Source organism: Nocardioides thalensis (assembly GCF_013410655.1).
In the GTDB taxonomy this organism is placed as follows: Bacteria; Actinomycetota; Actinomycetes; order Propionibacteriales; family Nocardioidaceae; genus Nocardioides; species Nocardioides thalensis.
This window is the reverse complement of sequence record NZ_JACCFP010000001.1, coordinates 3,331,508-3,388,108: the sequence shown is the minus strand read 5'-3', so window position 1 is coordinate 3,388,108 and position 56,601 is coordinate 3,331,508. Positions and strand designations below refer to the sequence as shown.

Here is a 56,601-nt window from a genome sequence, read left to right as displayed (position 1 = left end):
CATCTTCTTGATGTCGGTGACCTTGGCGCCGGTCTTGGCGGCGAGCTGCGAGATCGCGCGGTTGTGGTCGAGGCGGGTGAGCGCCGAGAACCGCTCCTTGGGGATGTCGGGCGCGTTGCTGGCCGCGATCAGCGCGTTGGTGTTGGCCGGGTTGCCGGTCACGCCCACCCGGACGTCGTCGGCGGCGACGGCGTTGAGCGCCTTGCCCTGCGCGGTGAAGATCGCGCCGTTGGCGGACAGCAGGTCGCCGCGCTCCATGCCCGGGCCGCGGGGGCGGGCGCCGACGAGCAGCGCGAGGTTGACGCCGTCGAAGATCTTCTCCGGGTCGGCGCCGATCTCGATGCCGGCGAGGTTCGGGAAGGCGCAGTCGTCGAGCTCCATGACGACACCCTCGAGGGCCTTGAGGGCCGGCTCGATCTCGAGCAGGCGCAGCTCGACGGGGCGGTCGCCGGCGATCGCTCCGCTGGCGATGCGGAACAGCAGGCTGTAGCCGATCTGACCGGCGGCGCCGGTCACGGCCACCTTCAGGGGCGTGTCGCTCACGAGAACTCCTTCATTGGATCAGACGAGGCGGGGAGTGCTCTGGACGCTAGCAGCGGGACGACCCGTGGTCGCACGCGGGCACCGCTGCTGGAACGATGCCTCCGTGCGCCGCTCGACGATCGCTGTCCTCTGCCTGGCCGTCAGCACGCTGGCCGCCTGCGGCTCGGCCTCGGCGCCGTACGACCCCACCGGCGTGGACGAGCTCACGATCCCGACCCCGTCGCCCGACCCGGACGACTTCGCCGCGGAGGTCACCAACCGGTGGCTGCCGCTTGCGCGGGTCGAGGCCTGGGAGTACGACGACCGCGCGCGGATGTCCGTGCTCGGCACGGCGACGCAGGACGGGTTCGCGCTCGTCGAGCTCGCGACCACCGAGCCCGGCGAGCCGGCAGACGGGGCCGTCGACCTCTACGCCCAGGACGACGACGGCAACGTGTGGTGGATGGGGCGCGACGACGCGCTGTTCGCCGAGCCCGGCCTGGCGATGCCCGCCGAACCGCGCCTCGGCGACGGCTTCGTGATGGCCGACGCCCCCGGCCTCGAGGTCCGCGCGGAGGTCGTCGGCGTCGACGAGACGGTGTCCGTCCCGGCGGGGGAGTACGACGAGGTGGTCGTGCTGGAGGTGCACGACGACGAGGGGGAGCGTCGCGAGTACTTCGCCGCGGGCGTGGGCTTGGTGGCGGTCGAGACCGGAAATGACACGAGGGGGCTCCTCCGCGTGGAGGAACCCCCTTCGTGAGGGAGGAGGCCGCTGCTACTGCGGCGGCCGGACCTGCGTCTGGTCACCGCCGGCCGGCGGCGCCCAGCCGCCCTGCTGGCCGGGCTGCTGCGGAGCGGGCTGCTGCTGCTGCGCCGGGATCCACTGCTGGGCGGCGGGGTCCCACTGCCAGCCGTCCTGGATGATCGGCTGCTCCTGCTGCGCGGGCTGCTGGCCGGCCTGCTGCGGGTAGTCCTGCTGGTTCCACTGCTGCTCGAACGCGTTGGGCGCGCCGAGGCCCGGCACACCCGCGGCGACGCGGGCGCCGCCACCGAGGCCCGAGCCCGGCACCGGGTCGGCCCCGCGGCCGAACAGCAGCGGGTAGGCGAAGCCCATCACCGCAGCGCCGACCAGCGGCGCGACGATGAAGACCCACTGCTGCAGGATCTGGTCGCCGTCGAACGTGAAGATGCCGGGGCCGATCGAGCGCGCCGGGTTGACCGACGTGCCGGTGGCGGGGATGCCGACGAAGTGGATCGCGGCCAGCGCGAGGCCGATCGCCAGCGGCGCGAACGCCACCGTGTCGTTGCGCTCGTCGGTGACCGCGAGGATCACGAGCACGAAGATCGCGGTGAGCACGATCTCGAGCAGCAGGGCGGCCCACCACTCGTAGCCGCTGCCCTGGTCGCCGAACAGGTTCGCGCCGATGCCGTCGCGGGAGGAGTCGTAGCCGTCGAAGCCGTGGAGCAGCACCCACAGCACCAGCGCGCCGACGAGGCCGCCCACGACCTGCGCGGCGGCGTACAGGGCCGCGTTGGTCCACGAGATGCGTCCGGCGAGCGCGGCGCCCACGGAGACGGCCGGGTTGAAGTGACCGCCCGAGATGCGGCCGAAGGCGTAGGCCATCATCACGATCGCGATGCCGAACGCGAGTCCGGTCGCGGCGATGTCGACGCCGGTCATCACGGCGGCGCCGCAGCCGATGACCACGAGCACCATGGTGCCGATCGCCTCGGCGGCGAGCTTCTGGACGAGGGTGGGTGGGGTCACTGCCGGTGTGACGGCAGCTGTCGCGTCAGTCATGACTAGCTCTCTTCCTCGGAACGGGCTCCCGAAAACCAGCCGGGTTCAACCGAACTGTAGCGATCCGGAGGCGTTTGCCGCGTCTCCCTCGCGGTGCGAGGCTGGGCCGGTCGGGACCCCGTGAGATATCTTGACGTCAAGCAACTTCGTCCAACCTCAGGAGCGACGCCGCACCATGGCCAACGAACTGACCGCCGGGTCGATCATCTACACCCACACCGACGAGGCGCCGCTGCTGGCGACGTTCTCGTTCCTCCCGATCATCGAGGCGTACGCCGCGAAGGCCGGCGTCTCGGTCGAGACCCGCGACATCTCGGTGGCCGCGCGCATCCTCGCGCAGTTCGGCCTGGCCGACGACGCGCTCGCCGAGCTGGGCGAGCTCGCGACGAAGCCCGAGGCCAACATCATCAAGCTGCCCAACATCTCCGCCTCGATCCCGCAGCTGAAGGCGGCGATCAAGGAGCTGCAGGCCAAGGGCTTCGACATCCCCGACTACCCGGAGAGCCCCGACAACGACGCCGAGCGCGAGGCCCGCGCGAAGTACGACAAGGTCAAGGGATCCGCGGTCAACCCGGTCCTGCGCGAGGGCAACTCCGACCGCCGCGCTCCCGCCGCGGTGAAGAACTACGCGAAGTCGCACCCCCACCGCATGGGCGAGTGGACCTCCGACTCCAAGACCAACGTGGCGACCATGGGCCAGCGCGACTTCCGCTCCAACGAGAAGTCCGTCGTGATCCCCGCCGACGACACCCTCCGCATCGAGCACGTCGCCGCCGACGGCACGGTGACCGTCCTCAAGGAGTCGGTCCCGGTGCTCGCCGGCGAGGTCGTCGACGGCACGTTCATGGACGTCGAGGCGCTCGAGGAGTTCCTCGCCGGCGCCATCCAGCGCGCCAAGGACGAGGACGTGCTGTTCTCGCTCCACCTGAAGGCCACGATGATGAAGGTCTCCGACCCGATCATCTTCGGCCACGTCGTGAAGACGTTCTTCCGGCCCGTCTTCGAGCAGTACGGCGCCAACCTCGCCAAGGCCGAGCTGTCGCCCAACGACGGCCTCGGCGGCATCCTCTCCGGCCTCGACAAGCTCGACAACGGCGCCGAGATCAAGGCGGCGATCGAGAAGGCGCTCGCCGACGGCCCGCGGATGGCGATGGTCGACTCCGACAAGGGCATCACCAACCTGCACGTGCCCTCCGACGTCATCGTCGACGCGTCGATGCCGGCGATGATCCGCATCGGCGGCCACATGTGGGGCCCCGACGGCCAGGAGGACGACACGCTCGCCGTGATCCCCGACTCGTCGTACGCCGGCGTCTACCAGACCGTGATCGACGACTGCCGCGCCAACGGCGCGTTCGACCCGGCCACCATGGGCTCGGTGCCCAACGTCGGCCTGATGGCGAAGGCGGCCGAGGAGTACGGCTCGCACGACAAGACCTTCGAGGCCCCCGCCGACGGCACCATCCGCGTCGTCAACGGCGCGGGCGAGGCGCTGATCGAGCACCAGGTCGGGGCCGGCGACATCTGGCGCGCCTGCCAGACCAAGGACGCCTCCATCCAGGACTGGGTGAAGCTCGCGGTCACCCGCGCCCGTGCCACCGGCGTGCCGGCCGTGTTCTGGCTCGACGAGACCCGCGCCCACGACGCCAACCTGATCGCCAAGGTCAACGAGTACCTCGCCGACCACGACACCGAGGGCCTCACCATCGAGATCCTCGCGCCGGCCGACGCGTGCGCCTACTCGCTCGAGCGGATCCGCAAGGGCGAGGACACCATCTCGGTGACCGGCAACGTCCTGCGCGACTACAACACCGACCTGTTCCCGATCCTCGAGCTCGGTACGTCGGCGAAGATGCTCTCGATCGTCCCGCTCATGAACGGCGGCGGCCTGTTCGAGACCGGCGCGGGCGGCTCGGCCCCGAAGCACGTGCAGCAGCTCGTGCAGGAGAACTACCTGCGCTGGGACAGCCTCGGCGAGTTCTTCGCCCTGGCGGCCTCGTTCGACCACCTCGCCGACCGGTTCGACAACCCCGGCGCCCGGGTGCTCGGCGCGACGCTCGACAAGGCCACCGAGACGTTCCTCAACGAGGACCGGTCCCCGGGCCGCAAGCTCGGCACCACCGACAACCGCGGCTCGCACTTCTACCTCGCCCTCTACTGGGCCGAGGAGCTCGCGGCGCAGACCGACAACGCCGAGCTCGCGGCCGTGTTCGCGCCGCTCGCGAAGACGCTGCGCGAGAACGAGGCGAAGATCGCCGAGGAGCTGATCGCGGTCCAGGGCAGCCCGGCCGACATCGGCGGCTACTTCGCGCCGGACAAGGAGAAGACCGCCGCGGTGATGCGCCCGAGCGCGACGTTCAACGAGGCGCTCGCCGCCCTCTGACGGGCGCGGGGGAGACCAGAAAATCGGAGGTGGCGGGTCGGTGCTTCGACGTACTGTCGAGCAGCCATGACCGGAGCACTGACCGCCACCACCGAACCCGCCCCGAACCCGCCCCGGGGCGGTGACGGCGGCCCCCACGGCGGCGGTGACCACGCGCCGGTCGACCCCTCCCGGCGCATCGACTGGCGGCGGCTGCGCTCGCCCCTGGTAGCGGTCGCGCTCGCCTGCTCGGCGATCGCCGCGCTCGGCACCACCGCCGGCACCGTCATCGCCGGCCGGCTCGCGCAGGACCCCGGCACGTCGCTGGTGTGGCTGCTGGCCCTCTGCGTCGTCGGCGCCTCGATCATCGACACCACCGGCAAGGTCATCTGGGTCGGCGCGTCCGACCGGGCCGAGGGCAGGCTCCGCGACGACCTGCTCGACGCCGCGATGCGGCAGCCGCTGCCGGCGCTGACCGAGCAGGCCGTCGGCGAGATCCTCGACCGCGTCGACGACGACACCCACGAGGTGGGCAACCTGCTGCGCTGGCAGCTCTGGATGCTCTTCCGCACCGTGTTCAGCACGGTGCCGATGTGGATCGTCGCGGGCGCCACCTGGTGGCCCGCCTGGCTGCTCTTCCCGCTGCTCGCCGGCGTCACCTGGGTGGTCGTGCGGCCGCTGCTCGGCCGGATCGCGCAGCTGAAGGTCGTCGAGGAGATGGCCTGGACCGACCACGCGGCCGCCCTCGAGGAGGGGATCGCCGGACGCGACGACCTGCGCACGAGCCTGGGCCAGGCCCACGTCGTGCAGCGGATCGCCCTGCTGTCGGCGGCCGTGCACGAGCGGTTCCTGGCCGTCGTCACGGTCGAGGCGCGACTCGGCCGCCGGGCCGGCGTGCTCCTGCACGCCCTGCTCGCCGGCATCGGGGTCGCCGGCGTCGCGCTCGCCCTCGACGGCGACCTGACCGTTGCCGGCCTGGTGACGCTGTTCCTGGTCACCTCCACGTTCGTCGGCCAGATCGCGATGCTCGCCAACCACTTGCCCGACCTGCAGGCGGGCTTCGGTGCCGTGATCCGGCTGCGCCAGATGCTCGCGGTCGAGCCCGAGCCGGTCGGCGGGCTCGCCGTGCCGGACACCGCCGACGTCGAGGTCCGCGACCTCCACTTCGCCTACCCGGAGGGCGGATTCGCCCTTCAGGGGATCAACCTGCGCGTGCCCGCCGGCCAGACCCTCGCGCTCGTCGGTCGCTCCGGCTCGGGCAAGTCGACGCTCGCGTCGCTGCTCTCGCGTGCGGTCGAGCCGCCGCGCGGGTCGGTCTTCATCGGCGGCACCGACGTGGTCGACCTCGACCTTCAGCGCCTGCGCGCGGGCGTCGGCGTCGTCACGCAGCGCACCGAGATCCTCGCCGGCACCCTGGCCGACAACATCACGCTCTTCGGCTCCCACCCGCGCGCTGAGATCGAGGCGGCCGTGCAGGAGCTCGGACTGGGGGAGTGGGTCGCCGGCCTCCCCGAGGGACTCGACACCCTCCTCGGACCCGGCGGTACGACGCTGTCGGCCGGCGAGGAGCAGCTCGTCGCGTTCGCGCGGCTGCTCGTCCGCCACGTCAAGGTGGTCGTCCTCGACGAGGCGACGGCGCGGATGGACCCGCTGACCGAGCGGCGCGTGGTCGCCGCCGCCGACCGGCTGCTCACCGGCCGCACCGGCATCCTGGTGGCGCACCGCCTGTCGACCATCGAGCGCGCCCCGCTGGTCGCCGTGCTCGACCACGGACGGGTCGCCCAGGTCGGCCCGCGCGCAGAGCTGGCGGTCGTCGCCGGCCCCTACGCCGACCTGCTCCGCGCGAGCCGCGAGGAGTCCGCGTCGCACGCCGGACCCGCCGACGAGCCGGTCGCGGGCGCCGTGGGTGGGCAGCGCCGCTCGGGTCCCGCGCCCGACCTGCCGGAGGTCGGCACCGGGCCGTCGCTCGCCCGCGGCATCGCCCACGTGCTCTCGGTGCGCCCCGCCTGGGGCGCGCTCGGCGCGCTGTGGTTCCTGCTGGCGTCGCTGGCCGGCGCCCAGGGCGCGATCACCGGACTCCTGTGGGGGCACGTGGTCGAGGACCTCCAGCGCGGCGACGCCCCCGGGCCGCTCGTGGTCGCGCTCGTCGTGTCGCTGCTGGCCGCGCCGCTGCTGCTCGCCGACGCGTTCTTCCGCTACCCGCGGTGGTGGATCGAGGTCATGCTGCGCACCCGGATGTCGGTGCTGCACGGCCAGACCGGCCAGCGCCGGCTGCCCCGCACGCCGCCGGGCGAGGTGGTCGCCAGGTCGATGGACGCCGACCGCTACGCGCGCTACGCCGACCGCTGGGTCGACTTCGTCAACGGCATGATCATCGCGGCGGTGACGGCGATCGTCGCCGGCACCTGGGTGGCGGGAGCGGTGCTGCTCGCGGTGCTCGTCACCTCGGCGGTCGCCTCCGCCGTGGGCCGGCCCATCGCGGGCCGGTCGGCCGCCGCGGCCTCGGCCGCGCGCGCCCGGTTCGGCCGCGCGCTCGTCTCGGCCTTGGAGGCGGCCCGCACGATCAAGCTCGCGGCCGCGACGCCCGACGTGCACGCCCACCTGCGCTCCGTCGACTCGGGTCGCGTCGCCGCCGCGGTGCGCGAGCACCGGGTGCAGTCCGTGCTCGACGGCGTCCCGATGGTGATGGTGCAGTGCGGCGTGGTCACCGCGTGGGCGATCCACGTGTGGGGCGGCTGGGGCCTCGCCACGACGCTGCTCGTCGCCAACGCGGTCGCCGGGTTCGACTGGTTCGGGCGCGTCGCCGGCATGGTCGTGACCGAGGCCCCGGGCACGCGCGCCTGGCAGCAGGAGACCAGCCGGTTCGCCGGGGGCGCCGACCTCATGGACCTGCCTCCCGGCGTCGACCTGGTGACGGGCCGGGCCCCCGAGCCCGCGCCTGTCGAGCGACTGCCGCTGGAGCGCCTCGACCTGGTCGGCCTCGAGGCCGTCCACGACGACGGCACGATCGGGGTGAGCGGCGTCGATCTCGCCGTCGAGGCCGGCGAGCTGGTGCTGCTGGTCGGGCAGGTCGGGTCCGGGAAGTCGAGCCTGCTCGCGGCCCTGGCCGGGCTGATCGAGCACCGCGGCGAGATCCGGTGGAACGGCGCCCCGGTCACCGACCCGCAGACCTTCCTCCGGCCCGGGCAGGTGGCCCACGTCGCCCAGGTGCCGCGGGTCCTCTCCGGCACCTTCGCCGACAACGTGCGCCTCGGTCACCACCGGGCGTTCGAGGGCCCCGTGACCGACGCGATGCTCGCTCCCGACGTCGACGAGGCGGGTGGCAAGGAGGCGCTCGTCGGTCACCGCGGCGTGCGGCTCTCCGGCGGCCAGGTGCAGCGGCTCGCGCTCGCCCGCGCGCTCGCGACCGACGCCGAGCTGCTGCTCGCCGACGACGTGTCCAGCGCCCTCGACGCCACCACCGAGATCGAGCTCTGGACGGCGCTCCGCGCCCGCGGCCAGACGGTCATCGGCGCCACGTCCAAGCGGGCCGCGCTCGCCCGCGCAGACCGCGTCGTCGTGCTCGTCGACGGGGCCGTCGCCGCGGTGGGCCGGTGGACCGAGCTGGCGCCCGACTGGGGACACCTCGCGGGGTGAGCGGTCACACACCGCCGACGGGCGGTTCCGGGCCGCCGGCGGAATGCCCCGACCTTCCGGCGGTGTTGCAGCCACACGTGACCTCTCCCGCCGCGACCACCGAGACCGCCGACCCGACCCCCGACGTACGCACGTCGCGGCCGGCTCTCGCGATCCTCGCCCTGGCGTTCGGCGGGTTCACGATCGGCACGACCGAGTTCGTCACCATGGGCGTGCTCCCCGAGGTCGCGCGCGGCGTCGACGTCTCGGTGCCGACGGCGGGCCACGTGATCTCGGCCTACGCGCTCGGCGTCGTGGTCGGCGTGCCGTTCCTCGCGTTCTTCGGGGCCGCGCTCCCGCGCCGCGCGATGCTGGTCGGCCTGATGACGGCGTACGCCGCCGGCAACCTCGTGAGCGCCGCCGCGCCGAGCTTCGAGGTGCTGACGGCCGCGCGCTTCCTCGACGGCCTGCCGCACGGCGCCTACTTCGGTGTCGCGAGCCTGGTCGCGGCCAGCCTCGTCGTGCCCGCACGCCGTGGCCGCGCGGTGGCGAGCGTGATGCTGGGCCTGTCGGTCGCCAACGTGCTCGGCGTGCCGACCGCGACCTGGCTCGGCCAGCAGGTGGGCTGGCGGGCGACGTACCTCGTCTGCGCGGTGCTCGCCGCGCTGACGGTCGCGCTGATCCTCGCCGTGGTGCCGTCGGTGCCCGGCGACAGCGAGGCGAGCGGCCGCCGCGAGGCCGGCTCGTTCTTCACCAACGGCCAGGTCTGGCTGACGATGGCCGCCGGTGCGATCGGCTTCGGCGGGATGTTCGCGATCTACTCGTACGTCGCGAAGACCGTCACCGACGTGGGCGGGCTGGAGCGCGGGGCCGTGCCGCTCTTCGTGCTCGCGCTGGGTCTCGGCATGGTCGTCGGCACCTGGCTCGCGGGCGAGCTCGCAGCCTGGTCGGTGTTCCGCAGCCTGCTGCTGTCGTCGGTCGGCGGGGTCGTGATCATGCTCGTCTACTTCGCCGCCGCGCCCGGCGGCTGGGTGCTGCTCCCTGTCGCGTTCCTGACCACGGCGATCGCCTCGGTCCTGGTCATCAACCTGCAGTTGCGGCTGATGGACGTCGCGGGCGACGCGGTCACGCTGGGGGCGGCCATGAACCACGCCGCCCTCAACATCGCCAACGCGCTCGGCGCCTGGCTCGGCGGCCTGGTGATCGCCGCCGGCCACGGATACCGGGCACCCGCGCTCGTCGGCGCCGGGCTGTCGGTGCTCGGCCTGGGCCTGCTGCTGTGGTCCGCCGCCGTGCACCGTCGAGACGGGGCTGCGGCCGCGCGCTGAGCGCGCGGTTCAGACGGCGGCGGCGATCCGCGCCTCTTGTGCCGCGGTGATCGAGCGGACCAGCCGGCACCACTGAACACAGGCGACCGCGACCGCCACGCCGCCGATGCTCTCGAACACGGGCAGGGCAGCGACGATGTCGGCGTCGGTGGACGACATCAGCCGCGCGGTCACCCGACTGTCGATGATGTACACCAGCCACGCCGTCCACCAGAGCCCGAGGCCGACCGTTGGCACGGCGGAGGTGGAGCTGTTGTCCCGGACGTCCCGGACGACCTGGTAGGGGAACCAGAACGAGACGATCGGCACCCACCAGCCGAGCCACACCCACACCGGGCGGCGGGTGTGCGAGAACCGGGGCGAGATGATCTGGGCCGTCTTCCGCGCCGACTGGAGCCACACGCAGGCGACGATGTAGGTGGCGATCATCACCGGGAACAGCAGCAGCTCGAACGCGTCGTAAGCGGTGAAGACGTCGTACGACGAACCGCCGCGCTCGACGACGGCCGCGAACTCGTCAGCGGCCGGGAACGAGGTGAGGACCGTCACCAGCTCGGCCGCAGTCCACGCGATCGCGAGCACCGTCGTGGCGACGGCTAGGCCGAACGGCGCTCGCGGACGTGTCGCCATCGGGCCATACGGCCAGGCGCCTTGGGTAGTGCCGGCCGGCTCTGGTGCATTGGGGTTGGTCACCGGCGAAGTGTAAAGACACACACGGCAACCCGTTTCCCGGCGACGGCCGGCGCCTGAGAGAATCACCCGCATGTCCGCCACGACCGAGCAGCCGCTGCCCGAGACGGCGCCGCCGGCCACGTCCGGGGGAGGCGCCCGCCCGCGGGTGCTCTCCGGGATCCAGCCGACCGCCGACTCGTTCCACTTCGGGAACTACCTCGGTGCGCTCCGGCAGTGGGTGGACCTCCAGCGCGACCACCAGCCGTTCTTCTTCATCGCCGACCTGCACGCGATCACGGTCGAGCAGGACCCCAAGGTGCTCCGCCAGCGCACCCTCGTCGCCGCCGCGCAGCTGCTCGCCGCCGGCATCGATCCAGCGCGGTCGGCCGTCTTCGTGCAGAGCCAGCTGCCCGAGCACGCGCAGCTCGGCTGGGTGCTCAACTGCCTGACCGGCTTCGGCGAGGCCCGGCGGATGACCCAGTTCAAGGACAAGTCCGCCAAGCAGGGGGAGGGCGCGGCCTCGGTGGGCCTGTTCACCTACCCGATCCTGCAGGCGGCCGACATCCTGCTCTACCGGCCGCACTACGTGCCCGTCGGCGAGGACCAGCGCCAGCACCTCGAGCTCACCCGCGACCTCGCGCAGCGCTTCAACAGCCGCTACAAGAAGACGTTCCGGGTGCCCGAGCCCTACATCCTCAAGTCCACCGCGAAGATCTACGACCTCCAGAACCCCGAGAAACAGATGTCGAAGAGCATCGGCGGCAGCGGGTGCATCTGGCTGCTCGACGAGCCGAAGGTCACCGCGAAGCGGATCCGCTCCGCCGTCACCGACTCCGGCTCCGAGATCCGCTTCGACGCCCAGGCCAAGCCCGGCATCAGCAACCTGCTCACGATCCACTCGGCGCTGAGCGGCGAGCCGATCAGCGCGCTCGAGGAGCAGTACGCCGGCAGGGGCTACGGCGACCTCAAGGGCGAGGTGGCCGAGCTCGTCGTAGGGTTCGTGACCCCGTTCCGGGAGCGCACCCTGGAGCTGCTCGACGACCAGGACCACCTGATGAAGGTGCTCGCCCAGGGGGCCGAGACGGCCGGCAGCGTCGCCCGCGCGACGCTGCGCGACGTCTACCAGCGCGTGGGCTTCGTCGCTCCGACGGGGGCGGTACCGAGCTGATGTCGACGTTCCGCACCGAGCCGCCCGGGGGCTCCGACGGGATGACGACCATCGGCGTCGCGATCGAGGTGCCCGAGCCGTGGGCCACCGAGCTCCACGAGTTCCGCCTGTCGGTCGGCGACCCCACCGCCGCCGGCGTGCCCACGCACATCACGCTCATCCCGCCGATGGCGATCGACGGCGACCTCGCCGGCATCGAGCAGCACCTCGCCGAGGCGGCCGCCGGCCGGGCACCGTTCCGCGTCCACCTGCGCGGAACGGGCACGTTCCGGCCCGTCTCCCCGGTCGTCTTCGTCGGCCTGGTCGAAGGGATCTCCGAGTGCGAGCTGCTCGCGGACGCCGTACGGCGTGGACCGCTGGCCGTCGACCTCGACTTCCCCTACCACCCGCACGTGACCGTCGCCCATCACGTCGGCGACGCCGCGCTGGACCGGGCGTTCGAGGAGCTCGCCGGCTTCGAGTGCGTCTTCGACGTGACCGAGTTCCAGCTCTACGTGCACCACGGCCCGGCCGGCTGGAAGGCGACCCGCAGCTTCCCGCTCTGACCCAACGCCTGTCGCTCATGGAACGGGGGAACCGATGGTCTTCGACGGGGTGAAGCGACGGCTCGAGGCCGCGCGCGAGCGCTGGCCGGTGCTCGACCACGCCCTCCGCACGGTGGGCCACTACAGCGGCGTGAACGGCAGCCAGCATGCCGGGGGGGTCACCTACTTCGCGTTCCTGTCGGTGTTCCCGGTCCTGGCGTTGGCGTTCTTCGCGGTCGGTTGGATCGCCCGGGTCTACCCCGACGCCAACGACGCCCTGGTCAAGGCCATCGAGGACGTGCTGCCGGGCATCATCGGCAGCCGGGACAACGAGATCTCCCTGACGGAGATCGAGGAGGCCGGGCGCATCGTCGGCCCGATCGGTCTCGTCGGCGTGCTGTACGCCGGGCTGGGCTGGCTGTCCGCGCTCCGCAGCGCGCTGGTGGCGGTGTTCGAGGAGCCCGCCCGGATGCTGCCGGGCTTCGTGTCCGGGAAGGTGCGCGACCTGGTGTCGCTCGTCCTCCTCGGGGTGGTGCTCCTGACCAGCGTCGGCGTCTCGGGGGTGGCGACGCGGATCTCCGGCTGGATCCTCGAGGAGCTCGGGCTCGGCTCCGAGCTCGGCTGGCTGCTCTGGGTGCTCGGCATCCTGCTGGGCGTCGCGGCCAGCACGCTGCTGTTCTTCCTGATGTTCCGGCTGCTCGCCCAGCCGCCGACCCCACGGCGCTCGCTGTGGGCGGGCGCGCTGCTGGGCGGCATCGGGTTCGAGCTGCTCAAGCAGCTCTCCGGCGTGCTGCTCTCGACCACCAGGGGGCAGCCGGCGTTCCAGGCGTTCGGGATCGCGCTGATCCTCCTGGTCTGGATCAACTACTTCTCGCAGGTCGTGCTGTACGCCGCCGCGTGGGCGCACACCAGCCCCGCCGCGCGCGCCCAGCGCGACACCGGCCCGGCGAGCGTGCAGGGGCCGCAGTCCCCGCCGCTGGCGTGGCGCGAGAGGATCGAGGCCGAGCACGGGCCCCCGCGAGGGCTCGTCGCGCGGTCGGCCGCCCCATTCGCCGCCGGGGTCGCCACGGTGGTCGCCGCGGCCGCCGTACTGAGGAAGAGACGAGGAGCTGGATGAGCACCGAGATGTCGTTCGAGCGCAAGCACGCGATCCTGCTGTTGGCCGTGGCCGAGTGGAACGTCCTGACGTTCGGCAACTTCGCGAAGAACCTCTACTCGGCCTACGAGTCCGGCGAGGACCGCGCGGCCGGCTACTGGATCGCCCACACCGTGCTGATCGTCGTGAACTTCGCGATCGCCGCCGCCCTCGGCTCGCTCGGGCTCAAGGCGCTGCGCGCAAGCAAGCGACCGTAACGGAACCAAACCGGCCCCGTCCCGCGTCGTCTGGATGCATACTCAGCGCGCGAGGCTTTCTCGCGAGGACGAACGGGGAGGCCGATGAGCCGACGACAGCGCACCGCACGGGATCGGGCACACCGGGCGCAGGTCGCCCGGGCCAAGGAGCTGCGGCGCCGCGCCCGCGCTCGTCGGGCCGCGACGGCCGCCACGGCCGCGGTGACGCTGGCCGGCACCGGTGCCGCCGCCCTGACCGCCCCGTCCGCAGCGGCGGCCGGCGCGGACCAGCGGGCGACCGCCCTGCTGTCGTGCGAAGGCGCCACCACGCCCGGCAGCTCGCCCGACAACCTGACCGACGTCGACGGCACGATGTTCTTCACCGCCTCCGACGGGGCCGGCAGTGCCCTGTGGCGCACCGACGGCACCGCGAACGGAACGGTCCGGCTCAAGAGGCTCGGCTCCGACGGTGAGGGCGACTACGACCACGACTACGGCCGCAGCAGCCTGGTCGCGGCCGGCGGCGCGCTCTTCTTCACCGCCGACGGCGAGGACGGCGACGAGCTCTGGCGCTCCGACGGCACCCGCTCCGGCACCGTCCTGGTCAAGCACTTCAGCACGGACGAGGAGAGCTACTACAACGGCATCTCCAACCTGACGGCCGCCGGCGACACGCTGTTCTTCACCGCCGACGACGGCACCCACGGCGAGGAGCTGTGGAAGTCCGACGGCACCAAGGCCGGCACCGTCCTGGTCAAGGACATCCTTCCCGCCGACAACGAGGACGAGTACAGCGAGTACTACGGCGGACCGTCGGACCTGGCCGCCGTCGGCGACTCGCTGTTCTTCAGCGCCGACAACGGCGAGGACGGCAAGGAGCTGTGGACGTCGGACGGCACCCGCGTCGGCACGGTGATGGTCAAGGACGTCCACCCCGGCGCCTACGACAGCGAGCCGACCGAGCTGACCGCCGCGGGCGATCACCTCTTCTTCCGGGCCAGGGACGGGCAGCACGGCCAGGAGCTGTGGCGGTCGGACGGCACGCCCGGCGGCACCGCCATGGTGAAGAACATCCTTCCCGGCACCAAGTCGGGGCGGCCGACCGGGTTCGCCGCCATGGGCGACTCGGTCTTCTTCACCGCCAACGACGACGACGGCAGCGAGGGTCGCGACCTGTGGACCTCCGACGGCACCGACGCGGGCACCGTCCTGGTCGAGGACTTCAACGGCGGGGACGACGAGTACTACGGGGTGGACGGCCTCGAGGTCGTCGGCGACCGGCTGTTCTTCGCGGCCCCGGACGAGAGCCACGGGCTCGAGCTGTGGTCCTCCGACGGCTCCGAGGCGGGGACGGTGCTGGTCAAGGACATCCGCCCGGGTGAGTACGCCGGCTACCCGAGCGGGCTGACCGAGGTCGCCGGCACGCTGTTCTTCACCGCGAGGGACGGCGCCCACGGGCGCGAGCTCTGGCGCTCCGACGGCACCGACGCGGGGACCACCATGGTCGAGGACATCGGGCCCGGCACCAAGGAGCGGAGCCCCAACGAGCTGACCGAGTCCGGTGACGTGCTCTACTTCGCCGCCGACGACCGCGCCCACGGCGAGGAGCTGTGGCGCTCCGACGGCACGGCCGACGGCACCGAGATGGTGGCGGACATCAACCGCGGCGGCGAGCTCTACGTCTCCTCGCGGGCGCGGGCCGACCGGGAGACGGGCGCGGTGCGGGTCCGGGTGTACGTCGACAGCGCCGGGCTGGTCACCGCCGACCCGGTCGACTCGACCCTCTTCAAGCACGTGGAGCGGGAGGTCACCGGTCCGGGTGGCGACGAGCTCTACCTGACGCTCGAGCCGACCCGGAAGGCCAAGCGGCAGCTGCGCCGTACCGGCGAGGTCGAGGTGCGCGCCAAGTTCACCTTCACCTCGTGCGGCGGGGGCAAGAGCAGCGTGACCAAGCGGTACACCCTGAGCATGCGGTGACGGCGCCGGACGCCGCGCCCCTTCCTCCCACGGGAACCCGCGGGCCGACCGAGGTCCGGTTCCACCACAGCACCGGGCTCCCGGCGCTCCTGTCGGAAGCGGGCTGCTCGCTCCTCGTCTCCACCTACCAGGCGGGCCAGGTCGTCGCCGTCGGCGTCGCGGAGGAGCAGCTCACCTTCTCGTTCCGGCGCTTCGACAAGGCGATGGGCCTGGCCCTCGGTGCCGACGTCCTCGCCGTCGCCGGCAAGGGACAGGTCTGGATGCTGCGCGACCACTCCGACCTCGCACCGCGGATGGCGCCGCCCGGCCGCCACGACCGGTGCTGGCTGCCGCGCTCCTCGACGGTCACCGGCGAGATCGCGTGCCACGAGATCGCGTGGGGGACCGCCCCGGACGGCAGTCCTGACCTCTGGATCGTCAACACCCGCTTCTCCTGCCTGGCCGGCCTCGACCACCGCTACAGCTTCGTGCCCCGCTGGCGACCGCCGTTCATCTCGAGCCTGGCGCCGCAGGACCGGTGCCACCTCAACGGCCTCGCGATGCGTGACGGCGCGCCGGCGTACGTGACCGTCATGGCCCGCACCGACGAGCCGGGCGGGTGGCGCGCGTCGCGCAACGACACCGGCGCCGTGCTCGACGTGGCGTCGGGCGCGCCGGTCACCACCGGTCTCGCCATGCCGCACTCTCCGCGGTGGCACGACGGGCGGCTCTACGTGCTCAACTCCGGCCTGGGCCGGCTCGAGACGGTCGACCCCGCGACCGGGCAGCGCGACGTCGTCGCGGCCGTCCCCGGCTACGCGCGCGGACTCGCCCTCCACGGAGACCTCGCGTTCGTCGGCCTCTCCCGGATCCGGGAGACGTCGACGTTCGGTGGCGTGCCGATCGCGGCCTACCACGACCAGCTCAAGTGCGGGGTCGGCGTGATCCAGCTCAGCACCGGCACCACGGTCGGCACGCTCGAGTTCGCCTCCGGGGTGGAGGAGATCTTCGACGTCCAGGTGGCTCCCGGCGCCCGCTGCCCGACCTTCGGCGAGTCCGCCGGGGAGGGCGACGACGTCTGGGTCGTGCCGCAGCAGGCCTGAGCCGCCGCCGCTACTGGCGGTCGATCTCGAACGCCCCGCAGCCCACGTTGCTCACGGTGCCGGCGATCGTCTGCGGCTGGCGCTCGGTGATCAGGGCGTTGAGGCCGACCATCACGAAGCCCTCGGGCCGGTCGATCCACTCCAGGCGGCGCAGCCGCAGCTTGCCGTCCTCGAGGAAGCCCTTCATCCGGTAGCTGCCCTCGGGGACGTCGGGGTTCGACGGGATCTTGCGGAAGTGGAAGACCGCGGTGAGCTCTCCCGCGGCCGCGCCCTCGCTGATCTCCAGCGACAGGCCGGTGTCGCCCTGGCCGCACTCGTAGGCGCCCTCCCAGCTGCCGACCACGTCGGAGGTGTCGACCCGCACGGTCGGTGACGGCGTCTCGGTCTCCGGAGTGGGCTCGGGGGCGGCCTCCGTCGACTCCGCGGCCGACGGCTCGGGTGTGGCGATGGTCGCCTCGTCGTCGGGGGGTCCCGGATCGTCGGGCTCGGAGGTCGTGGTGTCGTCGTCGGCGTCGTCGTCACCCAGCACGGCGAACCCGGCGGCGACGCCGACCCCCAGCAGCACCAGGACGGCGACGATGATCCCGATGATCAGGCCCCACCGCGTACGCCGCGCGGGCGGCGGGGGCGGCATCGGCGCTCCCGGCGGCGGTCCTGGCTGCCAGCCGGACGGCGGCGGTGGCGGCGGTGGAGTGCTCCCCATGTTTCCTCCCGAGATCGTGGACGAGTGAATTTATACGCGAAGCGGGCCGCGGCATGTCGCCGCGGCCCGCCTCGTGGATGGGTCCTGCCTCAGTGGCCGTGCTTCATCGCCGTCCGGAGGTCCTTGTTGAGCTGGCTGATGACGTCCAGCGGGATCTCCTTCGGGCACGCAGCGGCGCACTCGCCGATGTTGGTGCAGCCGCCGAAGCCCTCGTAGTCGTGCTGGCCGACCATGTCGACGACCCGGTCCCAGCGCTCGGGCTGGCCCTGCGGCAGCTCGCCGAGGTGGGTGATCTTGGCGCCGAGGAACAGCGAGGCCGAGCCGTTGGGGCAGGCCGCCACGCACGCGCCGCAGCCGATGCACGTCGCGACGTTGAACGCGCGCATCGCCTTGTCGCGGGGGACCGGCACCGAGTTGGCCTCGGGCGCCGAGCCGGTGTTGGCGGAGATGAACCCGCCGGACTGGATGATCCGGTCGAACGCGCCACGGTCGACCACCAGGTCCTTGATGACCGGGAAGGCGCTGGCCCGCCACGGCTCGATGGTGATCGTCTCGCCGTCCTTGAACGAGCGCATGTGCAGCTGGCAGGTCGTGGTGACCTCGGGGCCGTGCGGCTCGCCGTTGATCATCAGCGAGCAGGTGCCGCAGATGCCCTCGCGACAGTCGGAGTCGAACGCGATCGGCTCCTCGCCGTTGGCGTTGAGCTGCTCGTTGAGGACGTCGAGCATCTCCAGGAAGCTCATGTCCTGCGAGATCCCCGAGACCTCGTAGGTGTGCAGCGAGCCGCGGTCGGCGGCGTCGGCCTGGCGCCAGATGCGCAGGGTCAGGTTCATCCCGGACTGCTCGGCCGCGGTGTCGGTCGGGTTCACTTCGGTCGCGCTCACTTGTAGCTCCGCTGCTTCATCTCGATGGCGGTGTAGACGAGGTCCTCCTTGTGGAGGATGGGCGGCTCGTCGCCTTCCGTGAACTCCCAGGCGGCGACGTAGGCGAACTCGTCGTCGTGACGCAGCGCCTCACCGTCCTCGGTCTGGGACTCCGCGCGAAAGTGGCCGCCGCAGGACTCGCGCCGGTTGAGGGCGTCGATGCACATCAGCTCACCGAGCTCGATGAAGTCCGCGACGCGGCCGGCCTTCTCGAGGCTCTGGTTGAGGGTGTCGGCCGAGCCGAGCACCTTGAGGTTGCTCCAGAAGTCGGCCTTGAGCTCGCGGATCATGTCGATCGCCTTGCGCAGCCCCTCGGCCGTGCGCTCCATGCCGCAGTACTCCCACATGATGTGGCCGAGCTCCTTGTGGTAGCTGTCGACCGAGCGGGTGCCGTTGATGGAGAGGAACTTCTGGATGCGGTCCTCGACCGACTTCCGCGCCTCGACGACGGCCTCGTGGGACTCGTCGATCTTGTCGAACGGGCCGTCGGCCAGGTAGTCGCGGATGGTGTGCGGCAGCACGAAGTAGCCGTCGGCCAGGCCCTGCATCAGCGCGGAGGCGCCGAGCCGGTTGGCTCCGTGGTCGGAGAAGTTGGCCTCGCCGGTGACGAACAGGCCGGGGATCGTCGACTGCAGGTCGTAGTCGACCCACAGGCCGCCCATGACGTAGTGCACGGCGGGGTAGATCCGCATCGGGACCTCGTAGGGGTTCTCACCCGTGATCCGCTCGTACATGTCGAAGAGGTTGTCGTACTTCTCGCGGACGGCGTCCTCGCCGAGGCGCTCGATGGCGTCCTTGAAGTCGAGGTAGACGCCGCGCCGGAAGTCGCCGACCATCGGGCCCACGCCGCGACCCTCGTCGCACATGTTCTTGGCCTGGCGGGAGGCGATGTCGCGGGGGACCAGGTTGCCGAAGGACGGGTAGATCCGCTCCAGGTAGTAGTCGCGGTCCTCCTCGGGGATGTCCCGCGGGTCCTTGGTGCAGTCCTCCTTCTTCTTCGGCACCCAGATCCGGCCGTCGTTGCGGAGCGACTCGCTCATCAGCGTCAGCTTGGACTGGTGGTCGCCGGAGACCGGGATGCAGGTCGGGTGGATCTGCGTGTAGCAGGGGTTCGCCATGTAGGCGCCCTTGCGGTGCGCGCGCCACGCGGCGGTGACGTTGGACCCCATCGCGTTGGTCGAGAGGAAGAAGACGTTGCCGTAGCCGCCCGAGGCGAGCACGACCACGTCGGCGAGGTGGGTCTCGATCTCGCCGGTGACCATGTTGCGCGCGATGATGCCGCGCGCGCGGCCGTCGGCGACGATGACCTCGAGCATCTCGTGGCGGGTGAACTCCTCCACGGTGCCGGCCGCGACCTGGCGCTGCATCGCCTGGTAGGCGCCGATCAGCAGCTGCTGGCCGGTCTGGCCGCGGGCGTAGAACGTGCGGGACACCTGCACGCCGCCGAACGAGCGGTTGTCGAGCAGGCCGCCGTACTCGCGGGCGAAGGGGACGCCCTGCGCGACGCACTGGTCGATGATGTTGACGCTGACCTCGGCCAGTCGGTAGACGTTCGACTCCCGCGAGCGGTAGTCGCCGCCCTTGACCGTGTCGTAGAAGAGCCGGTGGACGGAGTCGCCGTCCTCCTTGTAGTTCTTCGCCGCGTTGATGCCGCCCTGGGCGGCGATCGAGTGCGCCCGGCGCGCGGAGTCCTGGTAGCAGAAGGACTTCACGTTGTAGCCGGCCTCGCCGAGCGTGGCGGCCGCGGCGCCACCGGCGAGGCCGGTGCCGACGATGATGATCGAGAGCTTGCGGCGGTTCGCCGGGTTGACGAGGCGGGCCTCGAACTTCCGGGTCTGCCAGCGGTCGGCGATGGGGCCCTGGGGCGCCTTGGTGTCGACGATCGGGTCGCCGAGCGTGTAGTAGCCGGCGGCGTCGTCGTACTGGCCCGGCGACGGCTCGTCGTGGGAGCGGTCGGACGTGAGGGTGGTGTCCGGCATGTCGGTCATGAAGGGATCCCGTTCCTGTCAGTCGATGATGCCGGCGAGGACGGCGAGCGGCACGAGCGAGAAGCCGCCCGCGATCACGATCGCCAGCGCGAGCGAGAACGTCTTGGCGGTCGCGCGGGCCTGCTGCGTGCTCGTCCAGCCGAGGGTCTGCAGCGAGCTCCAGACGCCGTGGTGCAGGTGGGCGCCGAGCATCGCCATCGCGGCCAGGTAGATGAGCGTCATCCACCACACGTCGAACGTGTCGACCAGCAGGTTGTAGGGGTCGTCGGTCTCCCCGCCCTGCACGTTGACCTTGCCGATCGTGAAGTTGACCAGGTGCCAGACCAGGAAGAGGAAGATCGTCAGGCCGCCGAAGCGCATCAGCCGGCTCGCCGGGATGGCGCCGGTGTGCTTCTTCACGGCGTACCTCACCGGGCGCGCCTTCTGCGCGCGTCGCCAGAGGACCACGGCGCAGACCACGTGGACGACGAGCGACACGATGAGGCCGGCCCGCATGATCCAGAGGAAGCCCTCGTGGGGGAGCAGCGGCTCGCCGAGCTCGCGGAGGTGGTGGGCGTACTCGTTGAACGCGTCGTGGCCGGAGAAGGCCTTGAGGTTCCCGTACATGTGCCCCAGCACGAAGCCGACGAACACGATGCCGCTGATCGCCATCAGGAGCTTCAGGGCGATCGAGGTGCGGTAGGCCCGCGTGCCCTCTTTGAGTCTGGGTGTCTTGGTCACTGGGTCTGCCACGACCGGTCACGTTACCGCGCAGCGGGACCCCGCCAGCATCGGGAGGAGTGTGACATTTGCCCGTAAGGCAACCCTTACTGCGCAGGCGGCGAACAATGCGGGACAGGCGGCGGGCGGCATGTCCACGGTGTGGCCCCTTTCACAAACCGCCGCGGGTGTGCAGACTCTGCCCCCGGAGGGACACCGCAGCTCGGACTGAGTGATCCGGAGGTACGTAGTGACGACTGGCGTGCGAGGCCCGACCCGGGCGCAGATCGAGGAAAGCACGCTCCGGACCGATCGCTGGTGGTTGTCGCCGCTCACGACGTTCGTCGTCTTCGGCGCGTTCGTCGTCTACGCGACGATCCGGGCGTTCATGGGCAGCGACTACTTCGCCGGAGTGCGCGAGGACCAGCCGCCGTACCTCTCGCCGTTCTACTCGCCCTGCCTCGGCGACTGCGTCGAGGGCTCCTCCGAGTTCGGGCAGCCGTTCGACTGGTGGCCGCTCTCGGCGGCGCTGATCATCCTGATCTTCCCCCTCGGCTTCCGGATGACCTGCTACTACTACCGGAAGGCCTACTACCGGACGTTCTGGCTCTCGCCGCCGGCGTGCGCGGTCGCCGAGCCGCACGGCAAGTACACCGGGGAGACCCGCTTCCCGCTGATCCTGCAGAACGTGCACCGCTACTTCTGGTACGTCGCCGTGCTGTTCGCCGTGCTGCTGACCTACGACGCGATCCTCGGCTTCCGCGACGAGCACCACGAGTGGGGGCACATGGGCCTCGGCACGGTGCTGATGCTCGTGAACGCCGCGCTCATCTGGCTCTACACGCTGTCGTGCCACTCGTGCCGCCACATCGTCGGCGGCCGGCTGCGGCACTTCTCGAAGCACCCCGTGCGCTACCGGCTGTGGACCTGGGTGTCGAAGCTGAACGGCTCCCACGCGAGGTACGCGTGGTACTCGCTGTTCTCCATCGCCCTCGTCGACCTCTACATCTTCCTGATCGCCAACGGCACCATCGACGACGTGAGGTTCTTCTGAGCATGACGACGAGTGAACGTCACCCGATGACCGGCAACGAGATGTCCGGCGCGGCCGAGGGCGGCATCGAGCGGCACACCTACGACGTGGTCGTCATCGGTGCCGGCGGCTCCGGCCTGCGGGCCGCGATCGCCGCCCACGAGGCGGGCGCGAACGTCGCGATCGTGTGCAAGTCGCTGCTCGGCAAGGCGCACACGGTGATGGCCGAGGGCGGCTGCGCCGCGGCGATGGGCAACCTCTATCCCGACGACAACTGGCAGGTGCACTTCCGCGACACCATGCGTGGCGGGAAGATGCTCAACAACTGGCGGATGGCCCAGCTGCACGCGCAGGAGGCCCCCGACCGGGTGATGGAGCTCGAGGACTGGGGCGCCCTGTTCGACCGGACGCCCGACGGCCTGATCAGCCAGCGCGACTTCGGCGGCCACCGCTACGCGCGGCTCGCCCACATCGGCGACCGCACCGGTCTCGAGATGATCCGCACCCTCCAGCAGCGCGCCGTCGCGCTCGGCATCGACGTCTACATGGAGTGCACGGTCACCGACCTGCTCAAGTCGGACGGCGCGATCGCGGGCGCGTTCGCCTACTGGCGGGAGACCGGCCGGTTCATCGTGTTCGAGGCGCCGAGCATCGTCCTCGCGACCGGCGGCTTCGGGAAGGCGTGGAAGGTCACCTCCAACTCGTGGGAGTACACCGGCGACGGGCACGCGCTCGCCCTGCGCGCCGGCGCGACGCTCATCAACATGGAGTGCGTGCAGTTCCACCCGACGGGCATGGTCTGGCCGCCGTCGGTCAAGGGGCTGCTGGTCACCGAGTCGGTCCGCGGCGACGGCGGCATCCTGAAGAACTCCGAGGGCCGCCGGTTCATGTTCGACCACATCCCGGAGTACTTCCGCTCGGAGACCGCGGACTCCGAGGAGGAGGCCGACCGGTGGTACGACGACAAGAAGAACAACCGGCGACCACCCGAGCTGCTGCCGCGTGACGAGGTGGCGCGGGCCATCAACGCGGAGGTGAAGGCCGGCCGGGGCACGCCCCACGGCGGCGTCTACCTCGACATCGCGTCGCGCCGTACGCCCGAGTTCATCAAGAAGCGGCTGCCGTCGATGTATCACCAGTTCAAGGAGCTGGCCGACGTCGACATCACGGCCGAGCCGATGGAGATCGGGCCCACCTGCCACTACGCGATGGGCGGCGTCGAGGTCGACCCCGACACCGAGGTCTCCGTGGTGCCGGGCCTGTACGCCGTGGGGGAGTGCTCCGGCGGCATGCACGGGTCCAACCGCCTCGGCGGCAACTCGCTGAGCGACCTGATCGTGTTCGGCAAGCGCGCCGGCGACGCCGCGGCGGCGTACGCCTCCGGGCTCGGGTCGCGACCGACCGTCTCCGACGGCGACGTCGCGGCCGCCCAGCAGGGCGCGCTGGCGCCGTTCGAGGTCGACGGCGGCGAGAACCCCTACACGATCCAGCAGGACCTCCAGCAGACGATGAACGACCTGGTCGGCATCATCCGCGAGGGCTCGGAGCTGGAGGAGGCGATCGTCCGGATCGACCAGTTCAAGGAGCGGGTCGGCCGGATGTCCGTCGAGGGGCACCGGCAGTACAACCCCGGCTGGCACCTGGCGATCGACCTGCGCAACATGCTCCTGGTCAGCGAGGCGGTCGCGAAGGCCGCGCTCGCGCGCCAGGAGTCGCGGGGCGGCCACACGCGCAACGACTTCCCGGGCCCCGATCCCGAGTGGGGCACCAAGAACCTCGTCGTGCGCCTCAACGCCGACGGCACCGGCGTCGACCTCACCGAGCAGGCGCTGCCCGAGATGCCCGACGACCTGAAGAAGTTCTTCGACTGACCGGTGGTCGAGGAGGCCCCCCAGGGCCGTCACGAGACCCAGCGAAGGGACAGCACACATGGGTTACCAGCTGAAGATGCGGGTGTGGCGCGGCGACCAGTCGGGCGGCGACCTCGGCGACTACACCGTGGAGGTCTCCGAGGGCGAGGTCGTGCTCGACGCGATCCACCGCCTCCAGGCGACCCAGGTCGGCGACCTCGCCGTGCGGTGGAACTGCAAGGCGGGCAAGTGCGGCTCGTGCAGCGCGGAGATCAACGGCCGGCCGCGGCTGCTCTGCATGACCCGGCTCTCCGACTACGACCCGTCCGAGACGATCACGGTCACGCCGATGCGCACGTTCCCGGTGATCCGCGACCTGGTGACGGACGTGTCGTTCAACTACGAGAAGGCCAAGGAGCTGCCATCGTTCGCGCCGCCGCCGCGCGACGCCGACGGCAAGCGCCGGATGGCGCAGATCGACGTCGAGCGGGGCCAGGAGTTCCGCAAGTGCATCGAGTGCTTCCTCTGCCAGAACACCTGCCACGTCGTGCGCGACCACGACGAGAACAAGCCGGCGTTCGCGGGCCCGCGCTTCTTCCTGAGGTACGCCGAGCTGGACATGCACCCGCTCGACACCCATGACCGGCGCGAGCTCGCCCAGGGCGCCGCCGGCCTGGGGATGTGCAACATCACCAAGTGCTGCACCGAGGTCTGTCCGGAGGGCATCAAGATCACCGACAACGCGATCATCCCGATGAAGGAGCGGGTCGTGGACAAGAGGTACGACCCGCTGGTGTGGCTCGGCAACAAGATCGGGCTGCGCAACAAGGACTACGACGGCCGCGATTGACGCCGAGTCGTCACATCTTCACGCGCTGAGAGCGTCGAGTCGGCGCGTGATCACGCGCCGACTCGGCTCTCACGCAGCGAGCGGGTGGAACGTGGGGTAGTGCTCGCGGACGAGCTCGTCCACGGCGTCGTGCCACGTGCGGGCGGCGATCAGCTCGCGGGCCTGCGCGCCCATCAGCCGGCGGTGCCTGTCGGCGACGACGGCCTCGACGGCCCGCCGCAGGTCGCGCCGGTCGGCGGCGTCGTACAGCAGGCCCGTCTCGAGGTGGCGTACGACGTCGGGCGCCCCGCCGGCCCGCGGCGCGACGACCGGTACGCCGGCCGCGGCGGCCTCGCGCAGTGCGTGGCAGTCGGTCTCGTGCTCGCCGGGGTGGACCAGCAGGTCGAGGGTGGGCACCGCGACGGTGAGGTCGCCGGTCTGGAGCGGGCCGGTGAAGCGCGCGTCGGGGAGCCGCTTCTGCAGCCACTCGCGCTCGGGGCCGTCGCCGATCACGACGAGGCGGATGCCGCGCACGTCGGCGAGCTCGGCGAGGCGCCGCACGCCGTTCCTCTTGCGGAGGCCGCCGACGTAGCCGACGACGACGCGGGCGCCGTCCTTCGACTTCGCCTTCGACCACGAGTCGTGCAGCCACTGGTCGCGGAGGCCGGGGTTGAACGCCAGCGGGTCGACGCCCGGCTCCCACAGCGTCGCCTCGACGCCGAGCTCGGCGGCCCGGTCGACCATCCAGCTCGAGGTGACCAGGAGCGTGGTGGCGCGACCGGCGACCTTGGCGCGCCAGTAGTCCGCGGCGAGGTCGAACACCGGCGACTGCTCGACGACCACGGTGGGCACACCGGTGCGAGCGGCGTGCTTGAGGGCCTTGCGGCCGACGAACCGCGGCGACGCCGCCTGGATCACGTCGGGCTCGAACGAGTCGATCGCCGACCGCACCTGGGTGCCGGTCGGCTCCAGCGGGCGCACCCGCACCACGTCGCAGCCGCGATAGCTGGTGAGGCCCGGGCCCGGCGCGATGATCCGCACCGTGTGGCCGGCGTCGACCAGCCGGTCGGCGGTGGCCTTGAGCGTCGTCGTCGTGCTGTCGACGGCCGGGTAGAAGGTCTCGGTGACCAGGGCGATCCTCATGGGGCCACCGTGATCGGCGCACCTTGCGGGTCGGGGATGTGCGGGTGGATGTCAGGTGAACCGGCGGTTGTCACACCCGGGTGATCAGCACCAGCGGTGCACGCCCTTCGGCGTCAGGTTGCGGTCGCGGCGCACGACCGGCCACTGGTCGCCGTACCGCTTGCACGTGCGGCGGAAGGCGCGGTTGCGGTACTCCACCGCCAGCACCTGGTCGCCGTACGACGCGGCGTACCGCCCGCACTCGCGCCACTGGCCGCACTCCTCGGCGATCGCGAAGTCGAACCCGATGGTCGTGCCGTCGAAGCCGGCGAGGTTCTTCTGCGCCGCAAGCAGGCCCGCGCGGTGGGCACGCCGCACGAGCAGGCGCGCGAACGCGGTCGCGTGGCGGCGCTCCAACAGCTGTCGGCTGCGCGTGAACGAGTCGAGGTTGTCGTACTCGACCGAGTCGAACCCGTCCGCGGCGCACCGCTCGGTCCACCTGCCGACGACGCGCGCCAGGGCGCGCCGCTTCGACGGAGTGCGGAGGTCCAGCAGCCACTCGCCCCACGCCTCGTCGGTGACCGGTCGACCGTCCTTCTTGAGCACCAGCCGCCAGTGCTTGCGCCAGAAGCGCTTCTCGTCGGGCTGGGTCTGGAAGCCGTTGACGTAGCAGACGTTGTGCCGGCCGGCGAGCGGCTTCGCCCGCCGGTCGCGGACCACGATGCCGACCTCGTCCGGTACGCCGTCCCACGGCCCGCCGAGCTGGTAGTCCATGTCGGTGTCGACCGGCAGCGGGTCAGGCGCGGCCGCCGCGGGCACCGTCGGAACCATGATCAGGGCCGCTGCAGCGACCAGGAGCCTCCCTCGCACCCGGTCATGCTAATTCGGTGCGAGGATGGGCGCGTGGACCTGATCGCCCTGATGCCCGCCTTCGTGCTCGCCGTGCTGCTGATCTCGGCGTCGCCCGGGCCGGCGATGGCGCTGATCTTCCAGCGAGCCGCGGTCGGCGGCTGGCGCGGCGCCGTACCGACGGTGCTCGGGCTCGAGGCAGGGCTCTACGTCTGGGCGCTCGCGGCCGCCGCGGGGTTCGCCGCCCTGGTGGCCGTGTCGACCACCGCGTTCATCGTGCTCAAGGTCGTCGGCGCCGCGGTGCTCGTCTACCTCGGGGTGCGGGCGTGGCGCTCCGCCTGGCGCGGCGGGCACGGCGAGGGCGACGCGACGCCGGTGGTGCGCGGCTGGTGGGCGCGGTTCGGTGAGGGAGCGGTCGTGCAGCTCGCCAACCCGAAGGCGGCGATCTTCATGATCGCGTTCTACCCGCAGTTCGTGCCCGAGGGGCGACCCCTGTTCCTGACCACCGCCGGGCTGGCGCTGGTCCAGGTCGCCATCGAGACGCTCTTCTACCTGGCCCTGGCGTACGGCGTGGGCCGCGCCGGCGCGTTCTTCCGCCGGTCGAAGGTGAGGCGCCGCCTGGACGCGATCGCCGGCACGGTCCTGGTCGCTCTCGGCGTACGAGTGGCGCTCACGCAGCGCTGATCCGGGGCACGGGGGAGTGACGGATGCCACGCCGGACAGCCCCGTGAGCGGCCATAGGATTGCCGCTTATGACCGACGACGCAGGGACGCTCGCCCTGGCCGACGAGGCTGACCGCCACACCCGCGAGGAGTGGGAGGCAGCGGCGGCCGCAGTGCTCCGCAAGAGCCGCCGGCTGACGGACGAGGACCCCGACGCCACGGCCTGGGACAAGCTCACCCGCCGCACCCTCGACGGCATCGCGGTGACGCCGCTCGGAACCCCCGATCTGCTCGACGGCCTGCAGACGGCCGGTCGCCCGACCCGCGCCGGCGCGTGGGACATCCGCGCCCACCTCGCCGGGTCCGACGCCAAGCTGCTCAACGAGCACGCGCTCGTCGACCTCGACGGCGGTGTCACATCGCTCTGGGTGCGCGTCGACGAGGACACCGACCTCCCCGCGGTCCTCGACAAGGTCCTCCTCGACCTCGCCCCCGTCGTGCTGGAGCCGACCGGCGACCCGGTCGCGGCCGCGAAGGCGCTCCTCGACCACGCGTCGTACGTCGACCTGCACCCGGCCACCAACCTGGGCGCCGATGCGGCGACGGCCTCCGGCGACGACCTGGCCGCGATCGCCGGCCTCGCCCGGGAGGCGGGGGTGCTGGCCGTCGTCGTGGACGGGACCGCCGTCCACGACCAGGGCGCCTCCGACGTCCAGGAGCTCGCGGTCTCGCTGCTCAACGCCGTCGCGACGCTCCGCGTCCTCACCGCGCGCGGCCTGGACGCCGCCGACGCCGCGCGGCTCATCGAGTTCCGCTTCGCCGCGACCGACGAGCAGTTCCCGACGATCGCCAAGCTGCGGGCGGCCCGCCGGCTGTGGGCCCGCGTGCTGGAGCTCTCCGGCGTCACCGGCGTCGACCAGCGCCAGCACGTCGTGACCAGCCGCCCGATGCTGACCAAGTACGACCCGTACGTGAACATGCTCCGCACCACCGTCGCAGCCTTCGCCGCCGGAGTCGGGGGAGCGGACGCAGTGACGGTCCTGCCGTTCGACAGCCCGCTCGGCCAGCCCGACGCGTTCGGCCGCCGGATCGCGCGCAACGTCTCCCACCTGCTCATGGACGAGTCCCACGTGCACGAGGTCGCCGACCCCGCGGGCGGCGCGTACGCGGTCGAGAAGCTCACCGACGACGTCGCGATCGCCGCCTGGGAGCTCTTCGGCCGGCTGGACTCCGGCGAGGACGTCGGCGCCCTCATCGCCGAGACCGTCGCCCGCCGCGAGGCCGAGATCGCCCAGCGCAAGCGCCCGATCACCGGGCTCTCCGAGTTCCCCAACCTCGCCGAGACCCTGCCCACGCGCGAGCCCGTGCCCGGTGAGACCGACGTACGCCGCTACGGCGCCTCCTTCGAGGCGCTGCGCGACGCGCCCGCGGCCGAGCCGGTGTTCCTGGCGACGCTCGGCACGATCGCCCAGCACACCGCCCGCGCGACGTTCGCGAGCAACCTCTTCGCCGCCGGCGGTGTCGCCGTCGAGCCGGCCGGTCCCACCGACGGCGTCGACGCGCTGGTCGCGGCCTACGGCGGCCAGAAGGTGGTCTGCCTCGCGGGCACCGACGAGGCCTACGCCGAGTGGGGCGAGGCGGCCGCGGCCGCGCTCCGCGAGCGCGGCGCGACCCGCGTGGTCATCGCGGGCAAGCCGACCGACTACGCCGACGACGCGTGCGCCCTGGGCGTGGACGCGCTGGCCTTCCTGAACCGCACCCGAGAGGCGCTGGCATGAGCATCCCGAAGTCGTTCGCAGGTCTGCCGCTGACGGGCGACGCGGCAGCCGCCGTACCCCTGCACGGTGACCTCGAGTCCTGGCACAGCCCCGAGGGCATCGAGATCAAGCCGTCCTACGACGCCGCCGACCTCGAGGGCCTCGACGCGCTCGACACCTGGCCCGGCCTCAGCCCGTTCCTGCGCGGCCCCTACCCGACGATGTACACCACGCAGCCGTGGACGATCCGGCAGTACGCCGGCTTCTCCACCGCCGAGGAGTCCAACGCCTTCTACCGCCGCAACCTCGCGGCCGGCCAGAAGGGCCTCTCCGTGGCGTTCGACCTCGCGACCCACCGCGGCTACGACTCCGACCACCCGCGGGTGCGGGGCGACGTCGGCATGGCGGGCGTGGCGATCGACTCGATCTACGACACCCGCACCCTGTTCGACGGCATCCCGCTGGACCAGATGTCCGTCTCGATGACGATGAACGGCGCGGTGCTCCCTGTGCTCGCCCTCTACATCGCCGCGGCCGAGGAGCAGGGGGTGAAGCCGGCCCAGCTCTCGGGGACCATCCAGAACGACATCCTCAAGGAGTTCATGGTCCGCAACACCTACATCTACCCGCCGGCACCCTCGATGCGGATCATCTCCGACATCTTCGCGTTCACCTCGGCCGAGATGCCGCGGTTCAACTCGATCTCGATCTCCGGCTACCACATGCAGGAGGCCGGGGCGACCGCCGACCTCGAGCTCGCCTACACGCTGGCCGACGGCGTCGAGTACATCCGTGCCGGCCTCGAGAGCGGCCTGACCATCGACCAGTTCGCGCCCCGACTCAGCTTCTTCTGGGCGATCGGCATGAACTTCTACATGGAGGTCGCCAAGATGCGCGCCGCCCGCGCGCTGTGGTCGCGCCTGGTGCGCCAGTTCGACCCCCAGAACCCCAAGTCGCTGTCGCTGCGCACCCACTCGCAGACCTCCGGCTGGTCACTCACCGCGCAGGACGTCTTCAACAACGTCGGCCGCACCTGCATCGAGGCCATGGCCGCCACCCAGGGCCACACGCAGTCGCTGCACACCAACGCTCTCGACGAGGCCATCGCGCTGCCGACCGACTTCTCGGCCCGCATCGCCCGCAACACCCAGCTGCTCCTGCAGCAGGAGAGCGGCACGACGCACACCATCGACCCCTGGGCCGGCTCCTACTACGTCGAGAAGCTGACCCACGACCTCGCCGAGCGCGCCTGGGCGCACATCCAGGAGGCCGAGGCCGCCGGCGGCATGGCGGCCGCGATCGAGCAGGGCATCCCGAAGATGCGCATCGAGGAGGCCGCGGCCCGCACCCAGGCGCGCATCGACTCCGGCGCCCAGAAGGTCATCGGCGTCAACACGTTCCGGCTGCCGGCCGAGGACCCGCTGGAGGTGCTCAAGGTCGACAACGACGAGGTCTACCGGCAGCAGGTCGCCAAGCTCGAGCGGCTGCGCGCCGAGCGCAACGGCGACGACGTCGAGGCCGCGCTCCACGCGCTGACCCGCTCCGCGGAGTCCGGCGAGGGCAACCTGCTCGAGCTCGCCGTCGCGGCGGCCCGCAACAAGGCGACGGTGGGCGAGATCTCCGACGCGCTGGAGAAGGTCTACGGCCGTCACCAGGCCGTGATCCGTACGATCTCCGGCGTGTACCGCGACGAGGCCCAGGAGAGCGGCGACACCCTCCTCGACCAGGTGCGCCGGGCGACCGACGAGTTCGCCGAGGCGGAGGGCCGTCGTCCCCGCATCCTGGTCGCCAAGATGGGTCAGGACGGTCACGACCGCGGTCAGAAGGTCGTCGTCTCCGCGTTCGCCGACATGGGCTTCGACGTCGACGTGGGCCCGCTGTTCTCGACGCCCGAGGAGGTCGCGCAGCAGGCGATCGACGCCGACGTCCACATCGTCGGGGTCTCGTCGCTGGCCGCCGGTCACCTCGCACTGCTCCCCGCGCTCAAGGGCGCGCTGGCGGAGCAGGGCCGCGACGACATCATGGTCGTCATCGGCGGCGTGATCCCGCCCGACGACGTGCCGACGCTGACCGGGATGGGTGCGGCGGCGGTGTTCCTGCCGGGCACCGTCATCGCCGAGTCGGCGCTCGACCTGTTGGCGAAGCTGCGCGACCAGCTCGGGCACTGATGCTGGAGGAGCGGACCCAGGCGCTGCTCGACGGGATCCGCGCGGGTCGCCGGGCCCAGGTCTCGCAGGCGATCACGCTCGTCGAATCGACCAGCCCGCGGCACCGCGAGCAGGCACGAGCGCTCCTGGCGGAGCTCCCGAAGGGCGACGCGGTCCGGGTCGGCATCTCGGGCGTGCCCGGGGTCGGCAAGTCGACGTTCATCGAGTCCCTCGGCACCCGGCTGACCGCAGCCGGCCACAAGGTGGGCGTGCTCGCCGTCGATCCGTCGTCGGTGCGCACCGGCGGCTCGGTCCTCGGTGACAAGACCCGGATGGCGGGACTCTCGGCCGACCCGAAAGCGTTCATCCGTCCGTCGCCCTCGGCGGGCACGCTGGGAGGTGTCGCACGGGCGACCACGCAGGCGATGGCCGTGCTCGAGGCGGGGGGCTTCGACGTCGTGCTCGTCGAGACCGTCGGCGTCGGCCAGTCCGAGGTGACCGTGGCCGGCATGGTCGACACCTTCCTCTTCCTCACCCTCGCCCGCACCGGTGACCAGCTGCAGGGCATCAAGAAGGGCATCCTCGAGCTCGCCGACGTGATCGCGGTCAACAAGGCCGACCCGGCGGACCCGTCGCGCCTGCAGGAGGCCCGGGCCACGGCCCGCGAGCTCGCCGGCGCGCTGCGATTGGTGCACGGCCACCCGAAGGAGGGGGACTGGGTGACCCCTGTCGTGACCGCGTCCGGGCTCAGCGGCGACGGCGTCGACGGCGTGTGGGAGCAGGTGCTCGCCCACCGCACCCACCTCGGCGACGCCGGCCTCGCCCGCAAGCGCGCCGAGCAGCAGCTCGAATTCACCTGGGCGCTGGTCCGCGACGAGCTCGAGCAGCGGCTGCGGCACTCGCCGGGCGTGCGCGCCGTGCGCGAGGAGGTGCGCGCCGCCGTGCTGTCCGGGGAGCTGACGGCGCCGCTCGCGGCCGACCGGATCCTCGACGCGTTCGACGACGTGCAGAGGTAACGAGGGTCTCCGCCGGCAGCCGGGCGCCCAAGTCATTCCTGCGGATGAGGGGAATCCGCCGCGAGACCGATGCATCGAACGTAAAGTCAGCGCATTCTCGGGTGGGTTATCCCCGTGCCGTGCGGGCGCTGCCATGCATGCACCCGGTCGGCACGCGGCGACACGATGCACAGAGATCAGCTCTCGGGCAGAACCCCTACCGGAGGAACCAGTGTCCAACCGCCCCTTCCGTCGGCTCCGCCGACCGGCCGCCGTCGTGGCTGCCGTCTCCGCGCTCGCGCTGTCGGTCAGCACCCTCAGCGCCAGCAGCGCCGCTGCCCCGGCCCAGCCGACCGTCATCGACAAGGGTCTGGTGTCGCCTCTGAGCGTCGCCGTCAACGATGACAACGTCGTCTACTACAGCGCGAACTTCGCCGGGCAGCTCTATCGCAAGGCCCCCGGCAAGCCGGCCAAGGTCGTCTACCAGTCGAAGGGCGGCAAGGAGGTCGGCGCGATCTCGACGGTCGGCAAGACGGTCTACTTCGTCTCCGGCTTCAACCTGATGAAGCTCGCCAAGGGCAAGGTCACCAAGGTCGCGGCCCTGGGCGCCTACGAGAAGGAGAACAACCCCGACGCCGAGGTGAGCTACGGCCTGGTCGACCCGGCCGCGGAGTGCCTGGAGGCTTGGCCCACGGGCGACGAGGCGCCGCCGGCGCAGTACACCGGCATCGTCGAGGCGCACCCGTACGGCACCGCCGTGGTCAACGGCACCGTGTACGTCGCCGACGCCGCCGCCAACGCGATCCTCGCGGTCAAGGGCGGCAAGATCACCACCGCCGCCGTGCTCCCGGCCGTGCCCGTCGAGATCACCGAGGAGCTGGCGACCCAGTACGGCATCCCGGAGGTCTGCATCGGCGAGACCTACAACTTCGAGGGCGTCCCGACCGACGTCGAGGCCGGCCCCGAGGGCATGCTCTACGTGTCCGGACTCCCCGGTGGCGAGATCCCGGGCAAGGGCTACGTCGCGACGGTCGACCCGGAGTCGGGTGAGACCACCGAGCTCGCGAGCGGCCTGGTCGCCGCGGCCGGCCTCGCGGTGCTGCCGAACGGCACCGTCTACGTCTCCCAGCTGTTCGCCGGAGAGATCACCAAGATCGCGCCCAACGGCAGCCGGTCGACGTTCGCGGGCGCCCCGCTGCCGTCGGCCGTCGAGGTGAAGGGCAAGAAGCTCTACGCCACGATCAATGTGCTCGCCGGCCTCGAGCCGGGTCAGAAGCCCGGAGGCAAGGTGGTCAGCTACCTGCGCTGACCGCGAAGCAGGGACGGAGGGCATCGGGGCGTAGCATCGCTTCGATGCCCTCCGCCGATTTCTCCGCCTCGCTCGACGTCGTGACCGACGTCGTCCACAAGCACGAGGACGACCTGGTGGAGCTGCGGCGCGACCTGCACCGCCACCCCGAGCTGTCCTGGCAGGAGCAGCGCACGACCGACCGCGTCATCGAGCTCCTGTCCCACGCCGGCTGGCAGGTGACCCCCGCGCCCCGGAGCGGGGCGATCGCCGAGATCGGCGACGGTGACCGGGTCGTCGGCCTCCGCGCCGACCTCGACGCGCTGCCGGTCCACGACCTGACCGACGACCCCTGGTCGAGCCGGGTGCCGGGCGTCGCCCACGCGTGCGGCCACGACGTCCACACCACGGCGCTCGTCGGCGCCGGCTACGCCCTCGCCGAGCTGCACGAGCGGGGAGCGCTCGAGGGCAGGGTGCGCCTGCTGTTCCAGCCCGCCGAGGAGGTCATGCCCGGGGGAGCGCAGCACCTGATCGCGCAGGGCGCGCTCGAGGGCCTCACCCGGGTCTACGCCCTGCACTGCGAGCCCGCCGTCGACGTGGGCCGCATCGGCGTACGGACCGGTCCCATCACGAGCGCCGCCGACCGGATCGAGGTCCGGCTCGAGGGCACCGGCGGCCACACCTCCCGCCCGCACCTCACCGGCGACCTCACGTTCGCGCTGGCGAAGGTCACCAGCGAGCTCCCCGCTGTCTTGAGCCGCCGGATGGACCCGCGCGCGGGGGTCAGCGTGGTCTGGGGGCTGATGCGCGCCGGGTCGGCGCCCAACGTGATCCCCGACCAGGGGATCGTCGCCGGCACCGTGCGGATCCTCGACGCCGACGCCTGGGCGGGCTGCGAGCCCGTCGTGCGCGAGGCCGTGATCGACATCGTGCGGCCCTACGGCGTGACCGCCTCGGTCGACTACCTCCAGGGCGTGCCCCCGGTGGTCAACGAGCAGGGAGCCATCGCCGACCTCGCCGCCGTGGCCGGCGAGCTCCTCGGCGCCCACCGCTGCGTCGAGGTTCCGCAGAGCCTCGGGGGCGAGGACTTCGGGTGGTACGCCGACCAGGTCCCGGCCGCCATGTTCCGGCTCGGCACCCGCACTCCCGGCGGAGCGACGTACGACCTGCACCAGGGCGACCTGCGCGTCGACGAGCAGGCGATCGGGGTCGGAGCCCGCGTGCTGGCCGGCGCCGCCGTACGGTCCCTGGTCACCGCTCGATAACAACCTGCGAAAATCTCGGCGCAAGGCAGGAGGATTGCCGGTCGCGCCATTAGGGTGCATCGGTATGCCCTGACCAGGGTGTGTCGAGTACCGAATCCAGGAGGATGCCGTGAAGAGAACGGCCCGTATCGCAGCGATGGGTGTCATCGCGGCACTCGCCCTCACCGCTTGTGGCGACCGCGAGGAGGACGCCAACGACGACTCCTCGCCCAGCTCGGCTGAGAGCAGCCCGACCGAGGAGACGTCGGCAACGCAGGCTGCCGAGCAGTTCCCCGACTTCAAGGCTTGCATGGTGTCCGACTCGGGCGGCTTCGACGACAAGTCCTTCAACCAGACCTCGCACCTCGGCCTCGAGAACGCCGCGGCCAACTACGGCATCCAGACCGCCGAGGCGGAGTCCACCGACCCGTCGCAGTTCGAGGACAACATCCAGTCGCTCGTCGACGAGGGCTGCAACCAGATCACGACCGTCGGCTTCCTGCTCGGCGACGCCACCGAGGCGGCCGCCAAGAAGGCCAAGGACGTCGACTTCGCGATCGTCGACTTCGCCTACGAGAAGCCGACCCCGAACCTCAAGGGCCTGACCTTCAACACGGCCGAGCCGTCGTTCCTCGCCGGCTACCTCGCCGCCGCGGAGTCCGAGTCCGGCATCGTCGGCACCTTCGGCGGTCTCAACATCCCGACCGTGACCATCTTCATGACCGGCTTCTACAACGGTGTCCAGCACTACAACGAGGAGACCGGCGAGCAGGTCGAGGTCCTCGGCTGGGACCCGGCCAAGGAGGAGGGCTCGTTCACCGAGGACTTCGAGAACCAGAACCTCGGTGAGGACCTCGCCAAGCAGATGATCGGCCAGGGCGCCGACGTCATCTTCCCGGTCGCCGGCCCGGCCGGCCTCGGTGGCCTCAAGGCCGCCCAGGACGCCGACGCGTGGGGCATCTGGGTCGACACCGACGGCTGCCAGTCGGCCGCCGAGTACTGCGACTCGCTGCTCACCTCCGTCGTGAAGGGCATGGACGTCGCCGTCGAGCAGGCCATCCTCGACTCGGCCAGCGGCAACTTCACCAACGAGGTCTACTCCGGCACCCTCGAGAACGGCGGCGTCAGCCTGGCCCCGCTGAGCGACGAGGTCGACGAGGAGACCGCCGCGAAGATCGAGGAGCTCAAGGCGGGCATCATCGACGGTTCCATCACCGTCGAGTGACGTGCTGAGCCCTCAGTAGCAGCAACACTCCGACCGTAGGTCGGGCGGACCCGGTCCGTCCGGCCTACGGTCGTCTACGGCGCCACCGCGCACTACCGTGTCTGCGGTCGCCACCACCGACGAAAGAGAGCGAGGCCGGATGAGACTCGAGATCAGGGGTCTGACCAAGAGGTTCGGCTCCTTCACGGCCAACGACCAGATCGACCTGGTCGTCGAGCCGGGCGAGATCCACTGCCTCCTCGGGGAGAACGGCGCCGGCAAGTCGACGCTGATGAACATGCTCTACGGGCTCTACACGCCGACCGAGGGCGAGATCCTGCTCGACGGCGAGCCGGTGACGTTCGCCGGCCCCGGCGACGCTCTGGCCGCCGGCATCGGCATGGTCCACCAGCACTTCATGCTGGTCCCCGTCTTCACCGTCGCCGAGAACCTGATGCTCGGCCACGAGCAGACCCGCGGTCTCGGCGTGCTCAACCGCGCCGCAGCGCGCAAGCAGGTGCGCGAGCTCTCCGACCGCTACAACCTCGCCGTCGACCCCGACGCCCTCGTCGAGGACATCCCGGTGGGCGTCCAGCAGCGGGTCGAGATCATCAAGGCGCTCGCGGGCGACGCGAAGATCCTGATCCTCGACGAGCCCACCGCGGTGCTGACGCCGCAGGAGATCGACGAGCTGATGGGCATCATGCGCGAGCTCAAGGCCCAGGGGACCTCGATCATCTTCATCACCCACAAGCTCCGCGAGGTCAAGGCGATCGGCGACAAGATCAGCGTGATCCGCCGCGGCAAGGTCGTCGGTACGGCGCCGCCGACCGCATCGGAGGCGGAGCTCGCCGAGCTGATGGTCGGCCGCTCGGTGCAGCTGACGGTCGACAAGGAGCACGCCGCCGGCGGCGAGCCGGTGCTGCGCGCCGACGGCATCAGCGTCGTCGACCCCCGCGGCCACCTCGTCGTCAAGGACGTCTCGTTCGAGGCCCGCGCCGGGGAGGTGCTCGGCATCGCCGGCGTCCAGGGCAACGGGCAGACCGAGCTCATCAAGTCGCTGCTCGGCCTGGTGCGCCCCGACGCCGGCCGGATCCACCTGGAGGGCCGCGACATCAGCAGGCACGGCCCGCGGCAGAGCCTCGAGGACGGCATCGGCTACATCCCGGAGGACCGCTCGCACGACGGCTTCGTCGGCACGTTCAGCGTGCGCGAGAACCTCGTCCTCGACCTCTACCGCAACAAGGAGTTCTCCTCCGGACCGGCGCTCCGGCTCGACGCGATCGCCGACAACGCCGAGGCGCGCATCCAGGAGTTCGACATCCGCACCGAGTCGGCCGAGACGCCGGTGGCGTCACTGTCGGGCGGCAACCAGCAGAAGGTCGTCGTCGCCCGCGAGTTCTCCCGGCCGCTGAAGGTGCTCATCGCCTCGCAGCCGACGCGCGGCGTCGACGTCGGCTCCATCGAGTTCATCCACAAGCGGATCATTGCCGAGCGGGACCGCGGCACCGCCGTGATCATCGTGTCCACCGAGCTCGACGAGATCTACGCGCTGTCCGACCGGATCGCCGTGATGTACGACGGCCGCATCGTCGCCACCGTGAGTCCCGACCTGCCCCGCGAAGAGATTGGTCTGCTGATGGCCGGAGCCACGCCCGAGACGGGGGAGGTGGCCTCATGACCGAGCCCGCACGCGAGATGTCGCCCCAGCCCGAGACCCTGATGCCCGAGGCGACCGGGAAGGACCGCGACTGGGCCAAGTGGCTGCCCACGGTCCGCGACACCGTGATCGCGGTCGCGCTCGCCCTGCTCGTCGGCGCGTTCCTGATCATCCTGTCCGACGAGCAGGTCATCGAGTCGCTCGACGGCCTGTTCGGCAACCCCGGCTCGTTCTTCGTCTACGCCGGCGACGTCCTGCGCTACTCCGCGGAGGCCGTGTGGGACGCCTACACCGCTCTGCTGCGCGGTGCGTTCGGCTCCGGTCCCGCCTGGGAGCGGACGCTGGAGCGCTCGGCGCCCCTGATCTGCGCCGGTCTCGGCGTGGCGCTCGCGTTCCGGGCGGGCCTGTTCAACATCGGCGCCCAGGGCCAGATGCTCGTCGCCGCGCTGGCCGCCGGCTACGTCGGCTTCCACTACGACATGCCGCCGGTCATCCACCTGCTCGCCGCGATCGCCGCCGCGCTGGTCGCGGGCGCCCTGTGGGGCGGCGTCGTCGGCCTGCTGAAGGCACGCTCCGGCGCGCACGAGGTGATCACCACGATCATGCTCAACCAGGTCGGCCGGTTCACCGTGCTGTTCTTCCTGGCCCGGGAGGCGTTCCAGCGGCCCGGCAGCGACAACCTGCTGAGCCCGGTCGTCGACAGCGACGCGCAGTACCCGACCGTCGCCGGCCTCCACCTCGGCATCCTGGTCGCGCTGCTCGCCGCCGTCGCCGTGTGGTGGCTGCTGGTCCGTAGCAAGCTCGGCTTCGAGCTGCGCGCGGTCGGCGCCAACCCCGACGCCGCCCGCACCGCGGGCATGAGCGTCTCGAAGGTCTACATCGCGGCGATGGCGATCGCCGGCCTGCTCGCGGGTCTCGCGGCCACCATGACCGTCCTCGGCCTGCGCCAGGGCGTCACCGACCAGGTCGTCGGGTCGGTCGGCTTCGACGCGATCACGGTCGCGCTGCTCGGTCGCGCGACGCCGTTCGGCACCGTCCTCGCCGGCCTCCTCTTCGGTGCGCTCTCGGCCGGCGGGCTCGGCATGCAGACCGCGGCCGGCGTACCTCCCGAGCTGATCCAGGTCGTCCAGGCGCTGATCGTGCTGTTCGTCGCGGCGCCCGCCCTGATCCGCGGGCTGACGCGGATCCGGCGCCGACGAGCCGGCACCGAGGCACAGGAGGTGACCGCATGAGCACCGTCGTCGACGCTCCGGCGCCGGCCGCCGGGGCACCCGAGCCCCAGGTGCGCGACCGCGCCGACGTACGCCGCCAGGTCAAGCTCGTCGTGGTGCTGGCGATCGTGCTCGCGGCCGAGGTCTGGTTCAAGCTCGACATCAACGACCCGACCGTGTCGCACCTGCTGAAGGGCCCGCGCACCAAGGAGAACCTGCCCGTCGAGTTCGACGGGACCCTCGTGTCCTGGACCGCGGTCGCGATCACCGCCATCGCGCTGGTGCTCGCGATCCTCAACCGCTACCCGCGCGGCTGGGTCGGGATGATCGTCAGCGTCCTGGTCGGGATCGGCTTCTACGGCGCGTTCCTGATGTGGGCCTACGCCGACCCCGACGGGTTCGCCGCGTCGATCACCAACCCGATCGAGGGCACGATCTCGCTCGCGACACCGCTGGTGTTCGGCGCGCTCGCCGGCGTGCTGTGCGAGCGGGCGGGCGTCGTCAACATCGCGATCGAGGGCCAGTTCATCGCCGGTGCGTTCTTCGGCTCGGTGTTCTCCTCGTTCGCGGTCGCCTCGATCGCCGCGATCCCGTTGTTCTGGTGCTCGATCTTCGGGCTCCTCGGCGGCATCCTCGCCGGCGTCGGCATGGCCGCCCTCCTCGGCACCTTCGCGCTCCGCTACCACGTCGACCAGGTGGTCGTCGGGGTCGTGCTCGTCGCGTTCGGCTACGGCATCACCAGCTTCCTGCTGGGCCAGATCCCCGACGACAACGAGGAGATGTTCAACCAGCCCGAGCTGCTGGAGTCCGTCGAGATCCCGGGCCTCGCCGACATCCCCTACATCGGGCAGGCGCTGTTCAACCAGACGCTCCTCGTCTACTTCATGTACGTCGCCGCGCCGCTCGTGTGGTGGCTGCTCTTCCAGACCAGGTGGGGCCTGCGGGTCCGGTCGGTCGGCGAGCACCCCAAGGCCGCCGACACCGTGGGCATCAACGTCAACCGGGTGCGCTGGCAGGCGGTGCTGCTGGGCGGTGTGTTCGCCGGTCTCGGCGGCGCCGTGTTCACGCTCGACCTCGGCTCGTTCGACAAGGAGATGTCGGCCGGCACCGGCTTCATCGCGCTCGCCGCGGTCATCATGGGGCGCTGGCACCCGATCTACGCCGCGCTCGCCGCGCTGCTGTTCGGCTTCCTCCGCACGCTGGAGAACCAGCTGAGCATCCTCGACGAGAAGGTGCCCGGCGAGCTCCTGTCCGCGCTGCCCTACCTCGCGACGATCATCGCCGTCGCCGGGTTCGCCGGCCGGGTGCGCCCGCCGGCGGCCGACGGCCAGCCCTACGTGAAGAGCGACTGACGGCATGGCGGGAGTGGACTGGGACGCGCTGCGCGCAGCAGCCGTCGAGATCTCGGAGCGCGCCTACGCGCCGTACTCGGGCTTCCGGGTGGGCGCCGCAGCGATCGTCGACGACGGTCGCGTCGTGGTGGGCTGCAACGTCGAGAACGCGGCCTACGGCGTGACGCTGTGCGCCGAGTGCGGGCTGGTGTCCCAGCTGCACGCGACCGGAGCCGGGCTGCTGACGCACTTCGTGTGCGTGAACGGCGACGGCGACGTGATCATGCCGTGCGGCCGGTGCCGCCAGCTGCTGTGGGAGAACGGCGGCGCGGCGCTGGAAGTGATGACCCCGGAGGGTGTGTTGACGATGGACCAGGTGCTGCCGCAGGCGTTCGGCCCGGAGGACCTCCGATGAGCGGGGCCAACGGGCACGACGCGGTCGAGGTCATCTCCACCAAGCGCGACCGGGGGGAGCTGAGCACCAGCCAGATCGAGTGGGTGGTCGACGCCTACACCCGCGGCGACGTCGCCGACGAGCAGATGTCGGCGCTCGCGATGGCGATCCTGCTCAACGGGATGGACCGGCGCGAGATCGCCGACTGGACCGCCGCGATGATCGCGTCGGGGGAGCGGATGGACTTCTCCGCGCTGTCCCGGCCGACCTCCGACAAGCACTCCACCGGCGGCGTAGGCGACAAGATCACGCTGCCCCTGGCGCCGCTGGTCGCCGCGTGCGGCGTCGCCGTACCGCAGTTGTCCGGCCGGGGCCTCGGCCACACCGGCGGGACGCTCGACAAGCTGGAGTCGATCCGCGGCTGGCGGGCGGCGCTGTCCAACGAGGAGCTGATGGCGCAGCTGGAGTCCGTCGGCGCGGTCATCTGCGCCGCCGGCGACGGCCTGGCGCCCGCCGACAAGAAGCTCTACGCGCTGCGCGACGTGACCGGCACCGTCGAGGCGATCCCGCTGATCGCGTCGTCGATCATGAGCAAGAAGATCGCCGAGGGCACCGGCGCGCTGGTGCTCGACGTGAAGGTCGGCACCGGCGCGTTCATGAAGGACGCCGACCGGGCGCGCGAGCTCGCCGAGGTGATGGTCGCGCTGGGCACCGACGCGGGGGTCAGGACCGTCGCGCTGCTGACCGACATGTCCACGCCGCTCGGCCTCACCGCGGGCAACGCGATCGAGGTGGCCGAGTCGGTCGAGGTGCTCGCCGGTGGCGGCCCCGCCGACGTCGTCGAGCTGACCGTCGCCCTCGCCCGCGAGATGCTCGCGGCCGCCGGCCGCGACGACGTGGACCCGGCCGACAAGCTGGCCGACGGCTCCGCGATGGACACCTGGCGCCGGATGATCGCCGCGCAGGGCGGCGACCCCGACGCCACGCTGCCCGTGGCGAAGGAGTCGCACGTCGTGACCGCCGACACCGACGGGGTGCTGACCCGCCTCGACGCGCTCGCCGTCGGCGTCGCCGCCTGGCGTCTCGGCGCCGGCCGCGAGCGCAAGGAGGACCCGGTCCAGGCCGGGGCCGGCGTCGTGTGGCACGCGCGCCCCGGCGACAGCGTCGCCTCCGGCCAGCCGCTGTTCACGCTGCTCACCGACACCCCCGAGCGCTTCGACCGCGCCCTCGCCGCCCTCGACGGCGGCTACGACATCAGCGCCCCCGGTTCGCCGTACCAGCCGACGCCGCTGATCATCGACCGGGTCGACTGACCCACCGCCGAATCCGCCCTCGTGGTTGGTCGAATCCGCCCTCATGGTTGGTCGAATCCACCTCGATGGTCCGCTGAGTAACCGACGATGGTTCAGCTCGCCTCGCCGAGGACCTGGGCGATCTTGTCCACGGCGCGGTAGCCGTCCGGCACGCCTTCCACCAGGCAGGCGATCGAGCGCGAGTGCTCGGTGCGCAGCGGAAGGATCTCCTGGTACGCCGGCGACGCGTACCAGGCCGCGGCTGCCTCGGAGCCCGGGAACTCGATGATCACCAGGTCACCGGTCCACTCGCCCTCCGCCGGCGTGAGCTTGCCGCCGTGCACGAGGAAGCGGCCGCCGTACGGCGCGATCGTGGCGTCGATCTTCTCGATGTACTCGATGATCGCCTCGCCGAAGTCGACGTCGTTGAGGTAGGCGATCGCATAGGCCTTGGTCATGGCTGAGCCTTTCGTCTGGGCTGGTCCGAGGCTCCATGAGAAGCCCGGCGCAGGCCGCAGGTCGATGACGTCGGAGGTCATGGCTGGGGGCACCCGCACCGGCTAGCGTCTGCGCCGTGAACGACCACGCCGGAAGCGCCCTCAGGGACTGGCGCCAGCGCCGCAACCTCTCGCAGCTCGACCTCGCCGTCCGCGCCGACGTGTCGACCCGGCACCTCAGCTATGTCGAGACCGGGCGCGCGCGGCCGAGTCCCGAGATGATCCTGCGCCTCTGTGAGGAGCTCGCGGTGCCGCTGCGCGACCAGAACCAGATCCTGCTCGCCGGCGGCTATGCCCCGGCGCACCCCGAGCACTCGCTCACCGACCCGCCGATGGCCGACATCAACGCCGCCATCGAGGCGATCCTCCAGGCCCACCAGCCCTACCCGGCGCTGGTGATCGACAGCCGGTGGGAGCTGGTCACCGCCAACGAGGCGGCGTTCCTGATGCTCGACGGCATACCCGAGGACTTGCTGGAGCCTCCGGTCAATGTCCTTCGGCTGTCGCTGGACCCACGTGGCCTCGCCCCGCGGATCGCCAACCTCGCGGAGTGGCGGGACCACCTCGTCGTACGCCTGCGGCGGCAGTACGACGCCAGCGGCGATCCGGTCATCGGCGCGATGCTCGAGGAGATGGCCGATGGCGACGCGGTGCCGCACCCGTCGGTGGTCTCGTCCGCGCTCGTCGTACCGCTCGACCTGCGGGTCGCCGGAGACACCGTGCTGTCGTTCGTGTCGACGACGACGGTCTTCGGCACCCCGCGCGAGGTGACGCTGTCCGAGCTCGCGATCGAGGCGTTCTACCCGGCCGACGAGGCGACTCGGAAGTACCTCAATGGGGCCTGACGTCTCGTCGAGTCCGCCACCGTGGTTCGCCGAGTCCGCCGTCATGGTTCGTCGAGTCGTCACCGGTGGTCCGACGCCGGGTTGAGCGGCCCGCCATTCGTCCACAGGCCCAGGCATCGCGCGGCTTATCCACCGCCAGGTCGCGCGCACTGCCGGCCGAGTCGGCCCGGCGTGACGCTTCATTCATGTCCACAGGTCCTGACCTCCCTCGCGTTCCGTGTACCAGCGCCACCTTGAAGGACCTCGGCATCACGCGCGCCACGCTGCGCCGCTTGGTCCACGAACGGCAGCTCCGACGCGTCACCACGGACGTGTACGTCGCCGCAGACGTCGAGGACACGCTCGAGACGAGGGTTCAGGCAATCTCTCTGGTGATCAGTCCCCACCATGTCATCGCCGATAGGGCGGCGGCCTGGCTATGGGGCATCGACGCGTTCGCGTACGCCGACCTGGACGCGCCACCCATAGAGACCGTCGCGCTGCCGGGGCACTACCCGTGCAGGCGCCAGGCGGTAAGGGGGCGCACACGAGATCTCGCCGCCGATGAGATCGTGACCGTCGGCGGCGTCCGCGTCACGTCCCCGCTGCGGACGGCGTTGGATCTGGGGTGTGTGCTCCACCGAGCCGACGCGCTCGCGGCCCTCGACGCATTCCGCAGGGCTCACGACATCAGCGAAGCCGAGCTCGTGGGCCAGCTGCCGCGCTTCGCGGGAAGGCGGGGCGTCGTACAGCTGAAGGAACTGATCCCCCTCTCGGACCCGCGTGCCGAGTCGGCCCGTGAGTCGCGCACCCGGTTGGCGATCCTGGACGCAGGCCTTCCAGCACCCGACCTCCAGGTCTGGGTCGACGTCGCGGGGAGGCCGACGTATCGATTGGACCATGCCTACGTCCGGGCCCGGATCGCTGTCGAGTACGACGGGTGGGAGGCCCACCAGCGCACCGACGACCAACGCAGGTACGACGAGGAGCGCCGCGCCTGGCTACGTCAGAACGGGTGGCACGTCATCGTCGTGCGCAACGGCGACTTCACCGGACCGGCGCTCGACGCGTGGACGCTGGAGCTGCGCGAGGCCCTGCGCTGGACGTACTCCACTCGCCGTCGCCTGGAGCGGGGCGACGGCGACCGAGTGCTGTGAGGTCCAAGGTCTGACTCGGCCCGCCACGGCGTACAACTCGGCACGCCACGGCGTACAACTCGGCACGCCACGGCGTACAACTCGGCACGCCACGAGGTACAACTCGGCCCGCCACGGCGTACAACTCGGCACGCCACGAGGTACAACTCGGCGATCAGCCGGGGAGCAGCAGGACGACGGTCTCGGCGACGCAGGCGGGCTTGTCGTGGTCCTCGATCTCGATGGTGTGCTGGACGGTGAGCTGCTTGCCGGCGGGGATGTCGGTGACGGTCGCGATCTTGACGTGGACCCGGATCCGCGAGCCGACGAGGAGCGGGGTGGGGAAGCGGACCTTGTTGACGCCGTAGTTGAGCTTGGCGCCGGGGGTGGCGAGCTTGAACACCTGGCTGCCGAGCCACGGCACCAGCGCGAGGGTGAGGTAGCCGTGCGCGATGGTGCCGCCGAACGGACCGTCCTTGGCGCGCTCGCGGTCGACGTGGATCCACTGGTGGTCGCCGGTGGCGTCGGCGAACTGGTTCACCCGCGCCTGGTCGATGGTCACCCACTCGCTGGCGCCGAGCTCCTCGCCCGCGGCCTGCTCGAGCTCCTCGAACGTCGTGAAGACCCGCATCGGTGCCCATCCCTTCATACGGAAGAATGCCGTCATGGAACCTACACGCGTGCCGACCCGTGACGAGCTGAGGTCCGCGCCCAAGGTGCTCCTCCACGACCACCTCGACGGCGGCCTCCGTCCGGCGTCGGTGGTCGAGCTGGCGGCGGACGCCGGGCACGAGCTGCCCGAGACCGACGCGGAGGCACTGGGTCGCTGGTTCACCGAGTCGGCCGACTCCGGCTCGCTGGTGCGCTACCTCGAGACGTTCGAGCACACCGTCGGCGTGATGCAGACCGGTCCGGCCCTCACCCGGGTCGCGCGCGAGTGCGTCGAGGACCTCGCCGACGACGGCGTCGTCTACGCCGAGATCCGCTACGCCCCCGAGCTCCACGTCCAGCAGGGCCTCACCCTCGACGAGGTCGTCGGCGCGGTGCAGGAGGGCTTCGAGCAGGGCTGCGAGGCGAGCGGCGGCCGGATCGTCGTGCGCCACCTGCTGACCGGGATGCGCCAGGCGGCGCGGGCGCGTGAGATCGCCGAGCTCGCCGTCGCGCACCGCGACCGCGGCGTGGTCGGCTTCGACATCGCCGGTCCGGAGGCGGGCTACCCGCCGAGCCGCTTCCTGGACGCGTTCGAGTACGTCCGCCGCGAGAACGGCCACATCACGATCCACGCCGGCGAGGCGTTCGGGCTGCCCTCGATCTGGGAGGCGGTGCAGTGGTGCGGCGCCGACCGGCTCGGCCACGGGGTTCGGATCGTCGACGACGTCACGCCCGGCGACGACGGTACGGCGGAGCTGGGCCGGCTGGCGTCGTACGTCCGCGACAAGCGGATCCCGCTCGAGATGTGCCCGACCTCCAACGTGCAGACCGGCGCCGCCGACTCGATCGCGGACCACCCGATCAAGACCCTCGCCGACCTGCGCTTCCGGGTCACCGTCAACACCGACAACCGCCTGATGAGCGGCACCTCGATGACCAACGAGCACGCGCTGCTCTGCGAGGCGTTCGGCTGGGGCCTCGACCAGGTCGAGTGGCTGACGATCAACGCGATGAAGTCGGCGTTCATCCCCTACGACGAGCGGCTCGACATCATCATGAACACGATCAAGCCCTGGTACGCCGCCCAGCGCTGACCGTCAGACCACGAACCAGAAGTGGCTCCACCCGAGCGGATCGAGCTCGTGGTGGATCCAGCGGCCGCGGGGCACCGTGAGCCGCCGCCCGGTGGCGGGGTTGAACACGCGAACCGCGTTGCCGCCGGCGGTGGACCCGTAGGCCAGCACCACGTGGCGGGGCAGCAGGAAGCTACCGACGTACGCCGCCACCGGCCGGCTCTCGACGCGCGAGACGAGCTCGTCGTACCCCCGGTCGGCGGACAGCCGCACCGCGTCGGTCTCGACCTCCTGGCCGGTCAGGTCGGACAGGGCGCGCGCGACCGACCACGGGGGTGTGCCGAAAGCGCGCGGCCACGGCACCTGTGCCCGGCCCGAGGAGTCCTGGGGCGCGGTGAGGGTGCGGTGGAGGTGCTGGATCTCAGCGCCCGGGTCGGCGGGCGCCACGCCCGACTCCCAGAGCAGCCGCGCGACCAGCACCGAGGTCGCGCCGCACGAGAAGCCGTCCGGCTGCTTCAGGCTGGCCGCGTCGAGGTCATCGGGCCAGTGCATGCTCGGCCTCCAGCTCGGCGTACGCCTCGTCCCCGGTCGCGACCCGGCAGCCCGCGGCGACCGCGCGGCGTACGACGTCGCGCTGCGCGCGAGCGAGCGCGAGGCCGCGCCACAGCAGCACCGGCGGCGGCTTGCGGTGCTCCCTCAGGTCGCGCGTGAGCCGCCGCCAGAACGTCACCGCCGGGTGCTGGGTGACGCAGTACGCCGCCGCGAGCACGCCTGCCGCCCGCAGCGGCTCGACGACGTCCGGCGCGAAGATCCCCTCGGCGCAGAAGTACCGCGCGTCGGCGAGGTCGAGGTGCTCGGTGCCGGTGTGCCGGCTCTCGGCGATGGAGTAGACGGGCACGTCGACCGAGCCGGTGCGGCACAGCTCGACCAGCGCCGCCAGCGCGTCGTCGCGTCGCCAGCTGTCGGGGTGGTCCCAGTCGACGAGGCCGGCGTTCCTGCCGGAGGCGATGAGCGGGAGCGTGGGGTCGCCGGCGTCCTTGTAGAAGTCGTCGAGCCGGAGCGTCGGCCACCCGAACCGGTCCCGGAGCCGCCCCGAGAGCCGGGACTTCCCGGCCCCGGACGGGCCGGCCAGGACGATGACGCGTGCTTCCACGCGCCCATTGTCGCCGACGGCGCGGCCCCGGCTCAGGACGCCCTCAGGAGACCTTCGGCGTCCACTGGCCGGGGTCGTTCATGATGTCGCTGTTGGCCTCCTCGATCATCGGCCACCTGTTCTGGGGGAGGCCCCGCGCGCCGCTGGCCAGCTGCTGCCAGGAGGTGGACGCGGTGGTGGCCTGTTCGATGAGGAACTCGACCAGGATGTCGGCGACGTCGGAGACGTTGTTCCAGATCGCCTGGGCCAGGTCGAACGCCGCGGGCAGCTCGAAGCTGATGATCGAGTCGGCCTCGGTCGCCTTCTCGAAGCAGCCGATGAAGTCGCCGACCCAGCTGAGGAACTCGCGGGCCAGCTTGCGCCACAGGGTGAGGATCTGGTTCGCCGCGGCCGAGGTGAGGGTCGCGCCGGCGTCCATCGCCATGCTCAGGTTGAGGAACCCGGTGTCCTCGGTGGTCGCGACGGTCTTGTAGTTGTCGGCGGCATAGCCCTGCCAGTCGTGGTTGAAGATCGTCATCTTCTGGCTGAGGTCGCCCGGCTGGTAGATGGTCGCCTTGACGCTGGAGAAGTGGCCGGCGTAGTCGATGAGGTCCATCGGCCGGCCCGCGAGATCGCCGACCGCGTCCCGCACGTTGGTGAGGATCTGGTCGCTCGTCTCGAGGATCCACGGGTGGATCTCGTTGTTCCAGCGCTCGATCGCGTCGTCGACGGTGTCGCTGAAGATGTCGGCGATGAAGCCACCGATGCCGGACGCCGCGTCGTTGAGCATGTTGGCGATCCGCTCGATCTGCTCGTTCATGTCCTCGATGAACGTGCCGAGGTCGTCCTCGATGCCGCTGGTCAGGTCCTCGAAGTAGGAGATGCTGCTCATGACGCCTCGATCATCCGGTCGAGCGTCGCCATTTCCGTGGCGACGGTCTGGTCGCTGTCGTCGTAGTCGTTGGCCGTCGAGACGAGCGCGGCGTTGAGGTAGCGGCAGCACTTCTCCGCGTCGTCGAGCGCGACGCCCATCGCGTTGGTCCACGTGTTGTAGTAGTCGGACACCTGGTTCAGGCCCGCGAGCCAGCCGAACGCGTCACCGTCGCCGATGGCGGGATCGATCGTCGTGCGCGCGGCCGACGCGTCGTCGGCGTGCCCGTTCCAGAGCTGGGCATGGGTGCGGAGGGTCTGGCACTGCACTTCGTAGGACATCAGCGGTCCCTTTCGGAGTAGGCGGCGGTGAACGCCTCGGTGACGGCTCGCGAGATCGAGCCCGAGGCGGCGTTGCTGAGCCAGGCCGCGTCGGCATCGACGCGCCCGGCGGACGAAGCGGGTGGGAGCGTGACCGTCACGCAGTCGTTGCTGCTGCGCCCGGTCACGGAGCCCGGGCGGCCGCGGCGCCTGGCGCGCTCGGCGCGGGAGGCCTCCCGGATCGTGTGACGGTGGTAGCTGTCGGACGTCGGTGGCGTCGCCCTGATCGGCGTCGCGACGGCGACCGGCCGCTGGCGCTTCACGGACGGGTCGCGCGGCGGCCGCCGGGCGACGAGCGCCGCGCGGTAGGCGCCGGCCACACGGGCGGCCAGCTCGTACGGCGTCCGCACCGCGTCGACGCGCAGCACGTCGACGTGGACGACGCGCTGCGTCGCGTCGACGGTGACCGACACGCTGTGGTCAGGATCGGTGCCGCTGCTGGCTGCGTTGCTGGTGTACCTGCCCGTGCGGTCGGTGGCGCGGAGCCGCTCGAGCCGCGCGTCGGCGTCGTTCGAGGCCATGGAACCTCCCGATAGGTGAATGGCTACCCACCACGGGTTTCCTCCTCGACCGTTCGCAAACATTTGTTTATCGGCCGAGCAGGCGGGAAGGTCGGGACCCATGCGGACGCAGATTCTCGGGCTCGGCGCACTGCTCCTGGCCCTCCAGGCATGCTCCGACGACCCCGCGGCCAACGACGGCAAGCCGACCATCGACGGCTCTGCGGCCGCGTCCCTCGACTGCGCGTCGCTCATCCCCGCCGCTGCGATCGACGCGCTCGGCTGGCCCGCAGTCGAGCCGGAGGAACACGCCGGCCGGTGCCTGGTGCGCAGCGCGCGCGGCGAGGTGACCGTCGGCACCCGGGCCGTTCCCGCCTCGGCCGACGAGCGCGCCGATGCGGTGCAGGCGGAGCTCGAGACGCAGTGCGAGCGGTTGCGCGCGGACGGCCGACAGTTCGTCGGCGAGCCGGAATGGCTCGCCGAGGGTCACCAGGGTTGCTTGACCCAGGTGGACCCGCGGACGGGCACCGGGGTCGCGGAGCTGGTCTTCCTCAACGACATCGACGAGGTCGTCCAGGTCCGGATCGCGTCGTCCCGACGCCTCGACGAGGACCGCGTCACCGACGCGCTGGAGCAGATCGCCTCGGCGAGCGCCGGGCTCGGCCAACCCTGAGGCTCCCGGCCCGGTCGCGATCGACCTGACCGCCGGTCGCGTTACCGTTCGGGTGAAGGAGCCCCATGCGTGGGGACGGGGCCGTCGGTCGAGAGGTGCTGTCAGTTGAGTGCGGGACCGGATCTGTTCGACCTGTCGGTGCCGGCCGGTCGCCTGATGGCCGCGACCGACTGGAGCGCGACCCCGATCGGCGCACCGGAGACGTGGTCGCAGACCCTCCAGGTGCTGACCCGGTCCGTGCAGGCGTCCCGCTACCCGATGCTCCTGCTGTGGGGTGAGGACTACACCCAGATCTACAACGACGCCTACTCCGAGCTGATCGGCGACCGGCACCCCGCGGCGATGGGCAACGACTGCCGGATCACGCTGTCCGAGGGCTGGCCGGTGCTCGAGCCGCTGATCGAGGAGGCGAAGTCGACCGGCGTCGCGAGCTGGGTGCCCGCGCTCCAGCTGCTCCTGATCCGCGCCGGCTATCGCGAGGAGGCCTACTTCAGCGTCAGCCACGCGCCGGTGACCGACGACGACGGCGAGACGCGGGGCGTGCTGACGATCTGCAGCGAGGTCACCGACCAGGTGGTCGGCGAGCGCCGGCTGCGGCTCCTGCAGCAGCTCTCGCTCGGTGACGACACCCGGCTCGCGCTGGAAGACGTCGCGCACCGGCTCGTCACGGCGGTGGCCGACGACCCGAGCGACGTGCCGTTCCTCGGGCTCTACCTCCGCGACGGCGCAGCCGTACGGCGGATCGCGACCTCCGACCCCGCGCTGCCGGGATCGGTCGCGCCGGGGGAGCCGGACCCGTGGGACCTGCTGCGCGCTGCTGCCGGCCACGCGGGCACCGTCGCCGTGCCGGAGACGCTGGCCCGGGGCGGGGCCTGGCAGGACCCGGTCACCGAGGCGCTCGTCGTGCCGATCCCGTCGAGCGACCCGAGGGCGCCGCTCGGAGTGCTGGTGGCGGGCGTCTCGCCCAGCCGCGCGCTGGACGACCTCTACCGGTCGTTCTTCGAGCTGCTCGCCCAGCAGGTCGGCGTGGCGCTGCGCAACGCGCTCGCCTACGAGGAGGAGCGCCAGCGCGCCGAGGCACTCGCCGAGCTCGACCGGGCGAAGACCGAGTTCTTCACCAACGTCAGCCACGAGTTCCGCACCCCGCTGACCCTGATGCTCGGCCCGTTGCAGGACGCGCTGGCGGCCGGCGACCCGGCGCTGCCGGCCGAGCACCAGGAGCGCGTCACCACGGCGCTCGACGCTGCCCGCCGCCTGCTCAAGCTCGTCAACAACCTGCTGACGTTCTCCAGCCTCGAGGCCGGCTCCGAGCTGGCCGCCCGGGAGCCGGTCGACCTCGCCGCCCTGACGGTCGACGTCGCCAGCGGCTTCCGGTCCGCGGTCGAGCGGGCCGGGCTGCGGCTCGACGTCCGCTGCCCGCCGCTGCCGCGGCCGGTCGTGATCGACCCCGAGCACTGGACGACCATCGTCACGAACCTGCTGTCCAACGCCCTCAAGTTCACGTTCACGGGCGCCATCGAGGTGCGGCTGACGGGTGACGGCGAGCAGGTCTCGCTCGAGGTCCGCGACACCGGCGTCGGGATCCCCGAGGCCGAGCTGCCGCGGCTGTTCGACAGGTTCCACCGGGTGCGCGGCACGGCCTCGCGGAGCCACGAGGGGTCGGGCATCGGGCTGGCCCTGGTCAAGGAGCTGGCGGTGCTCCACGGGGGCGACGTCGACGTCACCAGCGAGGTGGGCACGGGCACCCGTTTCCTCGTGCGGCTGCCGTGGCCCGTGACCGCCGCGGTCGCCCTGCCGCGGACGCCGACGACCGCAGACGCACTCACCGCGGCCGTGACCGAGGCCGAGTCGTGGATCTCCGGCGCCGAGGTGGCCGCGCCCGCGACGCGCGAGGTCGCCGCCGACGCGCCGCACGTGCTCGTGGCCGACGACAACGCCGACATGCGGGCCCACATCGTGCGCCTGCTCGAGGCCGAGGGCTGGCAGGTGACCGCGGTCGCCGACGGCGACGCCGCGCTGCACGCCGCCACGACGATCGGCCCGGACCTGTTGCTGACCGACGTGATGATGCCGGGTCTCGACGGGTTCGAGCTGCTGCGCGCGATCCGCGACGACCCGCGCACCCAGACGCTTCCCGTCGTGATGCTCTCCGCGCGGGCGGGCGAGGGCGCCAGCACCGAGGGTCTTGAGATCGGCGCCGACGACTACGTCGTGAAGCCGTTCGTCTCCTCCGACCTGATCGCGCGGCTCCGCACCACGATGACGATGGCGGGCCTCCGCAGCCGGCACGTCGCCGAGATCCAGGAGCTGGCGCGGGCGACCGCGCTCGTGACCTCGGGTCGTCGGATCGACGACGCGCTGCGGCTGCTGACCGACCAGGTCCGCGGCATCCTCGACGCCCGTGGGGTGACGGTGACCGTCGACGATCCCGAGGGTGCGCGGTCGGCGCTGGTCTACACCGTCGGCAACACCGAGCCCAGCGGCGCGGGGGAAGAGCTGGTCCGCACGCCCGTGCTCGGTCGCCGCAACCGCGTCCTCGGCACCGTCGAGGTGGTCCTGTCCGTCGCGCGCGCCCGGCGCCCGCAGACCGAGCCGCTGCTGACCGCGACCGCGCGGGTGCTCGCCGCGGTGGTCGAGGAGGGCTGGCACTCCGAGCGGCAGGTGGCGGTTGCCGCCACGCTCCAGGGGTTCCTGCTGCCCGACAGCCTCCCCGAGGTGGACGGCGTCGAGCTGGCGGCGTCGTACCGGCCCGCGGAGCGCGAGGTCCAGGTGGGCGGTGACTGGTACGACGTGCTCGAGCTCCCCGACGGCCGGGTCGCCCTGAGCGTGGGCGACGTGGCCGGCCACGGCCTCGAGAGCGCCCTGCTCATGGGCCAGCTGCGCACTGCGGTCCGCGCCTACGCGCTGGGCGGGATGTCGCCGGCGGAGACCACCGCCGCGCTCGATGAGCTGATGGACCGGCTGCCGGGCGCCTCGATGGCGACCTTCTTCCTCGCCTACCTCGACGTCGCCACCGGCAACCTGACCTGGTGCAGCGCGGGCCACCCGCCGCCCGCGGTCGTGCGTCCCGGTGCTCCGGCCGGGTGGATCGAGGGACCGGTCGCGCCGCCGCTCGGCGCGATGTTCGGGCAGCGGCCGACCGAGTCGGAGGCGGCGCTGCCACCGGAGGCCCGCCTCGTGCTCTACACCGACGGGCTCGTCGAACGGCGCGAGACCCAGCTCGACGTCGGCATGCCGGAGCTGCTCGCCCTGCTCGAGGCCAACGCGGGCGCCGACGCCGAGCAGATGGTCTCGCGCATCGTCGGCAGGTCGGCCGGCGGCAGCGCCGACGACGTCGCCGTGGTCGTCCTGCACCGGCTCCCCGTCGCCGACCAGGGCTCCGCCGGCGTCGGTGACGCCCGGCTCGAGATCGAGGTCGCCGCGGCTCCCGAGTCCGCCGCGCAGGTACGGCGCGCCGTACGAGGGCTGCTCGACGAGGCCGGCGTCGACGACGACGTGGCGTTCGAGCTGCTCATCGGTCTGTCGGAGGCGGTCAACAACGCCGTCGAGCACGCGGTCGACCCCACCCGCGACGTGGTCGTCGTCCGCGCCGAGGTCGACTCCGCCGCGCGCCGGGTCCGGCTCGAGGTGCAGGACTTCGGGCAGTGGCGCGAGCGCCGGTCCAGCATGGACCGGGGTCACGGCGCCACGCTGATGGGGCTGGGCGGCGAGGTGCGGGTGCTGCCCGGGGACACCGGCACGCTGGTCACGCTCGAGCGCGAGCTCTGATCGGTGCTCTTGTCGTGATGAGGTTTCCGAAACCGCTCGAGCCGGGAGACCGGATCGCGGTGACATCGCCCTCGCAAGGAGCATCCGGCGCCGCCGCCGAACGAGTCGCCTTCTGCGTGGACTGGCTGCGCGACCGGGGATACGACGTCGTTGTCGGCGAGTGCATGGACGGGTCCGGGATCACGTCGGCGCCGGCTGAGGCGCGTGCTGCCGAGCTGACGGCCATGCTGTGTGACCCGCAGGTGCGCTGCGTCGTACCGCCGTGGGGCGGGGAGACCGCCATCGACCTCGTCGACCTGCTGGACTGGGACGCACTCGCGGAGGCGGAGCCCACTTGGCTGGTCGGCTATTCCGACCTGTCGACCATCCTGCTGCCGATCACGACCCGGCTGGGCTGGGCGACCGTGCACGGCGACAACCTTGCCGACACGCCCTACCGGACACCGGCGGGGCTCCGGCACTGGCTCGACCTGGTGTCCGGCGCCGGGCCGCACGTGCAGCGGGACTCGGGCCTGGTCGCGGACTGGTGGCGGTTCGAGGAGGATCCTCGCGCCACCGAGTGGCGCGAGGTCGGCCCGGGTGGGTGGCGGCTCCACGGCGCGGAGTCACTCACCGCGACGGGCCGACTGGTCGGTGGCTGCATCGAGACGATGGTCAACCTGGCCGGGACGCCGTACGGCGACGTCGCGGCGTTCGGCCGTCAGCACGCTGCCGACGGACTGATCGTGTACGTCGAGGCGTGTGAGGACGGCGCGGCCACGATCTGCCGCAACCTGCACGGGCTACGGCTGGCCGGTTGGTTCGAGCACGCGACCGCGATCCTGGTCGGGCGCACGAAAGCCCCGGACCATCCCGGGATGACCCAGGAGGAAGCCGTCGTCGACGCGCTGGGGCGGCTCGGTGTCCCGCTCGTGCTCGACATGGAGATCGGGCACGTGCCGCCGCACCTGCCACTCGTGAACGGAGCGCTGGCCACCGTCGTCGTCGACGGCGACACCCATCAGGTCACGCAGGATCTCCGCTAGTCGTCGCCGGTCAACCGGTCAGTCGATCGGCCGACCGCGGAGCCGCTTGGTCTCGCCGCGTCTCTTCTTCTGGTCGACGCGTCGCTGCTGGGACCGCTTCGACGGCTTGGTCGGCACCCGCGGTGGGGGAGGTGGCTTCATGGCCTCCTCGAGCGTCGCAGCGAGGCGCTCCTCCGCCGCCTGCCGGTTGCGCAGCTGGGACCGGTGCTCGCTCGCGACGACCACGACCTCCTTGCCGAGGCGGGTGAGCAGCCGTGTCTTGAGCCGCTCGGGGAAGGCGTCGGAGCCGGCGAGGTCGAAGACCAGCTGCACCCGGGTGTCGGTGGTGTTGACGTGCTGGCCGCCGGGACCGGAGGAGCGGGAGAAGCGCCAGGTGAGGTCGCTGTCGGGAACGACGTGGCCGCGGACGGTGATCACGCTGGCCGCGTCAGGAGTAGCGGTGGGTCTTGGCAGCGTGGCCCTGCTCGCGGGTGCAGGTGCGGCCATTCATCGAACGGTGCCCGCACAGCCCGTCGGCGGCGGGCTGCGGCGGCGCCTGCTTCATCCGGTTGTAACGGGCCTCCCGCATCGCCCGGACCGCTGCTTCCTTGCTCATCGCGTCTTCACCTGACGGACCCTACGGGTTCGCTCCGACAGTTCGCTCAGGAGATCCCCGCCGCTCGGTCCAGCTCCTGCAGCAGGTCGTGGGCAGCCAGCTCCACCTGCTTGTGCCGCCACTCGGAGGCGCGGTAGACGCAGGCGATCAGGCCGGTGCGGTGGAGGCGGCGGAAGTCGCCGTACACGAACGCGTAGCGCGCCTTCGTCTCGTCGTTCGCGTCCACGGTGAGGCCGAGGTGCCAGGCGGCGTACTCCTCCCACGAGTGGCGGTCGAGGTACGCCGTGCCCGCCTGGGCGTTCGGCTGCACCTCGCCCCAGTCGCTGTCGAGGACGTACTGCCGCGCGGCGATGAGGGCTCTCGCCTTCTCGACGGCGGCCGGGTTCACGTCGTACCGGGCCATGCCGAACCTCCTGGTCTCGAGCACACGAAGCTGCCACCACCGACCATGAAGGATGGACGGCGTGAGCGACAACCTCCTGCCGCACCCGGCGACGGGCGAGCCGTTCCCCTCACCCGTGCCGCCGGGCACCGGCTGGCCCGGCGACCCGGCCGGGCCGGAGACGCCGGTGGCGCGGACGGCGGCGCAGGTACGCCGCCTCGCGGACTCGGCCGGCTCGGTCGGCTTGGACGAGCTCGACGCCCGGGTCAGCGTCTGCCGGGCGTGCCCGCGGCTGGTCCGCTGGCGGGAGGACGTCGCGCTCGCCAAGCGCGCGTCCTACGCGGACGAGCCCTACTGGGGCCGGCCCGTCCCCGGCCTCGGACCACCTGACGCGCGGATCCTCGTGGTGGGCCTCGCGCCGGCCGCGAACGGTGCCAACCGGACCGGACGGCTCTTCACGGGCGACCGCAGCGGCGACTGGTTGTTCGCCTCGCTCCACCGGGTCGGCCTGGCGACGCAGGGCACCAGCGTGCACGCCGCCGACGGCCTGACGCTGGTCGACACCCGCATGGTCGCGACCGTGCGCTGCGCCCCACCCCAGAACAGGCCGACGACCGTCGAGCGCGACACCTGCGCGCCGTGGGTCGAGGCCGAGCTCCGGCTGCTCGCGGAGCACGTCCGGGTGGCGGTGGCGCTCGGCGGCTACGGCTGGGACGCGACGTTGCGGTCGTACGCCGCCCTCGGCTGGCAGGTCGCCCGCCCCAAGCCGCGCTTCGGCCACGGTGTCGAGGCGACGCTGGTCGGCGAGGGCCGCTCGGTGACGCTGCTCGGCTGCTACCACCCGAGCCAGCAGAACACCTTCACCGGCCGGCTCACCGAGCCGATGCTCGACGGCGTGTTCGCGCGAGCCGCCGCCCTCGCCGCCGAGCCGTCGTAATCCGCTGGCGACCCAGTCGCGGCTCCACCAGGATGGCCGGCGTGGATGACGCCCGCCGGTTCCTCGAGGCCTACGACGAGCAGCTCCGCACCGAGGCGGAAACGCCGAACGCGATGGACGTGACCGTCCACGGACCGCTGCGCCTGGCGACGTTCGCGGGCGGGCGCGGTTTCGTCACCTATCGGGACCTGGGCGGCGCGGACGCCGCTGCGATCGACGCGCTCGTCGGCCACGCCGTCGCGCACTTCCAGGCCGACCCGGAGGTCAGCCGCGCCGAGTGGAAGACCCGCGGCCACGACCGGGCGCCCGGCCTCCACGAGAGCCTGCTCGCGCACGGGTTCGTCGCCGAGGAGCCGGAGTCGATCATGATCGGCGCGGCGGACCTGCTCGCGGTCGACGTACCCCTGCCGGAAGGGGTGGCGCTGCGGCAGGTCGAGGCGGAGGCCGACGTCCGCGCCATGGTCGCGATGAGTGCCCGGGTGTTCGGCGACTCGGCCGCGGAGGGGCGGGAGATCGCCGGCGAGCTGCTGGAGCGGCTGTCGACCGGCGACGACCTGGAGCTCTGGGTCGCCGAGGCCGACGGGAAGGTCGT

52 protein-coding genes (2 of these 52 only partly in view) are annotated in these 56,601 nt (G+C 71.7%); 33 read left to right on the top strand and 19 right to left on the bottom strand.

What is annotated here, in order from left to right; translation table 11 throughout:
* On the bottom strand, nt 1-543 hold the 5' portion of the coding sequence (locus HNR19_RS16510) for a malate dehydrogenase (RefSeq protein WP_179668927.1). 444 nt of this gene lie to the left of the window's left edge; the window shows 543 of its 987 coding nt (coding positions 1-543); the start codon lies at nt 541-543; its stop codon lies beyond the left edge, outside the window.
* Nucleotides 544-646: 103 nt separating this feature from the next.
* Between HNR19_RS16510 and HNR19_RS16505 the strand changes: the two genes are divergently transcribed.
* Nucleotides 647-1,282 (top strand): hypothetical protein, encoded by a 636-nt coding sequence (locus HNR19_RS16505; RefSeq protein ID WP_179668926.1) that lies wholly within the window; start codon nt 647-649, stop codon nt 1,280-1,282.
* Between the two features lie 15 nt (nt 1,283-1,297).
* On the opposite strand, the gene HNR19_RS16500 is transcribed toward HNR19_RS16505, so the two are convergent.
* On the bottom strand, nt 1,298-2,323 hold the full coding sequence (locus HNR19_RS16500) for an MIP/aquaporin family protein (RefSeq protein ID WP_179668925.1): 1,026 nt from the start codon (nt 2,321-2,323) through the stop codon (nt 1,298-1,300).
* Between the two features lie 175 nt (nt 2,324-2,498).
* Between HNR19_RS16500 and HNR19_RS16495 the strand changes: the two genes are divergently transcribed.
* From HNR19_RS16495 to HNR19_RS16485, 3 genes are all read left to right on the top strand, one after another.
* Nucleotides 2,499-4,706 (top strand): NADP-dependent isocitrate dehydrogenase, encoded by a 2,208-nt coding sequence (locus tag HNR19_RS16495; protein WP_218910287.1) that lies wholly within the window; start codon nt 2,499-2,501, stop codon nt 4,704-4,706.
* A gap of 66 nt (nt 4,707-4,772) precedes the next feature.
* Nucleotides 4,773-8,321 (top strand): ATP-binding cassette domain-containing protein, encoded by a 3,549-nt coding sequence (locus HNR19_RS16490; RefSeq protein ID WP_179668924.1) that lies wholly within the window; start codon nt 4,773-4,775, stop codon nt 8,319-8,321.
* Between the two features lie 77 nt (nt 8,322-8,398).
* Complete coding sequence (locus tag HNR19_RS16485) at nt 8,399-9,628, top strand: MFS transporter (RefSeq protein ID WP_343047238.1); 1,230 nt, start codon at nt 8,399-8,401, stop codon at nt 9,626-9,628.
* 9 nt (nt 9,629-9,637) lie between these two features.
* On the opposite strand, the gene HNR19_RS16480 is transcribed toward HNR19_RS16485, so the two are convergent.
* A complete protein-coding gene (locus tag HNR19_RS16480) occupies nt 9,638-10,258 on the bottom strand; it encodes a DUF4328 domain-containing protein (protein WP_179668923.1) in 621 nt (206 codons plus the stop codon).
* Nucleotides 10,259-10,391: 133 nt separating this feature from the next.
* Here HNR19_RS16480 and trpS point away from each other — a divergent pair, with 133 nt between their 5' ends.
* The 6 genes from trpS (at nt 10,392) to HNR19_RS16450 (ending at nt 16,383) form a co-directional block, all read left to right on the top strand.
* Nucleotides 10,392-11,468, top strand: a complete 1,077-nt coding sequence (gene trpS, locus HNR19_RS16475; RefSeq protein WP_179668922.1) for a tryptophan--tRNA ligase — start codon at nt 10,392-10,394, stop codon at nt 11,466-11,468.
* Nucleotides 11,468-12,013, top strand: coding sequence for a 2'-5' RNA ligase family protein (locus tag HNR19_RS16470; protein WP_246303531.1), 546 nt, complete (start codon nt 11,468-11,470; stop codon nt 12,011-12,013). The genes trpS and HNR19_RS16470 overlap by 1 nt, the downstream gene beginning before the upstream one ends.
* Nucleotides 12,014-12,047: 34 nt before the next feature.
* Nucleotides 12,048-13,109, top strand: coding sequence for a YihY/virulence factor BrkB family protein (locus HNR19_RS16465; RefSeq protein WP_179668921.1), 1,062 nt, complete (start codon nt 12,048-12,050; stop codon nt 13,107-13,109).
* Complete coding sequence (locus HNR19_RS16460; protein ID WP_246303530.1) at nt 13,106-13,345, top strand: SCO4848 family membrane protein; 240 nt, start codon at nt 13,106-13,108, stop codon at nt 13,343-13,345. Before HNR19_RS16465 ends, HNR19_RS16460 begins: the two co-directional genes overlap by 4 nt.
* An 84-nt stretch (nt 13,346-13,429) precedes the next feature.
* A complete protein-coding gene (locus HNR19_RS16455; protein ID WP_179668920.1) occupies nt 13,430-15,301 on the top strand; it encodes an ELWxxDGT repeat protein in 1,872 nt (623 codons plus the stop codon).
* Nucleotides 15,298-16,383, top strand: a complete 1,086-nt coding sequence (locus HNR19_RS16450) for a TIGR03032 family protein (RefSeq protein WP_179668919.1) — start codon at nt 15,298-15,300, stop codon at nt 16,381-16,383. The genes HNR19_RS16455 and HNR19_RS16450 overlap by 4 nt, the downstream gene beginning before the upstream one ends.
* A 10-nt stretch (nt 16,384-16,393) precedes the next feature.
* On the opposite strand, the gene HNR19_RS16445 is transcribed toward HNR19_RS16450, so the two are convergent.
* From HNR19_RS16445 to HNR19_RS16430, 4 genes are all read right to left on the bottom strand, one after another.
* Complete coding sequence (locus tag HNR19_RS16445) at nt 16,394-17,086, bottom strand: hypothetical protein (protein WP_179668918.1); 693 nt, start codon at nt 17,084-17,086, stop codon at nt 16,394-16,396.
* An 89-nt stretch (nt 17,087-17,175) separates the two neighbouring features.
* A complete protein-coding gene (locus HNR19_RS16440) occupies nt 17,176-17,919 on the bottom strand; it encodes a succinate dehydrogenase/fumarate reductase iron-sulfur subunit (RefSeq protein WP_179670327.1) in 744 nt (247 codons plus the stop codon).
* Between the two features lie 47 nt (nt 17,920-17,966).
* Nucleotides 17,967-19,988 carry a fumarate reductase/succinate dehydrogenase flavoprotein subunit gene (locus HNR19_RS16435; protein ID WP_179670326.1) on the bottom strand — a complete coding sequence of 674 codons (2,022 nt, stop codon included), beginning with the start codon at nt 19,986-19,988 and terminating at the stop codon, nt 17,967-17,969.
* A gap of 27 nt (nt 19,989-20,015) precedes the next feature.
* Nucleotides 20,016-20,729 (bottom strand): succinate dehydrogenase cytochrome b subunit, encoded by a 714-nt coding sequence (locus HNR19_RS16430; RefSeq protein ID WP_343047237.1) that lies wholly within the window; start codon nt 20,727-20,729, stop codon nt 20,016-20,018.
* 229 nt (nt 20,730-20,958) lie between these two features.
* Here HNR19_RS16430 and HNR19_RS16425 point away from each other — a divergent pair, with 229 nt between their 5' ends.
* The 3 genes from HNR19_RS16425 to HNR19_RS16415 are packed head-to-tail and all read left to right on the top strand — an operon-like array spanning nt 20,959 to nt 24,429.
* A complete protein-coding gene (locus HNR19_RS16425; RefSeq protein ID WP_343047236.1) occupies nt 20,959-21,750 on the top strand; it encodes a hypothetical protein in 792 nt (263 codons plus the stop codon).
* Nucleotides 21,751-21,752: 2 nt separating this feature from the next.
* A complete protein-coding gene (locus tag HNR19_RS16420; protein ID WP_179668916.1) occupies nt 21,753-23,600 on the top strand; it encodes a fumarate reductase/succinate dehydrogenase flavoprotein subunit in 1,848 nt (615 codons plus the stop codon).
* A 58-nt stretch (nt 23,601-23,658) separates the two neighbouring features.
* Nucleotides 23,659-24,429, top strand: a complete 771-nt coding sequence (locus HNR19_RS16415) for a succinate dehydrogenase/fumarate reductase iron-sulfur subunit (protein ID WP_179668915.1) — start codon at nt 23,659-23,661, stop codon at nt 24,427-24,429.
* A gap of 69 nt (nt 24,430-24,498) precedes the next feature.
* Here HNR19_RS16415 and HNR19_RS16410 read toward each other — a convergent pair whose 3' ends face one another.
* Complete coding sequence (locus HNR19_RS16410; protein WP_179668914.1) at nt 24,499-25,551, bottom strand: glycosyltransferase; 1,053 nt, start codon at nt 25,549-25,551, stop codon at nt 24,499-24,501.
* An 84-nt stretch (nt 25,552-25,635) separates the two neighbouring features.
* Nucleotides 25,636-26,400, bottom strand: coding sequence for an endo alpha-1,4 polygalactosaminidase (locus tag HNR19_RS16405; RefSeq protein WP_179668913.1), 765 nt, complete (start codon nt 26,398-26,400; stop codon nt 25,636-25,638).
* A 33-nt stretch (nt 26,401-26,433) separates the two neighbouring features.
* Between HNR19_RS16405 and HNR19_RS16400 the strand changes: the two genes are divergently transcribed.
* From HNR19_RS16400 to HNR19_RS16345, 12 genes are all read left to right on the top strand, one after another.
* The gene (locus tag HNR19_RS16400; RefSeq protein ID WP_179668912.1) at nt 26,434-27,063 is read left to right on the top strand and encodes a LysE family transporter; all 630 of its coding nucleotides are present in this window, start codon (nt 26,434-26,436) and stop codon (nt 27,061-27,063) included.
* A gap of 68 nt (nt 27,064-27,131) precedes the next feature.
* Nucleotides 27,132-28,820 (top strand): methylmalonyl-CoA mutase family protein, encoded by a 1,689-nt coding sequence (locus HNR19_RS16395; RefSeq protein WP_179668911.1) that lies wholly within the window; start codon nt 27,132-27,134, stop codon nt 28,818-28,820.
* Entirely contained in the window at nt 28,817-30,967 is a 2,151-nt protein-coding gene (gene scpA / locus HNR19_RS16390; RefSeq protein ID WP_179668910.1) for a methylmalonyl-CoA mutase, read from the top strand. Before HNR19_RS16395 ends, scpA begins: the two co-directional genes overlap by 4 nt.
* Nucleotides 30,967-31,962: a methylmalonyl Co-A mutase-associated GTPase MeaB gene (meaB, locus tag HNR19_RS16385; RefSeq protein WP_179668909.1), complete on the top strand. Its 996-nt coding sequence runs from the start codon at nt 30,967-30,969 to the stop codon at nt 31,960-31,962. Before scpA ends, meaB begins: the two co-directional genes overlap by 1 nt.
* A gap of 211 nt (nt 31,963-32,173) precedes the next feature.
* Nucleotides 32,174-33,250 carry a ScyD/ScyE family protein gene (locus HNR19_RS16380; protein ID WP_179668908.1) on the top strand — a complete coding sequence of 359 codons (1,077 nt, stop codon included), beginning with the start codon at nt 32,174-32,176 and terminating at the stop codon, nt 33,248-33,250.
* Nucleotides 33,251-33,294: 44 nt separating this feature from the next.
* Nucleotides 33,295-34,494, top strand: coding sequence for an amidohydrolase (locus HNR19_RS16375; RefSeq protein ID WP_179668907.1), 1,200 nt, complete (start codon nt 33,295-33,297; stop codon nt 34,492-34,494).
* Between the two features lie 109 nt (nt 34,495-34,603).
* The gene (locus tag HNR19_RS16370; RefSeq protein ID WP_343047235.1) at nt 34,604-35,698 is read left to right on the top strand and encodes a BMP family lipoprotein; all 1,095 of its coding nucleotides are present in this window, start codon (nt 34,604-34,606) and stop codon (nt 35,696-35,698) included.
* Nucleotides 35,699-35,837: 139 nt separating this feature from the next.
* Complete coding sequence (locus tag HNR19_RS16365) at nt 35,838-37,358, top strand: ABC transporter ATP-binding protein (RefSeq protein WP_179668906.1); 1,521 nt, start codon at nt 35,838-35,840, stop codon at nt 37,356-37,358.
* A complete protein-coding gene (locus tag HNR19_RS16360) occupies nt 37,355-38,569 on the top strand; it encodes an ABC transporter permease (RefSeq protein ID WP_246303528.1) in 1,215 nt (404 codons plus the stop codon). Before HNR19_RS16365 ends, HNR19_RS16360 begins: the two co-directional genes overlap by 4 nt.
* Nucleotides 38,566-39,900: an ABC transporter permease gene (locus HNR19_RS16355; RefSeq protein ID WP_179668905.1), complete on the top strand. Its 1,335-nt coding sequence runs from the start codon at nt 38,566-38,568 to the stop codon at nt 39,898-39,900. Before HNR19_RS16360 ends, HNR19_RS16355 begins: the two co-directional genes overlap by 4 nt.
* A gap of 4 nt (nt 39,901-39,904) precedes the next feature.
* Complete coding sequence (locus HNR19_RS16350) at nt 39,905-40,294, top strand: cytidine deaminase (protein WP_179668904.1); 390 nt, start codon at nt 39,905-39,907, stop codon at nt 40,292-40,294.
* Entirely contained in the window at nt 40,291-41,586 is a 1,296-nt protein-coding gene (locus tag HNR19_RS16345; protein WP_179668903.1) for a thymidine phosphorylase, read from the top strand. The genes HNR19_RS16350 and HNR19_RS16345 overlap by 4 nt, the downstream gene beginning before the upstream one ends.
* Nucleotides 41,587-41,678: 92 nt before the next feature.
* On the opposite strand, the gene HNR19_RS16340 is transcribed toward HNR19_RS16345, so the two are convergent.
* Entirely contained in the window at nt 41,679-42,023 is a 345-nt protein-coding gene (locus HNR19_RS16340) for a DUF1330 domain-containing protein (protein WP_179668902.1), read from the bottom strand.
* Nucleotides 42,024-42,139: 116 nt separating this feature from the next.
* Here HNR19_RS16340 and HNR19_RS16335 point away from each other — a divergent pair, with 116 nt between their 5' ends.
* A complete protein-coding gene (locus HNR19_RS16335; protein WP_179668901.1) occupies nt 42,140-42,907 on the top strand; it encodes an MmyB family transcriptional regulator in 768 nt (255 codons plus the stop codon).
* A gap of 233 nt (nt 42,908-43,140) precedes the next feature.
* The gene (locus tag HNR19_RS16330) at nt 43,141-44,043 is read left to right on the top strand and encodes a DUF559 domain-containing protein (protein ID WP_246303527.1); all 903 of its coding nucleotides are present in this window, start codon (nt 43,141-43,143) and stop codon (nt 44,041-44,043) included.
* A 154-nt stretch (nt 44,044-44,197) separates the two neighbouring features.
* Here the strand turns inward: HNR19_RS16330 and HNR19_RS16325 are convergent, their stop codons facing one another.
* A complete protein-coding gene (locus HNR19_RS16325) occupies nt 44,198-44,653 on the bottom strand; it encodes a MaoC family dehydratase (protein WP_179670322.1) in 456 nt (151 codons plus the stop codon).
* Between the two features lie 34 nt (nt 44,654-44,687).
* Between HNR19_RS16325 and HNR19_RS16320 the strand changes: the two genes are divergently transcribed.
* A complete protein-coding gene (locus tag HNR19_RS16320; RefSeq protein WP_179668899.1) occupies nt 44,688-45,767 on the top strand; it encodes an adenosine deaminase in 1,080 nt (359 codons plus the stop codon).
* Nucleotides 45,768-45,770: 3 nt separating this feature from the next.
* Here the strand turns inward: HNR19_RS16320 and HNR19_RS16315 are convergent, their stop codons facing one another.
* Genes HNR19_RS16315 through HNR19_RS16295 form a run of 5 tightly spaced genes read right to left on the bottom strand, consistent with a single transcriptional unit; the run spans nt 45,771 to nt 48,650 of the window.
* The gene (locus HNR19_RS16315; protein ID WP_179668898.1) at nt 45,771-46,298 is read right to left on the bottom strand and encodes a hypothetical protein; all 528 of its coding nucleotides are present in this window, start codon (nt 46,296-46,298) and stop codon (nt 45,771-45,773) included.
* A complete protein-coding gene (locus HNR19_RS16310) occupies nt 46,282-46,899 on the bottom strand; it encodes an ATP-binding protein (protein WP_179668897.1) in 618 nt (205 codons plus the stop codon). The genes HNR19_RS16315 and HNR19_RS16310 overlap by 17 nt, the downstream gene beginning before the upstream one ends.
* A gap of 43 nt (nt 46,900-46,942) precedes the next feature.
* On the bottom strand, nt 46,943-47,770 hold the full coding sequence (locus HNR19_RS16305) for a hypothetical protein (protein WP_179668896.1): 828 nt from the start codon (nt 47,768-47,770) through the stop codon (nt 46,943-46,945).
* Nucleotides 47,767-48,090, bottom strand: a complete 324-nt coding sequence (locus HNR19_RS16300; protein WP_179668895.1) for a hypothetical protein — start codon at nt 48,088-48,090, stop codon at nt 47,767-47,769. The genes HNR19_RS16305 and HNR19_RS16300 overlap by 4 nt, the downstream gene beginning before the upstream one ends.
* Complete coding sequence (locus HNR19_RS16295; RefSeq protein ID WP_179668894.1) at nt 48,090-48,650, bottom strand: hypothetical protein; 561 nt, start codon at nt 48,648-48,650, stop codon at nt 48,090-48,092. Before HNR19_RS16295 ends, HNR19_RS16300 begins: the two co-directional genes overlap by 1 nt.
* A gap of 100 nt (nt 48,651-48,750) precedes the next feature.
* Between HNR19_RS16295 and HNR19_RS16290 the strand changes: the two genes are divergently transcribed.
* From HNR19_RS16290 to HNR19_RS16280, 3 genes are all read left to right on the top strand, one after another.
* Nucleotides 48,751-49,302, top strand: coding sequence for a hypothetical protein (locus HNR19_RS16290; RefSeq protein ID WP_179668893.1), 552 nt, complete (start codon nt 48,751-48,753; stop codon nt 49,300-49,302).
* A 105-nt stretch (nt 49,303-49,407) separates the two neighbouring features.
* Nucleotides 49,408-53,070, top strand: a complete 3,663-nt coding sequence (locus tag HNR19_RS16285; protein WP_218910286.1) for a SpoIIE family protein phosphatase — start codon at nt 49,408-49,410, stop codon at nt 53,068-53,070.
* 17 nt (nt 53,071-53,087) lie between these two features.
* A complete protein-coding gene (locus HNR19_RS16280; protein ID WP_179668892.1) occupies nt 53,088-54,095 on the top strand; it encodes a S66 family peptidase in 1,008 nt (335 codons plus the stop codon).
* Between the two features lie 18 nt (nt 54,096-54,113).
* On the opposite strand, the gene arfB is transcribed toward HNR19_RS16280, so the two are convergent.
* Genes arfB through HNR19_RS16265 form a run of 3 tightly spaced genes read right to left on the bottom strand, consistent with a single transcriptional unit; the run spans nt 54,114 to nt 55,093 of the window.
* Complete coding sequence (gene arfB / locus HNR19_RS16275) at nt 54,114-54,512, bottom strand: alternative ribosome rescue aminoacyl-tRNA hydrolase ArfB (protein WP_343047234.1); 399 nt, start codon at nt 54,510-54,512, stop codon at nt 54,114-54,116.
* A 10-nt stretch (nt 54,513-54,522) separates the two neighbouring features.
* The gene (locus HNR19_RS16270; protein WP_179668890.1) at nt 54,523-54,690 is read right to left on the bottom strand and encodes a hypothetical protein; all 168 of its coding nucleotides are present in this window, start codon (nt 54,688-54,690) and stop codon (nt 54,523-54,525) included.
* Nucleotides 54,691-54,736: 46 nt separating this feature from the next.
* Complete coding sequence (locus HNR19_RS16265; RefSeq protein ID WP_179668889.1) at nt 54,737-55,093, bottom strand: hypothetical protein; 357 nt, start codon at nt 55,091-55,093, stop codon at nt 54,737-54,739.
* Nucleotides 55,094-55,154: 61 nt separating this feature from the next.
* Between HNR19_RS16265 and HNR19_RS16260 the strand changes: the two genes are divergently transcribed.
* Nucleotides 55,155-56,009 (top strand): uracil-DNA glycosylase, encoded by an 855-nt coding sequence (locus HNR19_RS16260; RefSeq protein WP_343047233.1) that lies wholly within the window; start codon nt 55,155-55,157, stop codon nt 56,007-56,009.
* Between the two features lie 41 nt (nt 56,010-56,050).
* Nucleotides 56,051-56,601, top strand: the 5' portion of a protein-coding gene (locus tag HNR19_RS16255) for a GNAT family N-acetyltransferase (protein ID WP_343047232.1). It continues 262 nt past the right edge of the window; only the first 551 of its 813 coding nucleotides appear in the window; the start codon lies at nt 56,051-56,053; its stop codon lies beyond the right edge, outside the window.

What these genes read in the sequence shown, in the direction of transcription:
- HNR19_RS16500 (WP_179668925.1), bottom strand. Translation starts at nt 2,323, where the DNA reads ATGACTGACGCGACAGCTGCCGTCACACCGGCAGTGACCCCACCCACC.
- HNR19_RS16495 (WP_218910287.1), top strand. Translation starts at nt 2,499, where the DNA reads ATGGCCAACGAACTGACCGCCGGGTCGATCATCTACACCCACACCGAC.
- HNR19_RS16490 (WP_179668924.1), top strand. Translation starts at nt 4,773, where the DNA reads ATGACCGGAGCACTGACCGCCACCACCGAACCCGCCCCGAACCCGCCC.
- HNR19_RS16480 (WP_179668923.1), bottom strand. Translation starts at nt 10,258, where the DNA reads ATGGCGACACGTCCGCGAGCGCCGTTCGGCCTAGCCGTCGCCACGACG.
- trpS (WP_179668922.1), top strand. Translation starts at nt 10,392, where the DNA reads ATGTCCGCCACGACCGAGCAGCCGCTGCCCGAGACGGCGCCGCCGGCC.
- HNR19_RS16470 (WP_246303531.1), top strand. Translation starts at nt 11,468, where the DNA reads ATGTCGACGTTCCGCACCGAGCCGCCCGGGGGCTCCGACGGGATGACG.
- HNR19_RS16465 (WP_179668921.1), top strand. Translation starts at nt 12,048, where the DNA reads ATGGTCTTCGACGGGGTGAAGCGACGGCTCGAGGCCGCGCGCGAGCGC.
- HNR19_RS16460 (WP_246303530.1), top strand. Translation starts at nt 13,106, where the DNA reads ATGAGCACCGAGATGTCGTTCGAGCGCAAGCACGCGATCCTGCTGTTG.
- HNR19_RS16455 (WP_179668920.1), top strand. Translation starts at nt 13,430, where the DNA reads ATGAGCCGACGACAGCGCACCGCACGGGATCGGGCACACCGGGCGCAG.
- HNR19_RS16445 (WP_179668918.1), bottom strand. Translation starts at nt 17,086, where the DNA reads ATGGGGAGCACTCCACCGCCGCCACCGCCGCCGTCCGGCTGGCAGCCA.
- HNR19_RS16440 (WP_179670327.1), bottom strand. Translation starts at nt 17,919, where the DNA reads ATGAACCTGACCCTGCGCATCTGGCGCCAGGCCGACGCCGCCGACCGC.
- HNR19_RS16435 (WP_179670326.1), bottom strand. Translation starts at nt 19,988, where the DNA reads ATGCCGGACACCACCCTCACGTCCGACCGCTCCCACGACGAGCCGTCG.
- HNR19_RS16420 (WP_179668916.1), top strand. Translation starts at nt 21,753, where the DNA reads ATGACGACGAGTGAACGTCACCCGATGACCGGCAACGAGATGTCCGGC.
- HNR19_RS16415 (WP_179668915.1), top strand. Translation starts at nt 23,659, where the DNA reads ATGGGTTACCAGCTGAAGATGCGGGTGTGGCGCGGCGACCAGTCGGGC.
- HNR19_RS16410 (WP_179668914.1), bottom strand. Translation starts at nt 25,551, where the DNA reads ATGAGGATCGCCCTGGTCACCGAGACCTTCTACCCGGCCGTCGACAGC.
- HNR19_RS16395 (WP_179668911.1), top strand. Translation starts at nt 27,132, where the DNA reads ATGACCGACGACGCAGGGACGCTCGCCCTGGCCGACGAGGCTGACCGC.
- scpA (WP_179668910.1), top strand. Translation starts at nt 28,817, where the DNA reads ATGAGCATCCCGAAGTCGTTCGCAGGTCTGCCGCTGACGGGCGACGCG.
- meaB (WP_179668909.1), top strand. Translation starts at nt 30,967, where the DNA reads ATGCTGGAGGAGCGGACCCAGGCGCTGCTCGACGGGATCCGCGCGGGT.
- HNR19_RS16375 (WP_179668907.1), top strand. Translation starts at nt 33,295, where the DNA reads ATGCCCTCCGCCGATTTCTCCGCCTCGCTCGACGTCGTGACCGACGTC.
- HNR19_RS16365 (WP_179668906.1), top strand. Translation starts at nt 35,838, where the DNA reads ATGAGACTCGAGATCAGGGGTCTGACCAAGAGGTTCGGCTCCTTCACG.
- HNR19_RS16360 (WP_246303528.1), top strand. Translation starts at nt 37,355, where the DNA reads ATGACCGAGCCCGCACGCGAGATGTCGCCCCAGCCCGAGACCCTGATG.
- HNR19_RS16355 (WP_179668905.1), top strand. Translation starts at nt 38,566, where the DNA reads ATGAGCACCGTCGTCGACGCTCCGGCGCCGGCCGCCGGGGCACCCGAG.
- HNR19_RS16350 (WP_179668904.1), top strand. Translation starts at nt 39,905, where the DNA reads ATGGCGGGAGTGGACTGGGACGCGCTGCGCGCAGCAGCCGTCGAGATC.
- HNR19_RS16345 (WP_179668903.1), top strand. Translation starts at nt 40,291, where the DNA reads ATGAGCGGGGCCAACGGGCACGACGCGGTCGAGGTCATCTCCACCAAG.
- HNR19_RS16340 (WP_179668902.1), bottom strand. Translation starts at nt 42,023, where the DNA reads ATGACCAAGGCCTATGCGATCGCCTACCTCAACGACGTCGACTTCGGC.
- HNR19_RS16325 (WP_179670322.1), bottom strand. Translation starts at nt 44,653, where the DNA reads ATGCGGGTCTTCACGACGTTCGAGGAGCTCGAGCAGGCCGCGGGCGAG.
- HNR19_RS16320 (WP_179668899.1), top strand. Translation starts at nt 44,688, where the DNA reads ATGGAACCTACACGCGTGCCGACCCGTGACGAGCTGAGGTCCGCGCCC.
- HNR19_RS16315 (WP_179668898.1), bottom strand. Translation starts at nt 46,298, where the DNA reads ATGCACTGGCCCGATGACCTCGACGCGGCCAGCCTGAAGCAGCCGGAC.
- HNR19_RS16305 (WP_179668896.1), bottom strand. Translation starts at nt 47,770, where the DNA reads ATGAGCAGCATCTCCTACTTCGAGGACCTGACCAGCGGCATCGAGGAC.
- HNR19_RS16300 (WP_179668895.1), bottom strand. Translation starts at nt 48,090, where the DNA reads ATGTCCTACGAAGTGCAGTGCCAGACCCTCCGCACCCATGCCCAGCTC.
- HNR19_RS16295 (WP_179668894.1), bottom strand. Translation starts at nt 48,650, where the DNA reads ATGGCCTCGAACGACGCCGACGCGCGGCTCGAGCGGCTCCGCGCCACC.
- HNR19_RS16290 (WP_179668893.1), top strand. Translation starts at nt 48,751, where the DNA reads ATGCGGACGCAGATTCTCGGGCTCGGCGCACTGCTCCTGGCCCTCCAG.
- HNR19_RS16280 (WP_179668892.1), top strand. Translation starts at nt 53,088, where the DNA reads ATGAGGTTTCCGAAACCGCTCGAGCCGGGAGACCGGATCGCGGTGACA.
- HNR19_RS16270 (WP_179668890.1), bottom strand. Translation starts at nt 54,690, where the DNA reads ATGAGCAAGGAAGCAGCGGTCCGGGCGATGCGGGAGGCCCGTTACAAC.
- HNR19_RS16265 (WP_179668889.1), bottom strand. Translation starts at nt 55,093, where the DNA reads ATGGCCCGGTACGACGTGAACCCGGCCGCCGTCGAGAAGGCGAGAGCC.